This window comes from Catellatospora coxensis, from assembly GCF_016862635.1.
GTDB lineage: Bacteria > Actinomycetota > Actinomycetes > Mycobacteriales > Micromonosporaceae > Catellatospora > Catellatospora coxensis.
The window spans coordinates 57672-114748 of sequence record NZ_BONI01000002.1; the positions used below are offsets into that span (position 1 = coordinate 57672).

At 69.4% G+C, this 57077-nt stretch carries 51 protein-coding genes and 1 pseudogene (1 of these 52 only partly in view); 20 read left to right on the top strand and 32 right to left on the bottom strand.

Annotated elements, in window-relative coordinates; all coding sequences use genetic code 11:
* The 3 genes in view from Cco03nite_RS01650 to Cco03nite_RS01660 are tightly spaced (at most 28 nt apart) and all read right to left on the bottom strand, a layout consistent with a single transcriptional unit that may run on beyond the window.
* On the bottom strand, nucleotides 1-444 hold the 5' portion of the coding sequence (locus tag Cco03nite_RS01650; protein WP_239167034.1) for an ABC transporter substrate-binding protein. It extends 825 nt beyond the left edge of the window; 444 of the gene's 1269 nt are visible here — the first part of the coding sequence; it begins with the start codon at nucleotides 442-444; its stop codon lies beyond the left edge, outside the window.
* 28 nt (nucleotides 445-472) lie between these two features.
* Nucleotides 473-2578 carry a DUF2264 domain-containing protein gene (locus Cco03nite_RS01655; RefSeq protein WP_203688103.1) on the bottom strand — a complete coding sequence of 702 codons (2106 nt, stop codon included), beginning with the start codon at nucleotides 2576-2578 and terminating at the stop codon, nucleotides 473-475.
* Nucleotides 2575-3585: a hydroxyacid dehydrogenase gene (locus Cco03nite_RS01660; RefSeq protein ID WP_203688104.1), complete on the bottom strand. Its 1011-nt coding sequence runs from the start codon at nucleotides 3583-3585 to the stop codon at nucleotides 2575-2577. Before Cco03nite_RS01660 ends, Cco03nite_RS01655 begins: the two co-directional genes overlap by 4 nt.
* A gap of 331 nt (nucleotides 3586-3916) precedes the next feature.
* On the opposite strand from Cco03nite_RS01660, the gene Cco03nite_RS01665 reads away from it, so the two are divergent.
* From Cco03nite_RS01665 to Cco03nite_RS01680, 4 genes are all read left to right on the top strand, one after another.
* On the top strand, nucleotides 3917-5044 hold the full coding sequence (locus Cco03nite_RS01665) for a substrate-binding domain-containing protein (protein ID WP_203688105.1): 1128 nt from the start codon (nucleotides 3917-3919) through the stop codon (nucleotides 5042-5044).
* A gap of 8 nt (nucleotides 5045-5052) precedes the next feature.
* Entirely contained in the window at nucleotides 5053-6720 is a 1668-nt protein-coding gene (locus tag Cco03nite_RS01670) for a heparinase II/III family protein (protein WP_203688106.1), read from the top strand.
* 136 nt (nucleotides 6721-6856) lie between these two features.
* Entirely contained in the window at nucleotides 6857-7726 is an 870-nt protein-coding gene (locus tag Cco03nite_RS01675) for an AraC family transcriptional regulator (protein WP_203688107.1), read from the top strand.
* 213 nt (nucleotides 7727-7939) lie between these two features.
* Nucleotides 7940-9334: a carboxylesterase family protein gene (locus Cco03nite_RS01680; protein WP_203688108.1), complete on the top strand. Its 1395-nt coding sequence runs from the start codon at nucleotides 7940-7942 to the stop codon at nucleotides 9332-9334.
* A 13-nt stretch (nucleotides 9335-9347) separates the two neighbouring features.
* On the opposite strand, the gene Cco03nite_RS01685 is transcribed toward Cco03nite_RS01680, so the two are convergent.
* Nucleotides 9348-9989 carry a M23 family metallopeptidase gene (locus tag Cco03nite_RS01685; RefSeq protein WP_203688109.1) on the bottom strand — a complete coding sequence of 214 codons (642 nt, stop codon included), beginning with the start codon at nucleotides 9987-9989 and terminating at the stop codon, nucleotides 9348-9350.
* A gap of 140 nt (nucleotides 9990-10129) precedes the next feature.
* A complete protein-coding gene (locus Cco03nite_RS01690) occupies nucleotides 10130-11530 on the bottom strand; it encodes a cellulase family glycosylhydrolase (RefSeq protein WP_203688110.1) in 1401 nt (466 codons plus the stop codon).
* A gap of 181 nt (nucleotides 11531-11711) precedes the next feature.
* Here Cco03nite_RS01690 and Cco03nite_RS01695 point away from each other — a divergent pair, with 181 nt between their 5' ends.
* The 3 genes from Cco03nite_RS01695 (at nucleotide 11712) to Cco03nite_RS01705 (ending at nucleotide 13472) form a co-directional block, all read left to right on the top strand.
* Entirely contained in the window at nucleotides 11712-12098 is a 387-nt protein-coding gene (locus Cco03nite_RS01695) for a VOC family protein (RefSeq protein WP_203688111.1), read from the top strand.
* A gap of 67 nt (nucleotides 12099-12165) precedes the next feature.
* Nucleotides 12166-12576: a PadR family transcriptional regulator gene (locus Cco03nite_RS01700; protein ID WP_239167035.1), complete on the top strand. Its 411-nt coding sequence runs from the start codon at nucleotides 12166-12168 to the stop codon at nucleotides 12574-12576.
* Nucleotides 12576-13472 carry a permease prefix domain 1-containing protein gene (locus tag Cco03nite_RS01705; RefSeq protein WP_203688112.1) on the top strand — a complete coding sequence of 299 codons (897 nt, stop codon included), beginning with the start codon at nucleotides 12576-12578 and terminating at the stop codon, nucleotides 13470-13472. The genes Cco03nite_RS01700 and Cco03nite_RS01705 overlap by 1 nt, the downstream gene beginning before the upstream one ends.
* A 53-nt stretch (nucleotides 13473-13525) precedes the next feature.
* Here Cco03nite_RS01705 and Cco03nite_RS01710 read toward each other — a convergent pair whose 3' ends face one another.
* A complete protein-coding gene (locus Cco03nite_RS01710) occupies nucleotides 13526-13951 on the bottom strand; it encodes a hypothetical protein (protein WP_203688113.1) in 426 nt (141 codons plus the stop codon).
* A gap of 118 nt (nucleotides 13952-14069) precedes the next feature.
* Complete coding sequence (locus Cco03nite_RS01715; protein WP_203688114.1) at nucleotides 14070-14516, bottom strand: hypothetical protein; 447 nt, start codon at nucleotides 14514-14516, stop codon at nucleotides 14070-14072.
* Nucleotides 14517-14654: 138 nt separating this feature from the next.
* Between Cco03nite_RS01715 and Cco03nite_RS01720 the strand changes: the two genes are divergently transcribed.
* Both Cco03nite_RS01720 and Cco03nite_RS01725 read left to right on the top strand, forming a co-directional pair.
* The gene (locus tag Cco03nite_RS01720) at nucleotides 14655-15086 is read left to right on the top strand and encodes a SigE family RNA polymerase sigma factor (RefSeq protein ID WP_203688115.1); all 432 of its coding nucleotides are present in this window, start codon (nucleotides 14655-14657) and stop codon (nucleotides 15084-15086) included.
* A gap of 159 nt (nucleotides 15087-15245) precedes the next feature.
* Entirely contained in the window at nucleotides 15246-16715 is a 1470-nt protein-coding gene (locus Cco03nite_RS01725) for a recombinase family protein (protein WP_239167036.1), read from the top strand.
* An 83-nt stretch (nucleotides 16716-16798) separates the two neighbouring features.
* On the opposite strand, the gene Cco03nite_RS01730 is transcribed toward Cco03nite_RS01725, so the two are convergent.
* Nucleotides 16799-17113 (bottom strand): hypothetical protein, encoded by a 315-nt coding sequence (locus Cco03nite_RS01730; protein WP_203688116.1) that lies wholly within the window; start codon nucleotides 17111-17113, stop codon nucleotides 16799-16801.
* A gap of 688 nt (nucleotides 17114-17801) precedes the next feature.
* On the opposite strand from Cco03nite_RS01730, the gene Cco03nite_RS01735 reads away from it, so the two are divergent.
* Nucleotides 17802-18119: a hypothetical protein gene (locus Cco03nite_RS01735; protein ID WP_203688117.1), complete on the top strand. Its 318-nt coding sequence runs from the start codon at nucleotides 17802-17804 to the stop codon at nucleotides 18117-18119.
* Between the two features lie 190 nt (nucleotides 18120-18309).
* Here the strand turns inward: Cco03nite_RS01735 and Cco03nite_RS01740 are convergent, their stop codons facing one another.
* Nucleotides 18310-18846, bottom strand: coding sequence for a hypothetical protein (locus Cco03nite_RS01740; protein ID WP_203688118.1), 537 nt, complete (start codon nucleotides 18844-18846; stop codon nucleotides 18310-18312).
* A 131-nt stretch (nucleotides 18847-18977) separates the two neighbouring features.
* On the opposite strand from Cco03nite_RS01740, the gene Cco03nite_RS01745 reads away from it, so the two are divergent.
* The gene (locus Cco03nite_RS01745) at nucleotides 18978-19469 is read left to right on the top strand and encodes a winged helix-turn-helix domain-containing protein (protein ID WP_203688119.1); all 492 of its coding nucleotides are present in this window, start codon (nucleotides 18978-18980) and stop codon (nucleotides 19467-19469) included.
* Nucleotides 19436-20044 carry a transposase gene (locus Cco03nite_RS01750; RefSeq protein ID WP_239167038.1) on the top strand — a complete coding sequence of 203 codons (609 nt, stop codon included), beginning with the start codon at nucleotides 19436-19438 and terminating at the stop codon, nucleotides 20042-20044. Before Cco03nite_RS01745 ends, Cco03nite_RS01750 begins: the two co-directional genes overlap by 34 nt.
* Nucleotides 20045-20195: 151 nt before the next feature.
* Here Cco03nite_RS01750 and Cco03nite_RS01755 read toward each other — a convergent pair.
* The 7 genes and pseudogenes from Cco03nite_RS01755 to Cco03nite_RS01785 form a co-directional block, all read right to left on the bottom strand.
* Nucleotides 20196-21046 (bottom strand): annotated as a pseudogene (locus tag Cco03nite_RS01755) (IS5 family transposase).
* Nucleotides 21019-21393, bottom strand: a complete 375-nt coding sequence (locus Cco03nite_RS01760; RefSeq protein ID WP_203688120.1) for a hypothetical protein — start codon at nucleotides 21391-21393, stop codon at nucleotides 21019-21021. The pseudogene Cco03nite_RS01755 and the gene Cco03nite_RS01760 overlap by 28 nt, the downstream one beginning before the upstream one ends.
* 86 nt (nucleotides 21394-21479) lie before the next feature.
* Nucleotides 21480-21710, bottom strand: a complete 231-nt coding sequence (locus Cco03nite_RS01765; protein ID WP_203688121.1) for a hypothetical protein — start codon at nucleotides 21708-21710, stop codon at nucleotides 21480-21482.
* The gene (locus Cco03nite_RS01770) at nucleotides 21707-22552 is read right to left on the bottom strand and encodes a DUF2637 domain-containing protein (protein ID WP_203688122.1); all 846 of its coding nucleotides are present in this window, start codon (nucleotides 22550-22552) and stop codon (nucleotides 21707-21709) included. The genes Cco03nite_RS01765 and Cco03nite_RS01770 overlap by 4 nt, the downstream gene beginning before the upstream one ends.
* Nucleotides 22553-22899: 347 nt before the next feature.
* Complete coding sequence (locus Cco03nite_RS01775) at nucleotides 22900-23715, bottom strand: replication-relaxation family protein (RefSeq protein ID WP_239167039.1); 816 nt, start codon at nucleotides 23713-23715, stop codon at nucleotides 22900-22902.
* A gap of 166 nt (nucleotides 23716-23881) precedes the next feature.
* A complete protein-coding gene (locus Cco03nite_RS01780) occupies nucleotides 23882-25348 on the bottom strand; it encodes a type IV secretory system conjugative DNA transfer family protein (protein ID WP_203688124.1) in 1467 nt (488 codons plus the stop codon).
* Nucleotides 25345-26790 carry a hypothetical protein gene (locus Cco03nite_RS01785; RefSeq protein WP_203688125.1) on the bottom strand — a complete coding sequence of 482 codons (1446 nt, stop codon included), beginning with the start codon at nucleotides 26788-26790 and terminating at the stop codon, nucleotides 25345-25347. The genes Cco03nite_RS01780 and Cco03nite_RS01785 overlap by 4 nt, the downstream gene beginning before the upstream one ends.
* Nucleotides 26791-27235: 445 nt before the next feature.
* Between Cco03nite_RS01785 and Cco03nite_RS01790 the strand changes: the two genes are divergently transcribed.
* The gene (locus tag Cco03nite_RS01790; protein WP_203688126.1) at nucleotides 27236-28210 is read left to right on the top strand and encodes an RNA polymerase sigma factor; all 975 of its coding nucleotides are present in this window, start codon (nucleotides 27236-27238) and stop codon (nucleotides 28208-28210) included.
* 12 nt (nucleotides 28211-28222) lie between these two features.
* On the opposite strand, the gene Cco03nite_RS01795 is transcribed toward Cco03nite_RS01790, so the two are convergent.
* Together Cco03nite_RS01795 and Cco03nite_RS01800 are read right to left on the bottom strand one after the other, a co-directional pair.
* The gene (locus Cco03nite_RS01795; protein WP_203688127.1) at nucleotides 28223-28897 is read right to left on the bottom strand and encodes a hypothetical protein; all 675 of its coding nucleotides are present in this window, start codon (nucleotides 28895-28897) and stop codon (nucleotides 28223-28225) included.
* 52 nt (nucleotides 28898-28949) lie between these two features.
* Nucleotides 28950-29300 (bottom strand): hypothetical protein, encoded by a 351-nt coding sequence (locus tag Cco03nite_RS01800; RefSeq protein WP_203688128.1) that lies wholly within the window; start codon nucleotides 29298-29300, stop codon nucleotides 28950-28952.
* Nucleotides 29301-29433: 133 nt separating this feature from the next.
* On the opposite strand from Cco03nite_RS01800, the gene Cco03nite_RS01805 reads away from it, so the two are divergent.
* Complete coding sequence (locus Cco03nite_RS01805) at nucleotides 29434-29703, top strand: hypothetical protein (RefSeq protein ID WP_203688129.1); 270 nt, start codon at nucleotides 29434-29436, stop codon at nucleotides 29701-29703.
* A 73-nt stretch (nucleotides 29704-29776) separates the two neighbouring features.
* The gene (locus tag Cco03nite_RS01810) at nucleotides 29777-30241 is read left to right on the top strand and encodes a hypothetical protein (protein ID WP_203688130.1); all 465 of its coding nucleotides are present in this window, start codon (nucleotides 29777-29779) and stop codon (nucleotides 30239-30241) included.
* Between the two features lie 70 nt (nucleotides 30242-30311).
* On the opposite strand, the gene Cco03nite_RS01815 is transcribed toward Cco03nite_RS01810, so the two are convergent.
* Both Cco03nite_RS01815 and Cco03nite_RS01820 read right to left on the bottom strand, forming a co-directional pair.
* A complete protein-coding gene (locus Cco03nite_RS01815) occupies nucleotides 30312-30791 on the bottom strand; it encodes a hypothetical protein (RefSeq protein WP_203688131.1) in 480 nt (159 codons plus the stop codon).
* Nucleotides 30792-30952: 161 nt separating this feature from the next.
* On the bottom strand, nucleotides 30953-35383 hold the full coding sequence (locus tag Cco03nite_RS01820) for a CHAT domain-containing protein (protein ID WP_203688132.1): 4431 nt from the start codon (nucleotides 35381-35383) through the stop codon (nucleotides 30953-30955).
* Between the two features lie 79 nt (nucleotides 35384-35462).
* Between Cco03nite_RS01820 and Cco03nite_RS01825 the strand changes: the two genes are divergently transcribed.
* On the top strand, nucleotides 35463-35816 hold the full coding sequence (locus Cco03nite_RS01825; protein ID WP_203688133.1) for a hypothetical protein: 354 nt from the start codon (nucleotides 35463-35465) through the stop codon (nucleotides 35814-35816).
* Between the two features lie 6 nt (nucleotides 35817-35822).
* On the top strand, nucleotides 35823-36698 hold the full coding sequence (locus tag Cco03nite_RS01830) for a hypothetical protein (RefSeq protein WP_203688134.1): 876 nt from the start codon (nucleotides 35823-35825) through the stop codon (nucleotides 36696-36698).
* 349 nt (nucleotides 36699-37047) lie between these two features.
* Here Cco03nite_RS01830 and Cco03nite_RS01835 read toward each other — a convergent pair whose 3' ends face one another.
* The 11 genes from Cco03nite_RS01835 to Cco03nite_RS01885 are packed head-to-tail and all read right to left on the bottom strand — an operon-like array spanning nucleotide 37048 to nucleotide 46508.
* Entirely contained in the window at nucleotides 37048-38040 is a 993-nt protein-coding gene (locus tag Cco03nite_RS01835; RefSeq protein ID WP_203688135.1) for a helix-turn-helix domain-containing protein, read from the bottom strand.
* Nucleotides 38037-38825, bottom strand: coding sequence for an aminoglycoside phosphotransferase family protein (locus Cco03nite_RS01840; protein WP_203688136.1), 789 nt, complete (start codon nucleotides 38823-38825; stop codon nucleotides 38037-38039). Before Cco03nite_RS01840 ends, Cco03nite_RS01835 begins: the two co-directional genes overlap by 4 nt.
* The gene (locus Cco03nite_RS01845) at nucleotides 38822-39475 is read right to left on the bottom strand and encodes a histidine phosphatase family protein (RefSeq protein ID WP_203688137.1); all 654 of its coding nucleotides are present in this window, start codon (nucleotides 39473-39475) and stop codon (nucleotides 38822-38824) included. The genes Cco03nite_RS01840 and Cco03nite_RS01845 overlap by 4 nt, the downstream gene beginning before the upstream one ends.
* On the bottom strand, nucleotides 39475-40206 hold the full coding sequence (locus Cco03nite_RS01850; RefSeq protein WP_203688138.1) for a phosphotransferase: 732 nt from the start codon (nucleotides 40204-40206) through the stop codon (nucleotides 39475-39477). The genes Cco03nite_RS01845 and Cco03nite_RS01850 overlap by 1 nt, the downstream gene beginning before the upstream one ends.
* Nucleotides 40203-41009, bottom strand: coding sequence for a class I SAM-dependent methyltransferase (locus Cco03nite_RS01855; protein WP_203688139.1), 807 nt, complete (start codon nucleotides 41007-41009; stop codon nucleotides 40203-40205). Before Cco03nite_RS01855 ends, Cco03nite_RS01850 begins: the two co-directional genes overlap by 4 nt.
* Nucleotides 41010-41034: 25 nt before the next feature.
* Nucleotides 41035-41544 (bottom strand): P-loop NTPase family protein, encoded by a 510-nt coding sequence (locus Cco03nite_RS01860; RefSeq protein ID WP_203688140.1) that lies wholly within the window; start codon nucleotides 41542-41544, stop codon nucleotides 41035-41037.
* 48 nt (nucleotides 41545-41592) lie between these two features.
* Nucleotides 41593-42627 carry a CgeB family protein gene (locus Cco03nite_RS01865; protein WP_203688141.1) on the bottom strand — a complete coding sequence of 345 codons (1035 nt, stop codon included), beginning with the start codon at nucleotides 42625-42627 and terminating at the stop codon, nucleotides 41593-41595.
* Nucleotides 42624-44327 carry a carbamoyltransferase family protein gene (locus Cco03nite_RS01870; RefSeq protein ID WP_203688142.1) on the bottom strand — a complete coding sequence of 568 codons (1704 nt, stop codon included), beginning with the start codon at nucleotides 44325-44327 and terminating at the stop codon, nucleotides 42624-42626. Before Cco03nite_RS01870 ends, Cco03nite_RS01865 begins: the two co-directional genes overlap by 4 nt.
* Nucleotides 44324-45262 (bottom strand): thymidylate synthase, encoded by a 939-nt coding sequence (locus tag Cco03nite_RS01875; RefSeq protein ID WP_239167040.1) that lies wholly within the window; start codon nucleotides 45260-45262, stop codon nucleotides 44324-44326. Before Cco03nite_RS01875 ends, Cco03nite_RS01870 begins: the two co-directional genes overlap by 4 nt.
* Nucleotides 45259-46236, bottom strand: a complete 978-nt coding sequence (locus Cco03nite_RS01880) for an NAD-dependent epimerase/dehydratase family protein (protein WP_203688143.1) — start codon at nucleotides 46234-46236, stop codon at nucleotides 45259-45261. The genes Cco03nite_RS01875 and Cco03nite_RS01880 overlap by 4 nt, the downstream gene beginning before the upstream one ends.
* A complete protein-coding gene (locus tag Cco03nite_RS01885) occupies nucleotides 46233-46508 on the bottom strand; it encodes a hypothetical protein (protein ID WP_203688144.1) in 276 nt (91 codons plus the stop codon). Before Cco03nite_RS01885 ends, Cco03nite_RS01880 begins: the two co-directional genes overlap by 4 nt.
* A 267-nt stretch (nucleotides 46509-46775) precedes the next feature.
* Between Cco03nite_RS01885 and Cco03nite_RS01890 the strand changes: the two genes are divergently transcribed.
* Nucleotides 46776-48212: an NsdA family TPR-like regulatory protein gene (locus Cco03nite_RS01890; RefSeq protein WP_203688145.1), complete on the top strand. Its 1437-nt coding sequence runs from the start codon at nucleotides 46776-46778 to the stop codon at nucleotides 48210-48212.
* Nucleotides 48213-48433: 221 nt separating this feature from the next.
* Here the strand turns inward: Cco03nite_RS01890 and Cco03nite_RS01895 are convergent, their stop codons facing one another.
* Nucleotides 48434-49957: an ISL3 family transposase gene (locus tag Cco03nite_RS01895; RefSeq protein WP_275412000.1), complete on the bottom strand. Its 1524-nt coding sequence runs from the start codon at nucleotides 49955-49957 to the stop codon at nucleotides 48434-48436.
* A 558-nt stretch (nucleotides 49958-50515) separates the two neighbouring features.
* Between Cco03nite_RS01895 and Cco03nite_RS01900 the strand changes: the two genes are divergently transcribed.
* Nucleotides 50516-56587 (top strand): RHS repeat-associated core domain-containing protein, encoded by a 6072-nt coding sequence (locus Cco03nite_RS01900; RefSeq protein ID WP_203688147.1) that lies wholly within the window; start codon nucleotides 50516-50518, stop codon nucleotides 56585-56587.
* A complete protein-coding gene (locus Cco03nite_RS01905; protein ID WP_203688148.1) occupies nucleotides 56587-56970 on the top strand; it encodes a hypothetical protein in 384 nt (127 codons plus the stop codon). The genes Cco03nite_RS01900 and Cco03nite_RS01905 overlap by 1 nt, the downstream gene beginning before the upstream one ends.
* Nucleotides 56971-57077: the final 107 nt, after the last annotated feature.

Sequence of the window (57077 nt, forward strand, 5' to 3'; positions counted from 1 at the left end):
CCAGAAGTCCTGCCGGTACGGCAGCGCGTAGTACTTGTCGCCGTCCTGCTTGTACTGGTCCAGCCCGGCGAGCTTGCCGGCGTCGGCCGACGTGGCCAGCGAGCTGACGTCCTTGAGCTGGCCGCGCCCGGCGAAGCGCACGTAGTCGGCCAGGGTCTTCATGGTGATGACGTCGGTGGTGTCGCCGCCGGCGAGCATCGTGGTGACCTTGGTCGGGTAGTCGGCGGCGAGGATGTCGACCGGCTTGATCGTGATGTCGGGGTTCGCCTGGTGGAAAGCGTCGAACAGGGTCTGGAACTCGGGTGTGGAGGCGAGGCTCCACACCGCGACGGTGAGCTCTACGGGGCCGCTCTCGGCTTCGTCGCCGCCGGAGCCGCACGCGGCCAGCGGCAGCGCGACTGCCATCGCGAGGCCGACCGCTGCCAGCATCTTCCTTCTTTTCACGAACGTTCCTTCCTTCAAGGACGGCCGCTCACGCGGCGGAGGATCTGTTCTGTGCGTGGTGGTGCGGGCCGGTCAGCGGCAACGCCGCCGTCGTGGTGGCCTGGTCGGGCCAGGTGACCCGGACGACCGGCGCGTCCTCGGGCCCCGAGATCTGTGCCAGCGGCCACCGGCCGCCGCCGTTGAGCGCGAACGCCGCGACGTGCCAGGCCGCCCGCCCCGGTCTGGTCTGCAGCCAGGGAATGGCGGTGTGCTCGGCGATGGGGGTGGCGTCGTGCACGGTGTGCACGCCCGCGACGTCGAGGCCGTGCAGGCCGACCGCGGTCGAGGTGAGCGTCGTGCCGACCGCTTCGGCGACGGGCCGGGCCGATCCGTCGACGAGGGGCCCGGCCGGTCCGCCGGAAACGGGTCGGGGCGCGGCTGTCCCGTCGGATGCGGGTCCCTCCGCCAGGTCCGTCGACACGGCGAGTGCGCCTGCGGCCGGGCGCGGCCGGGCGACGACAGGGATCGACCGGTCATCGGCGGCTGCCGCCGGAACCGGCCAGCCGCCGACCCGCAGCGCCGTGACCTGCTCCCAACCTGGTGCACCGGCCGGGTCGACGTGGATCAGCCGCACCTCCCACGCGCCGCGCACCACGGACACGGTCGTGACGGTCGCCGCGTCGAGGGCGTCGCCCGGATAGCCGGAGCCGTGGTCCGGGGCGTCGCGGTCCGGCTTGACCCAGTGGCAGCGGGCGCGTGAGGCCAGCACGGCGGCGTCGCCTTCCGCCCGTACGTCCAAGGTGGTGAAGCCGCTGCGGTGGGTCGCCTCGCCGTGCGTGTCCAGCAGCACCACGGACTGGTCCAGCGGGGAGTCCCAGCCGTCGTCGTCCATCGCGGGCGCGGTCGCGGTCGAGTAGCCGAGCCGGGCGTACAGCGGCGAGTCGGTGCTGCGGTCGCCGCGGCGGGCGTGGTCGGTGCCGTGGTTGTAGACGCGTACCACCCCGTCGGCCGCCGTGGCCGACAGCGCCCAGCCGGGGGCGGTGATGACGGCGAGCTGGTCGGCCTGCTCGACGGGCAGCGGCTGCTCGACGGCCGTCCACACCGGATGCTCGGCGGGCAGGGCGAGGCCGAGCAGGCCCTTGGACGCCCAGTACGGCGAGCCGGGGCCGGAGTAGCGCTGGGCGATGCGCCGCCACGGATGGAACCAGCCGAGGGTGAGCAGCCCGTCCTCGTCGGGTGCGCCGCGGTCGGCGAAGTGCTTGACGATCCCGGACGCGGCCCGGCGCAGCAGTCCGGGCGCGAGCGCGTCGCTGCCCGCGACGGCCCCGGCCCAGAACGGGGCGGCGGCCGCGAAGCGGTAGGCCAGGCTGCGGCCCTGGATCAGCGGCGAGCCGTCCGCGCCGACCAGGCGCACCGCGTCGAGCAGGTAGCGGTCCAGGCGCCGGGTGTACTCGGGCAGCAGCGGCGCGGCCCGCTCCTGCGCGCCGGCCATCCGGCTCCACATGATCGGGTACAGGTGCAGCGCCCAGCCCGCGTAGTGGTCGTAGCTGCGTTCGGGTCCGTCGCAGTACCAGCCGCCGTCGCGGGCGAACGACTCGTGCCGGGCCAGGTCGGCTTCGATGTCGTCGGGTGACCAGGGTCCGCCGACGGAGGCGAGGAACTGCTCGACGACGATGCGGAACCAGACCCAGTTCGTCTGCGGGTAGGTGTGGTCGCCGACGACCTGGGCGAGGTAGTCCACGACGCGTGCCTGCACGCCGGCGTCGAGGTTGTCCCACAGCCACGGCCGGGTCAGGTCGAGGATCAGCGCGATCGACGCCGCCTCCACCTTGGCCTGGCCGTGCTCGCGGGGCGTCACCCAGCGTTCGGGCGAGTGCGGGTCGGTGCCCGCGGCGATGCCCTGCGCGTAGCGTTCCAGCAGGTTGCCCGGGTCGCGGCCGTGCTCGCCGGCGATCCGGAACCCGGCGAGCAGGAACGTGCGGGCGAAGCCTTCCAGCCCGTCGACGGCGGTGCCGTAGCCGCCGGGCGCGCCGGGCGGGGTGATCCGCGCCCCGGTCGGCGAGGCGTGCCGCCAGGCGGAGTCGAGCAGGTGGTCGGCCAGCCCGGCCCATTCGGCGCGGGTCCAACCCGTGTACGGCGAGATCTGCTCGCTCATGCGATGACCTCCATCGCTTCGCTGGTGACGGCGTCGATCGGGGGGCGGCCGTGGACGAGGTGTTCGAGTTCGTCGAGGGCCTGGGCGCTCAGGCGGCGGGTCTCCGAGCCGAGCGACCCGGCGATGTGCGGGGTGATCATGACGTTGGGCAGCTGGGCCAGCAGGGATCCGGCGGGCAGCGGCTCGGGGTCGGTGACGTCGAGGATGGCGTTGAGCCGGCCGGTGGCGCATTCACGCTCCAGCGCGGCGGTGTCGAGCACGGCGCCGCGGGCGGTGTTGATGACGGTCGCGCCGTCGGGCAGCAGGGCCAGCTCCCGGGCCCCGATGGCGTGCCGGGTCTGCGGCAGCTCGGGCAGGTGCAGGGAGACGATGTCGGACGTGGCCAGCAGCTCGTCGAGTTCGACGAGGCGGCCGCCGGCGGCGGCGACGGCGGCCGGGTCGGCGTACGGGTCGGTGACGAGCACGTGGGCGGTGTCGAGGGTCCGCAGCCGTTCCAGGACGCGGCGGCCGATGCGGGAGAAGCCGACGATGCCGATGGTGCGGCCGTAGTTGGACAGGTCCTCGCGGTGGTGCACGGCGTCCCAGTCGGCCGGGCGCAGCCGGGACTCGGCGGCCAGCACGTGGGCCTTCTTGCCCGCGAACACGATCGCGGCGAGGGTGTACTCGGCGACCGGGGTGGCGTTGGCCTCGGCGGCGCTGGTGACCAGGATGCCGCGCCGCCAGATCTCGTCGGAGACGAGGTTGCGCACGCTGCCGGCGCAGTGCAGCACGGCCCGCAGCCGGGGTGCGGCGGCCAGCCGCTCGGCGGTGAGCCGGGGAGCGCCCCACGAGGTCAGCAGCACCTCGGTCTCGGCCAGCCGGGCGCGGACGTGCGGGGCGTCGAGGTCGTCGGTCCAGATCGGATCGCCGAGGTCGGCGAGGGTCCGCAGCCGTTGCAGCTCCCGGGGCCCGAATTGGAGCCGGAACGGTTCGGGCCCCATCACGAGCAGTGCCTGCGGACGGTACATGCGGTGGCCTCTCCCCAGGTTCCCAAGCCTTGCTGATATGTTTGTTTATGTTCGTTCGAACAGTGCGATGAGTAGACCAGCCCGGAAACTGCACGACAAGGGCCCGTTACAAAGCCGTAACCCGGAACGCGTAGACCTGCGCTTTTCTTTGTGAACGAATATGTTCGTTTCGAGGGCGACGGAAGGGGATGATGGTGCGAGCAGACCGCTGTCGATACCCGTCCGGGCCGGTCAGGTCCGTCCGGACGGCGGCATGCCGCGTGCCGTGCCGCCGCCCGCGTCCGTGCACAATCGAGCCCGACGCGCGCGACACCACCGTGGAGGCCAAGCCGTGACCCTGTCCGAGCCCCCGCTGCTGCCGGACCAGCGCCGCGAACGGCTCCTGGCCGACCTGCACGCCCACGGCACGCTGCGGGTCAGCGAGATCGCCCGCGCCCTCGGCGTCACCACCGTCACGGTGCGCCGCGACATCGCCCAGCTCGCCGACGAAGGCGCGATCGAGCGCGTCCACGGTGGAATCCGGCTGCCCCGCGGCGGCGACGGGCAGCCGCCGTTCAGCGTCGCCGTCGAGGAACCGGGCCGGTCCGTGAGCACCGACGAGGCGTCGCTGCCCGCGGTCGGCATGGTCGTGCCGTCGCTGGACTACTACTGGCCGGAGATCGTGCGCGGCGCGCGCGACGCCGCCCCCGACGCCGGGGTGCGCATCGTGCTGCGCGGATCGTCCTACGACGACGTCGCCGACGTACGCCGCCAGACCGCCTGGCTGCTGGAGACCGCCGGCATCCAGGGCCTGCTCATCGCCCCGCCCACCATCGGCGACGAGGCCGCGCGCCTCATCGACTGGCTGGCCGGGCTCGACATCCCGGTGGTGTTCCTCGAACGCACCGCCACCGTCGGCCTGTATCAGGAGCACGTCGAGTCCGTCTCCACCGACCACGCGTTCGGCGCGAGCCTGGCCGTGCGTCACCTGGCCGCGCGCGGCCACCGCCGGGTCGGTTTCCTGGCCTCGGCCAGCAGCCCGCACACCCCCGCCGTACGGCGCGGCTGGCAGCAGACCGTCACCGCGATCGGCCTCGAACCCGACGCCCCCGAGCTGATCAGCCCCGATCACCGCGACCCGCGCTGGGACGACGAGATCGACCGCGGCATCGACGCCTGGCTGGCCAGTGGCACGACCGCGCTGCTGGCGCACTCCGACCGGGAGGCGATCTCGCTGGTCGCCCGCTGCGAGGAGCGCGGCATCCGGGTCCCGGACGACCTCGCCGTCGTGGCGTTCGACGACGAGGTGGCGGGCCTGGCCAACCCGGCGCTGAGCGCGGTCCGGCCGGCGAAGTACACCATCGGCGAGAGCGCGATGCAGCTGCTGTCCAAACGCCTGCAGGACCCGGCGCGGCCGGTGCACCGGGTGCTGATCAGCCCGCAGCTGATCGTGCGCGACTCCAGCGGCCCGCGCGGCTGACGGCCGCGATGACCGGCAGCGCCCTTCCCCGCCCGGCGGGCGAGCTGACCTCGCTGCTGCGCGACATCCGCGCCGCGGCCGCCGACGACACGATGCCCGAACTGGGCTACCGCGCCTACCGCGACTACTTCGACACCGGCAACCGCCTGCGGTACGAGCGGCGCTACTTCCGCCGCCGCGCCCGGCTGGCCGCCCGCGCCGCCCAGGCGCTGCTCGACCCGGACACCGACCTCGGGCCGCTGTCGGACACCCTGTGGTCGGTCTGCGACGAGTACACCTGGGCGCTGCCCGCGCACGTGCGCCACAGCGCCGACCAGGACCGCGGGCCCGAGCAGTGCCTGGACCTGTTCGCCGCGGAGACCGCGCACACCCTCGCCGAGACCGTGGCCGCCCTCGACGGCCGCCTCGACCGGCGCGTGGCCGACCGGGTCCGCGCCGAGGTAGAGCGCCGCGTCTTCACCCCCTACACCGACCCGCGGCCGCTGAACTGGGAGGGCTACGCCAACAACTGGGAGGCGGTGTGCGCGGGCGCGGCCGGCATGGCGGCCCTGGCGCTGCTGCGCGGCTCCCCCGCCGACGCCTCCCGGCTGGCCGCCATGCTCGACCGCAGCCGTGCGGCGATGGACCGCTACCTGGCCGGGTTCGGCGGCGACGGCGGCTGCGCCGAGGGCGTCGACTACTGGGTCTACGGCTTCGGCTACTTCGTGTACTTCGCCGAGGCGCTGCGCGAGCACACCGGCGAGGACCTGCTCGACTCGGCGAAGGTGGCCCAGATCGCGGCGTTCCCGCACCGGGTGGCGCTGGGCGGCGGCGCGTACGCCCCCTTCTCGGACGCCTCCGAGCGGCCGTGGCTGCCGGCGGGGCTGCTCACCCGGCTGGCCGAGCGGTTCGGCACCCCGCCCGCGCGGGTCGTGCCGTCCCTGCACGACGACCACTGCTACCGGTGGGGGCACCTGTCGCGCACCCTCGCCTGGTTCCGGCCGGCCCTGCCGGAGAGCGCTGTCGAGGCGACGAGTCTCCTGCCCGACCTGGCCTGGGTCGTCAGCCGGGGCCGGTTCGCGTTCGCCGCCAAGGGCGGCCACAACGACGAGCCGCACAACCACAACGACCTGGGCCATTTCGTACTGCACACCCGCGGCCGCAGCGTGCTGGACGACCTCGGCGCGGGCGAGTACACCGCGGGCTACTTCGGCCCCGACCGATACGACCACCTGCACCCGTCGGCGCGTGGGCACTCCGTGCCGGTCGTCGACGGGCAGGTCCAGCTGCCGGGCCCGGACCGGGTCGCGAAGGTGCTGCGCCACCACGACGACGGCGAATCGGTCTGCTTCGACCTCGACCTGACCGCGGCATACGGGGTGGCAGGGCTGCGGTCGCTGATCCGGCGGTTCCGGTGGTGGCCCGCCGGACGCCTGGAACTCGTCGACGAGATCGACACCGAGCGGGACCTGCCCGTCGAGGAGGTCTTCGTCAGCCGCCTCCAGCCGTCGCTGTCGCCCGGCTCCGCGGACTGGGACGGGCTGGTCACGCTCACGCACGGCTGCTCGGGGACCGCGGTCGAGGAGGTCGTCGCCACGGACCACCACGCCCGGCCCGACCGGGTGTTCCGGCTGACCTGCACCACGACGGCACCGGCCGGACACTCCGCCCACCGGTTCGTGTTCGAGCTCAGGTAGGCGCCGCCGCGTGGCAGACCAGGCTGCACCGGCCTGCCGCGGTGACGCCGCCCCCGTCCGCATGATCGGATCGGTCCGCCACGATCGGGCGGGGCCAGGGGTGCCTCGGCCAGGCTTGACGGCGAAGGGAGGCCACATGATCTCGGCACTCAACCGGCTCGTCGACCTCGTCGAGCAGCACCTCACCGAGGAGCTCGACCTCGGCCGGCTGGCCGGTTCGCTCGGCACCACCGAGTACCACCTGCGCCGGATGTTCTCGTCGCTGGCGGGCATGCCGCTGTCGGAGTACGTCCGCCGCCGCCGCATGACCGTCGCCGCCGCCGACGTGGTGCGCGGCGAGGACGACCTGCTGGGCGTCGCGGTCCGGTACGGGTACGGCTCGACCGAGGCGTTCGGTCGCGCGTTCCGGGCCGTGCACGGGGCGAGCCCCGGCGACGTCCGCCGCGACGGCGGCCCCCTTCGCACACAACCGCAGCTCAGGTTCCGCCTGACCGTCGAAGGGAGCATCCCCATGGACACCCGCATCGTCGACCGCCCCGCGTTCCGCCTCATCGGGCACGTGGCCCGGGTTCCGCTGATCCACCACGGCGTCAACCCGCACATCCAGCAGCACATCGCCGCCCTGCCGATGGCGGAGCACGCCCGGCTGAAGGCCCTCAGCAGCGCCGAACCGGCCGGTCTGCTGCAGGTCACCGACGGCGTCGACCCCGACGCGGTCGAGGGCACCGAGCTGACCTACCTGCACGGAGTCGCCGCCGCCGCCGACACCCCCGCACCCGGCGACCTCGACGCCATCGAGGTGCCCGCCGGGCGCTGGGCGGTCTTCAGCACCTCCGGACCGCACCCGCAGGCGCTCCAGACGGCCTGGGCCGCCACCGCCACCGAGTGGTTCCCGTCCAACCCGTGGCGGCTGCGGCCCGGTCCGTCGATCGTGGCGATCCTCGACCGCGCCGCCGACTTCAGCACCGCGACCTGCGAGCTGTGGCTGCCCGTCGAAGCGGCGTGACGGCCGCCGCGACCTGAGACGGCGGCCCGGCGAACCCGCCGGGCCGCCGTCGTGCCTCCTACGGCCAGGCGCCGGCGACGACCCTGCCGAGCCTGCCGGTGCGGTGCATCAACGGACGTCTCCGGCATATGGTGGCCTCGTCCCGTCGCGCCGCGGATCTGCCCCACGGCATGCCGTTCGACGCCGATCGCCGAAGGAAGGGCAAGGTCACCGGTGCCGTCTGCCACCCCCGCCCCCCGTAGACAAACGGCTGCCGCCGCAACGGCTCCGCAGGAGGTGCTGGTCGCGGTACGCGGTGGCACGCTGCGCGGGCGGCAGGAGGACGGGCTGACGGTGCTGCGCGGCGTACGGTATGCCACCGCGCCTCGGTTCTGCCCGCCGGTGCCGGAACCGGCCTGGTCCGGGGTCCGCGACGCGGTCGAGCACGGCGGGGTCAGCCCGCAGCCGCAGGCCCGGCCCGGTTCCGCCGGTGGCTGGCCCGAGATCGGCGTCCAGTCCGAGGACTGCCTGAACCTGACCATCGTCACCCCGGCGGCCGACGGCGCACGCCGGCCGGTGCTCGTCTGGCTGCACGGCGGCTCGTACCGCTCCGGCGCCGGCTCCTGGGACCGCTACCGCACGGACCGGCTCGCCCGCGAGGGCGACGTGGTCGTGGTCAGCGTCAACTCCCGGCTCGGCGCGCTGGGCTACCTGGCCGCACCGGGCGTCTCCCCCGGCAACCTGGGCCTGCTGGACCAGCTCGAAGCCCTGCGCTGGGTCCGCGACAACGCCGCCGACCTGGGCGGCGACCCGGACAACGTCACGCTGGTCGGGCAGTCCTCGGGCGCGCACTCGATCGCCTGCCTGCTGGGTGTGGCCTCGGCCCGGCCGCTGTTCCGCCGGGTCGTGCTGCAGAGCCCGCCACTCGGGCTCGGCCTCGGCGGTGCGGTCGACACCGGACGGCTGGGCGAGCGCTTCCTCGCCCGGCTGGGCGGCGATCCCCAGACGGCGTCACTGGAGCAGGTGCTCGCGGCACAGCAGGCAGCCGAGCGGGACGTGTCCGGGCGCGGGTTCACCCCGGCGTACGGCCCGATCGCCGGCGCGGAGCCGCTGCCCGACGCCGACGGCTGGGCGGCGGCCTGCCGGGCGGGGGCGGTCGACCTCGAAGTCGTCGTCGGCACCACCCGCCGCGAGATGGCGTACTTCCTCGGCGGCGGCCCGCTGTCGCAGCGGGTGCCGCTGGTCGGCCGGGCCGTCGAGAACGGCCTCATCAGCGTGTTCACCTGGACGGCGTTCACCCGGCCGACGCTGCGGTTCGCCAGGCTGCTGGCCGGAACCGGCGCGCGGGTCTTCGTGTACGGCATCGACGGCCCCGCTTCGGCGTCGCCCTACCGGGCCGGGCACTGCAGTGACCTGCCGTGGCTGCTGGGCGACGAGGCCGCCTGGGCACAGGTGCCGATGCTCGCGGGACAGCTCTGGGACGACGTGCACGAGCACGGCCGGCCGCTGCGTTCGGCGTGGCTGTCGTTCGCCGCCGGCGGTGCGGCCGCGCTGGCCGCCCACGGCTGGGCGCCCTACCAGGGCCGGCGCGCCACCGTGCACCGCTTCGGCGCGGGCCGGGGTCGCTGACCTCGCGACTCGGCTACGGCTTCGCGCCGGTGCAGTTGTTGCTGGTACGCAGGACGGTGTACTCCCGGTCGTCCTGCGTGATGCCGGACGGCGCGCCGTCGAACCAGCTCTCCACCGTCTGCAGGCCGCGGCGCTGCTCGTAGTGCAGGTGCGCCGCGCCGGAGTCGCCGGTGCTGCCGACCTTGCCGAGCTGCTGGCCCTGCTCGACGTCCTGGCCCTCCTCGACCATCGGCGGTTCGAGCAGGTGCATGTACACCGTCGTCCACCGGCCGCCGTGGTCGATCTTCACCCAGTAGCCTCCGCCGCTGCCCCGCGGGCCCTGCGGGTTGCGCTGCGTCCGCCCGCCCAGCTCGCCGTTGATCCCGGCCTCGACGACCGTGCCGCCGTAGGACGCGAGCACCGGCCGACCCCAGGACTGCCCGGACATCGGGAACATGTCGACGTCGTCCGCGCCGTGGCCGGGATAGGTGCCCAGCTGCCACTTCTCCCCGCACGCGACGGGCAGCTGGAACAGCGGGCGGGGCCCGGCCGGCCACAGCCACAGCGCCGCGCCGGCCACGACGGCGATCGCCGCGACGATGCCGAGCGTGCGCAGCACACGGGTACGTCGGCGGCGGCCGCTGAGGCGTTTGCTGCTGCGGTAGACGGTCGGCACGCACCGAGCATGCCAGGCCCTGGCAAGGCCGTGTGCCCGGTCGCGGCCCACCCGGCGGGGCCGATCGGCCTGCGCCGATGCCGCCCGACGGCATGGAGCCGGGCCGGGGTGACGCCCGACCCGGCTCCAAACGTCGGTGATCAGCTCGCGGTGCAGGTCACCGCGGGAATTCCGTTCGTGCCGTTCCACGAGCCGAGGAAGCCGAAGTTCGTGCTCGCCCCGGCGGACAGGCTGCCGTTGTAGCTCACGTTGCGGGCGGTCACCGCCGATCCGCTGCTGGTCACCGTGGCGCTCCAGGCCTGGGTGACGGTCTGGCCGTTGGCGTAGGTCCAGGTCACCGTCCAGCTGGTGATCGCCGACGCGCCGGCGGTCACCTTCACGTCGGCCTGGAAGCCGCCGGGCCACTGGCCCACGACCGAGTACGCGGCGGTGCAGCCGCGCCCGCTCGGCGACGGCGGCACGCTCGGCGATGGCGAGGTGCTCGGCGAGGCCGACGGGCGCGGCGACGCGGAGGCGCTGGGCGACGCCGACGGGCGCGGGGACGCCGAGGCGGTCGGCGACGGCGTGCCGCCGAAGATGGTGGCCTCCTTCGCGGTGGCCTTGATGCCGTTGGGGCCGTTGAAGATCCGCAGGCCCCACGTGGTGAGCTGCGCGGGGTCGAAGTTGACGGTCATGTCCAGGTACGGGTCGTTGTTGCCGGCCCAGGACCAGCCGAGGTAGCCCAGGCCGCGCGCGTTGGCCTCGGCGATCAGGGTCTGGTCGTCGACGTTGCTGGACGAGCGCTGCCACCCGAACTCGCCGATGACCAGCGGCCAGCCGTTGTTCTGGAACCGGTCGAGGTAGTCGCGGATCGCGGTGGCGGTGTTGAACACGTCGTACATGTGGATCGACAGCACCGTGTTGCGCTGGGTGTCGGCGTTGAGCACCGTCTGGGCGTTGTCGCGCATGACGTACTGCCAGTCCTGGCCCCAGTTCGGCGCGTCGACCATCAGCAGGTGCTGGAAGCCGTTGGTGCGCATCTTCTGGATCGCGGCCACCGTCGCGGCGGTCCACTGGCCGGCGTCGGTGTTGCCGATGGGCTCGTTGCCGATGTTGATGACGACGTAGTCCTCCTGGCCCACCAGCACGCTCTTCTGGCTGATCCAGTAGTTGGCGGCCTCGTCGAGCGAGGCGGCCGCGCCGTCCTCGCCGTACCCGGTGGTGTCGTGCACCTCCAGGACGCAGATCATCCGGTTCTGCTTGCACAGCGAGATCACGTTGGCGACGTCGTTGGACGGGCCCCAGCGCTTGCCGCTGCCCAGCACGACGCGCACGGTGTTGGCGCCGGCGGCCTTGATGTCGGCGAACGAGCTGGTCTGGCCGGTGAACCAGACGTGCTCGTGGTTGACGCCGCGCATGATGAAGTTCTGGCCGTTGGCCTCGACGATGTTGCGGCCGCTGATGTGCAGGCCGACGGCCGCCTCAGCGGGGCTGACGGCGACGAGGATGGATGCGGTGGCCGCCAGCACGGCGACCCCGACGGATGTGAGCAGTCTTTTCATGACCTACCTCTGGAGGAGGCCCCAGACAGGGGCGGATCGCGTCATGCCCGCAGGCGTGTATGCCTGATCGCTGATCGCTGCCCTGGCCCATCCGCGCGTCGGTCAGCGTATGCGCATTCGTCGGTACGTGCAACTAATGCAAGCCGGGCCCGACGGCCCCGCGGCACGCGATGATCGGGGCATGGAGGTTCTCAGCAGCCGCGTCCTGATCCGCCCGGCCGACCTGGAGTCGTCGCTGCGCTTCTACCGCGACGTGCTCGGACTGGCGGTGTACCGCGAGTTCGGGCCGCCTGACCATCCCGGCGTGGTGTTCTTCCTCGGGCAGGGGCTGCTGGAGGTGTCAGGCCGGTCCGACATCGGACCCGCCGGGCCGGTCCGGATCTGGCTGCAGGTCCGCGACCTGGGTGCGGAGCACGAGCGGCTCGTCGGGCTGGGCGCGGTGATCGTGCGTGAGCCGCGGCGCGAGTTCTGGGGGCTCGACGAGATGTGGATCGAGGATCCGGACGGGGTGCCCATCGTGCTCGTCGAGGTGCCCGCCGACCATCCGCTGCGCCGCGACCAGCGCTGACGTAGCCACAGGCACCCGTCACATCGACTCTTCTTGCACTAGTACTTTATCTGTTACAGTACTCGACGTGCCCGAGATACCTGACAGCGATACCTTCCTGGCGAGCGACGCGTTCGCCGCCGACCTCCTGCGAGGGCATACCGACACGATCGTGTTGGCGGTCCTCAGCCAGGGCGAGAGCTACGGCTTCGAGATCTTCAAGACGATCCGCGACGCCACCGGCGGCGCATACGAGATCAAGGAAGCCACCCTCTACGCCAGCTACCGCCGCCTGCTCAAGGACGGCCTGGTCGAGGCCTACTGGGGCGACGAGACCCAGGGCGGCCGGCGCAAGTACTACCGCATCACCGACGCCGGACGCGCCGTGTACCACGACAACGTCAGCGCCTGGGAGATCACCCGAGGCCTCATCGACACCCTGCTCGAACTAGGCAAAGCCGCCCGCCCCGGCGGCACGCGACCCGGAAGGCGGCCGTGATGACCGACGACAGCCTGGCGATCCACCGCCTGCTCGACGAGGCGTACGCCGGAATCGAGATGACCCCCGAAGTGCGCGACCTCAAGGAGGAGATGCGGGCCAACCTCGTCGCCCGCATGACCGAACTCCAAGGCTCCGGCATCGGCGGCGCCGACTCCGCCCGACGTGCCATGGCCGAGCTGGGCGACATCCGCGCCATCGTCACCGAGACCGCCACGGCACCGGCCACGGCGCCCTGGCACGACCAGCGGGTACGGCCGCGACCGGCGTACGTCGTCCGGACGCTGCTGCTGTCACTGCCCGCGGCGGCGGCGCTCGCCGTGCTCGTGTGGTCGGTGCTCGACACGGCGGTGCTCGGCTGGCAGCCGCTCGCCGGCGCGGTGCTGGCCCTGGCCGGCGGTGTCATCGTGGCCGACGCGCTGCGGCAGGAGACCACCTCCAGCTATCCCCTGCCCACAGGACGCGCGCTCGGCTACGGCGGGGCCGCGACACTGGGCCTGGCAGGGGCCGGCTGCGTGGCGGCCGCCTATCCCGAGTGGCCGGTCGGACCGCTCGTCGCCGCCGGGGTGCTCGTGATCGCCTCCGCGGTCGTGTTCACCTACCTGGGCGTGACCCAGACCAACCGCCACAAGCCGTGGATGGTCCGGCTGCAGCGCGAACACCAGGAGATGTCCGACGTGTTCGCGGGCGACCCCGCCGCCGCCGCCCGGTTCGGCATCTACAGCGCGGCCGTCTGGATCGCCGCACTCGGGGGATTCGTCGTGCTGACCCTCACGGCCGGCTGGGCCTGGTCGTGGCTGGCCCTGCTCGGCGGCACCCTGGCGATGCTGCTCATCATGGCCCGCACCATGTTCCGCCCGCGCGGCCCGCAGCCGCACAGCCCCGCACAGCGCTGACCTCCGGCCGGGTGCGATAGCACCCGGCCGGACCCCGGCACCGCCCGTGGCCGCTAGGCGATCCGGTACGAGACGTCGCCGGTCATCGGGATGCCCTCGCCGCCCACGACCCTCAGCTCACCGGCCCCCGCCACCAGCGACGGGCTCAGCGTGCGAGCGTTCCTGACCTGGAAGGTGAATCCCTCCCGGACGGTGTCGTCGCCGCGCGGCTGCGCCACGTAGAACTTCTCGACACCCCCGCGGGCCCAGCGGCCGTCGGCGGTTCTGGCGTAAAAGTAGACCGTTTCCGTGCCGTTCCTGGGCACCGCGATCGCCACGGTGTGGCTCTGCCCGTCGTACAGGTGCCGCCACCCGACCGAGCTGGTGTCCCGGCCGCCGCACAGGGCGAGGAACAGCGGGCGGCCGCTGCGGTTGTGCAGGGTCAACTGGCGGTTCGTGTCGGTGACGAGCCATGTTCCGCCACCGCTGCCGGTTCCCAAGATCGCAAATGGATCCATGTGCCGCCGCTTCCCGCAAGGCTTCGAGAACACCGACATGGTATCGACGCGCGTGCGAACCGACATGGCCGTGAGGTGAAGAGTGCGCGTCCGGACGGGGTCACCCCTGCGATCGGACGACGCCGGGCTTGCGCCCCGACCACACGCCGCTGACCCGGCGCAGGACGAGGTCCTTCGCGCGCAGCGCCAGCACCCGCTCGTGGAACTCGGCGCGGCGGTCGTCGGGCAGGTCCTCGATGAAGGCGCGGTACCCGTGCGTCAGCGACCAGCGCCAGAGGGTCTCGGTGTCCGGGAACGCGATGGCGACCTCGGCGAAGTCCTCGCGCAGATCGACGAAACCCGCCGCGGCCAGCAGGTCCGCCGCGTCGACCGGCGTGCCCATGCTGCCGTTGGGCGGCAGGAAGGCGGCGAACTCCCCGAACAGCTCGTTGAGGCGTACGCCCAGCTCGTCGGCGGCCGACACCGACGGCCCGCCCTTGCTCCGCGCGCTGCCGCCGGTGAACGCGAACCGCCCGCCGGGCTTCAGCACCCGGTACGCCTCGGCCACGCCGGCTGCGGGTTCGTCCAGGACGTGGCCGATCCGGCGTCGTGAGGCAACGGGGTTTCGCCCGGACCGGGCGAGAATACCGGTGCGCGAATCCCCAACCCGTGGACGGCGAACCGCGTGTTGGTGGGGAGGTGACGGATGGACAGGTACGACGGTTTCCACGACTTCGTCGTCGCGCGTGGTGGTGCGCTGTCGCGCACGGCATACCTGCTCACGGGTGAGCACCATGCGGCCGAGGATCTGGTGCAGACCGCGCTGGCCCGGGCGGCGGCCCGGTGGCGGCAGATCCTGGAGCAGGGCGAGCCCGAGGCGTACGTACGCCGAATCATGATCAATGAGCGGATCACGTGGTGGCGCAGGCGTCCCGCGCGGCCCGTCGCGCAGGTGCCCGACCGGCCCGGGCCCGACGAACCGCATCAGATCCTCGACCGGATCTCGCTCGGGCAGGCGCTGGACACCCTGACCCCGCGGCAGCGCACGGTCGTGGTGCTGCGCTTCTACGAGGACATGTCCGAGGCGGACACCGCTGCCGCCATGGGCTGCTCGATCGGCACAGTTTTGGGTCCATAACAGCTAAGGTTCGCGGTAGGTGGCCAACGTTTCATGTTTGGGCAGGTGAGGGCAATGGTAGGGCCGCGTTCGCGCCGCCAGGGGTCGGGTTCGGGTCCGCGTCGGCGGGTGTGGGCGTCGAAGGCCGAGTTGTTGGCCGGTGGTGATCTTGCATCGGCGTTGACGTACGAACGGGCCAGCAAAGACAAGAAGAAGCAGGGCAAGTCCGTCGGTGATCAGCACAAGCTGAACATTGCCGAGGTCACGCGGCACCAGTGGCGGCATGGCGAGTCGTTCTCCGACAACGACGTGTCGGCGTCGCGGCACGCGAAGGTCAAGAAGCGGCAGGGGTTCGAGGACCTGATGGACCGCATCCGGTCGGGCACCGATGACGTCCTCGTCGTGTGGGAGATCTCCCGCAAGGAGCGTGATCTGGCGGTGTACGTCATGATCCGCGACTTGTGCAGCGAGGTGGGGCTGAACTTCTGGCTGGTCGGCGGGCAGTTGTTCGACCTGCGCGACCGCAACGACCGGATGATGCTGGGCTTCCAGGCGGTGCAGGCGGAGTTCCAGTCCGACTACATCCGCGACAACGTGCAGCGGGGCGTGGACGGCGCGGCGGCCTCGGGCCGCCCGCACGGCAAGCTGACCTACGGCTACGAGCGGATCTACCACTCGCGTACCAAGGCCCTCGTCGAGCAGCGCGCCGACGAAGAGGTGCACACCGCCACCGGCGCGGACGGGACGGTGACCGAGTACACCAAGGCGGGCGTGGTCCGGGAGATCTTCGAGAAGGTGGGCGACGGTACGCCGCTGATCCGGATCGAGGAGAGCCTGAACGAGCGCGGCATCCCGGCAGCCCAAGGCGGACTGTGGCGGCGCGGGATCGTCCGGAAGATCGCGTTGAACATCGCCTACATCGGTAAGCGCTCGCACCACGGCGAGATCACCGACGGCATCTGGGAGGGTCTGGTCAGCGAGGACACGTACTGGTCGGTGCGCAACATGCTGGAGAACCCCGACCGCACGACGTGGAAACCCGCACGGGCCAGGTACCTGCTGTCGTACATGGTCAAATGCGGTAAATGCGACGGGCCGCTGTCGGTGGGCAACGTCAACCGGCACGGCTGGAGCGGGCAGGTGTACTCATGCCTGTACAAGCGGTGTGCGGCGGTGAAGATGCAGTACCTCGACGAGTACGTGGAGCGGATCGTGGTGGCGTGGCTGGCGCGGCCGGAGACGTTCGAGAACCTGCACCGCGTTTATGACGGGTCGGCGGCGGCGCAGGCCCGAGGGCTGGCCGAGCAGTTGAAGTCGGAGTTGGAGGAGTGGCGGGTCGAGGCTGACCTCGGGCACGTGACGGCGGTGTCGTTCGGGCGGGCCGAGATGAGCCTGCTGCGGCGCATCGCCGAGGCGGAGGCCAAGGCGCGGGAGGCGGGTATCCCGCCGGTACTGCGCGGGATGATCGGCCCGAACGCCGAGGCGGACTGGGCGGCGCTGGGCGGCGACGTGGCCCGCAAACGCGAGATCATCAAGGAGATCCTAGAGATCAAGCTGTTGCCTGCGGGCAAGGGCACGCGCAAGTTCAACGGGGATCGGGTTGCCAAGCGGTGGCTTCTTCTCGACGACAACGCGCAGGTGCCCGTCTAGGTCAGGGCTGTCGCTCAGGGACAAAGGTGCGCCAGCCTTAACGCCGCGCCGTACGTACTGCTTGATCGTGCCCTCAGCCAACGCTAGGCGCCGCCGCCGAGTTCGTTGATCCGGGCGCGGATGCGTTCCACATGGTCACCCATCGTGAAAAGCAGGAACCGCCGCGGATCGTCGGCGGATGCTCGGGCGAGAACCTTGGCGAGTTGGTCGTATCGGGACTGCGCATTCTCCAGTTCTGGGACCAGTTCGACCAACTGCTGCTCAGGTGGCATCGCACGGAACTGCCTGCCGAGATCTTCATGGAGTGCGTTCACGACCGGGTCGTTGAGCCGAGCGTCCACCACCTCGGGATCGGTGGGATCGAACGCAGAGGGGTCACTATCTGGGCTGTATCTCATGTCTTCGCTCTTTTCGACCGATGCAAGCCTGAGGGCCGGCGAGCCTCACGAACCCCCGAGGCGTTCTCCGTACGTCTCCATCCACGGTAGGTAACGATCGGTATCCCAACCTTCAGATCGGTAGGTCCTGCGGGTGGGGTAAACGACTCCGGCCATTCCTGCCTCCTCGGCATCTTGCGCAACCCGCCATTGGCCGACAGCTCCATCAACAGGAAGTAGAGGGCGGCCGTTCAACATCACGTGGATGTGGTCCATAACCCCATCTTCGAATGAGTCGAAGACGACGAGCTCGCCGAAACATGCGCTGTTGGGGTTTGGAGGATAAGGGTCTTGGACCCGCGCTGGCCCATTCTCCCAGCGTGTGTCCGACGGCCCATTCAAATACAGCTGATTCTCCGGGTCGGAGCAGGTGTTCCGCGTTGAGTGGCGGCCCGACTGGCGGTGGCACGACAACCTCGACGCCCTGAAGCAGAGGCGACTTGGCTTCAATGAATCGAGATTCGCTAGGAAGTCGGACGCGTGCGGAACTTGCCCCTTCGTTGACCAGGACTCCCCGGACTCGAAACCACAGGAGCCATTCCTTCTCCCGGTCGAACACGAAGGCTCGGCCAGGTTCGGGTTCATACGCACGCTCCACGGAGACCGGATCAAGCAGCCTCAGCTCGCCACCGTTGGGCATGGAGCGCCGGTGCGGGTCGACGACGGGCGGCCACATGGTCGGCTCAAGGAAGACAACGACACGCGGCGAGCGCTCATCAACGCGCGCCCTGGATGCCTCCCTCGCGGTGCTTGCAGCGTGTTCTGCCGAACCTCGGGCAAGTTCGACCTGTTCAAAGGCGGCTTTAACTTGGGAGTTGCCGATCTCTACCTGGCGCTTCAGTTCGGGCAGCTGTTGGCCAGCGGTGTTCGCCGAATCGCGGGCCGCACGAGCGGCGGTCCAACCAGCAACGGCTGCTGCTACAGCCCCCAGGGCGGAAACGATCTGAACGCCGTCGACCAGTGTTAGCTTCATTCACATCCTCCCTTGATCGCTGGCGTCAGGCCCAACGATGATCTCTGGAATGCCCAAATTGGAGTCACCCCGAAACGTGCGGCATCATGCCGTCGCTCCGACGTGACAACGATCCTAGAGGCCGAACCCGCCCTCGTGCGCATGGCATCATGTATGCGGCAGCATGAGGGCGCTGAGGCGCGCGTCAGGCTGCATCGCTCACGCTCTCAACAATGCCATCCCGAATACCGGGGATCTTCGTCCAATCAAGCTCGAGGTGGCCGTAATCATTCCAGAATATGATCAACATGCGGTCAAATTCAAAGGGAGTGAGCGCCTTGCGCCGAGTGTCCCTATTGGTGTACGCGCGGATCGTGAACTGCGCGTTCGTGCCTCGCGCGCTTGACCACACAAGCGGCGACCAGGGCTCAATCTCGACGTCATAGCCCGCCTTGGGCCAATTGTCGGATGCATACCAGATAAGCCACTCGGTGGAGATCCAAGCATCCCGATGGGGTCCGTGATCGTAGATCGGCATGTTCGGTGCCCACGGCAGAAGCTGCCAGGTGACGAACCAGCACTGCGGGTCCTTGTCGTGGCTAGGGTCACCAGCGTTGGTGACCATAAGTCCGGGCAGAGCGTCAATAAGTCGTGCCGTGGCCAGGACCCCTGGAGCCTTCTCGGCAAGTTCCGCCCAAAACTCCGGGCAGTTGTCCCATGGCGTTTTGCATGCGTCACACATGGCTCGACCTTAGTGCGTTGGCCGCCTAGACACCTTTCGTAGCGGGGGTCTGGTCCAAGTCCACTTTGAGGCTTTCGGGTGATCGCGGATGTCGTCGGCGGTCGGGTCTGCTGGTGGCATGCGGTACGGCGATGGTGGCGGAGGTAGACGCGGCTGGCCGGGCCAGGCGTGAGCGCCTGCGCGGGCGGGCGGCTGAGATGTTTGCGCAGGGTGTCGGCCCGGTTGAGGTCGCCGCAGCGCTGGAGGTGTCGACGAAGTCGGCCTATCAGTGGCGGCGGGCCTGGGTCGCCGGTGGTGTGCGGGCTCTGGCGTCGCAGGGTCCGTCGGGTCCGGATCCGAAGCTGTCGGATGAGCAACTGGAGCGGTTGCGGGCGCGGCTGGAGCAGGGCCCGGCGGCGGCCGGGTACAGCCAGGACCAGCGGTGGACCCTGGCGCGGGTGGCCACGTTGATCGGGTCCATGTTCCACGTGCGGGTGGGCCTGACCACGACGTGGCAGGCGATGCAGCGCCTGGGCTACACCTCGCAGCTGCCCGTCCACCGGGCCGCCGAGCGTGACGAGCAGGCCGTCGCGCATTGGCGGCGCTACCGGTGGCCTGGGCTAAAAGAGTCGCGCGTCGGCTGAACGCCTGGATCTGCTTCGCCGACGAGTGCGGGCAGACGCTGAGGCCGGTCAAGGCCGCTACCTGGGCTCCGCGTGGCCGCACGCCGGTGGTGTCGGTGACCGCGGCCGGTGGTGTGCGGGTGTCGGTGGCGGGCATGGTCTGTTACCGGCCCGGCGAACGCAGCCGGTTGATCTACCGGACGATGCTGCACCGCGGCCGCAAGGGTGAGCAGAAAGGGTTTCGCGAGAGGGAGTTCGCTGGCCTGCTGGATGCCACCCATCAGCAGCTGGGTGCGCCGATCGTCCTCGTCTGGGATGGGTTGAGCACGCACCGGTCGGCGAAGATGCGGGCGCTGATCGCGTCCCGGCCGTGGCTGCGCGTCTACGCGCTGCCCGCCTACGCTCCGGAGCTCAACCCGGTCGAGAAGGTCTGGTCGGCGATGAAGCGCGGACTGGGCAACCTGCCTGCCCGAACGGCAGAGGCCCTGCTCGAGGCAGTGAAGAACCGCCTCAAGCGGATGCAGTACCGAGCGCACCTCATCGACGGCTACTTCGCTGGAACGGGTCTTTCTCCGCCAGCGCCGACCAGACCCTGACCGCGAAAGGTGTCTAGTCCGATGGCCGCCTGCGCAGGCAGCGCGGGCGGTCATGCTCATACCGGTGCTCTTCGCGATTGCATAGGGCTCAGCCGGTGACGCGACAGCGACTCCGAGCAGCCAAGTCGCTTAGAGCGACCGGCAGTAGGTGTCATTTGAGGCGTCGGGTGGTGGGGCGGGTGTCCCAGCGGTAGAGGGTTCGGGCGCGGCGGATGAGTTGACGTACGGTGACGAGCGCGGCTGCCAGGTACAGGTAGAAGTCGACGATCTTCGCGTCGCGGTCGGTGCAGCGGCGGATCTTGCCGTAGCCGTTCATCCACGAGTTCGTGCGCTCCACCACCCAGCGTTTGCCGACCTGGATCGGTGCGGGCACGCCCTTGCGGGCGATCTCGCCGTGCAGGCCCAGTTCGTCGAGCAGGTCGCGGGTCGGGTTGTTGTCGTAGGCGCGGTCCAGGTGCATGGTCGGGTCGTCGGGCATCGGCCCGACCTGCGCCGCCGCTGCTTCGCAGGTCGGGCGCAGCAGCGGCGAGTCGTGCCGGTTGGCCGGCGCGGACACCACGGCCAGGGGGATGCCGTCGCCTTCGACCTCGGTGGAGCGCTTCAAGCCGCCTTTGCCCCGGTCCACCGGCGAGCGCCCGGCCCGTTCGCCGCCGCAGGGCGCTTGGTGATCGCGCCGTCCACGCTGAGGTCCTGCAACGACAGACCGATCATCTGGTCGTAGGCGGCCAGGGCCAGGGCGTGGACCTTCTGGCCGATCCCGTCCGGCGCCCAGAGCTTGAGGCGGCGGCGGATGGTGCGGTCCGAGCACCCGGTGGTGGCGATGCGTTCGTAGCCTGAGCCGTGGACCAGGGCGTCGATGATGTGCTCGAACACGACCCGGTCGGGGATGCGGCGGCGGTGGCAGCCCAGCGGATGTGTGGGGTCGAACTCCGGGCGCTGGGGAAGTAGTGCGGCGAACTCGACCCAGATGGGGTTCAACAGCGATGATGGCAGGGCGGGCACGGGACTCCTGTCGATGACTGAGCGTAGAGAACTCCGATCATCGATGAATCCCGTGCCCGTTTGCTATCCCTGCCGGTTGTCTGCCCGAATCGCCGCCTACTGCCGGTCTCTCTTACCCGACACAGGGGGAAGTTTTTTTTAAGGGCGTTCGGCGCGACGAACGCCAAGACGAGGGTCAGGTAAAAGACGATGGTGAGCGCGGTTACCTGAGGAGCGGTGGGCATCTCGTCAAAACCGGCAGCGACCTTGAAGCCTTCGAGGGCGGCCAAGGTGAGCGCGAAGGCGAGCAGCCGGAACGGAACCTTGGCGACAAGGCTCCTGACCGAATGGCCTACGCGGTGGCGCACGCTGGCATCGTACTCGCGTCCGCCCACGTGTATCGGGTGCCAACACGCAGAGGGCGTGGCCGCGTCGCGGCCACGCCCTCTGCGTGTCAGGTGTGGTGGTGGGGTTTGTCGGTGCCGAGCAGCCGTGCGATCTTGGCTCGCTTGCTCTCGCTCAGCGGTGGTGCGCTGTCGACGAAGGCTTGGATGTCGGCCTCGATGTCGGGATCGGTCAGGTAGCGGACGAGGCTGCCGGTCGGCGGCGCTGCTGGCTCGGCGTCGTCGGTGTCGTGGTCGGGTTGGCGTTGCCGGGGTGCCGGGCGCGGTCGCGGGGTGTTCATGTTTCGCCTGGTGGTGTGTGCGTCGTCGGGCGTGGCCGAGCGGCGGCGGTGGTGGGTGTGTTCATCGGTGGCTCCTCGTCTGCGTCCTGGTCGGGCGCGTGGGTGTCGTGGGCGCGGAGGGCGCGCACGAGTGCGGTTGCGGTCTGGTTGGACAGGTGGTGGCCGTCTCGGCGTAGTTGCCGGGCCAGGGTGGTGCGGGTCAGGCTCACTCCCGCCGTGGTGATCGTGTTGGCGGCGGTGCGCGCGGCGGGCAGCAGTGCCTGCACGGCGTGGTCCGCGACGGTCGCGGACTGGTCCGCGCCGTCCGGGACCGGTCCGGGTTCGGGCTGGTCGGGTCCGGGCTCGGCCGGTGTGGGGCCGGGCTCGGCCTCAACGGGTCCGGGCGGCTGGTGAACAGCCCCGACGAGGCTGGGTGGTGTGGTGGGGTCGGCTCGGCCCATGGCCATCTTGACCATGGCCAGGAAGCCGAGCGCGGGCAGCGCGGCGGCGATCCAGCCGATGACGGAGTCTTCGGCTTCGACGACCTGGGCTGCCAGGGACAGCGCCACCGCGCACGTGAGCGTCGCGGCGGGGAACAGCACGGGCTTGCCGTGGCGCTTGCGGCGGCGCATCTCCAGGCCGGCGGCGATGCTCGCGGCCTCCAAGGTGACCGCGTCGGCCCACGCGAGCCAGCCTGTCTGGCCGTGGGATGCCGCTACGTCGTGGACGTGGCGGAAGGAGGCCGCCCCGGCGGCGGCTCCGATGGCGAGCATGATGACCGTCTGCACGATCCCCTCGATGCGCTCGCCACGCGGTCGACCGCTTTGCCGTCTGGTGTGGTCGGCCGGTGTCGGGTCAGTCATGTGCCTCCTTGACGGGATGGCTCGTGGGCGGTCGGATGGTCGGTCGGGTCAGGTGCATGCGTGCTGCCTTCCGTGTTGGGTGGCGCTTGGCCCGCAGCGGCGCGGGCCGGGCGTAGTGGTGCGACAACCGGTAATCCGGTTTGTCAGCCGAATCGAACGCGCCCATCCGCTGACAAACGATCTTGAAAACCTGACGGGGTCTGACAATGCAGGTCAGAGCCTTGATCACGGCTGTGTGAGCTGGGTCTCACCGGCCGAGATCGTCGGCTGACAGAGCCGTCTGTCAGCGCCCCGCCCCGCTGACAGCGCCGCCTGTCGGCGCTCGTGCCCGCTGACAGGAGCGCCTGTCAGCGGGGAAGGTGGCCGGCAAGCTCGGCCAGCCGCACTCGCTCGCCCGTGGTGGCGGGCTGCCAGACGGCGGCGGCGGGGTGGCCTTCTCCGTCGTTGGTGGCCACCAGAAGCCGCCCGTCCGCGACGGCGGGGTGGTCGGCCAGCCGGGTGCGGAACGACTTCTCCGCCCTCGGGCTGGACAGGCGGAACAGGATCGCGTCGCGCCGCCCGCTGGCTTGGGCGAACGCGGCGTAGTCGTCGAGCTTGGCGATGACGCGGTGGGTCTTCTCGGTGCCCTGGTCCTGCTCGAACCAGAACGTGACCCGCCGACCCGCCTCGGTCCAGTCGCCGTAGCCGTCCGGGCGCACCAGGTCCCCGGTGACCGCGCGACAGGCCGCCTCCGAGCGCCACTCCCGAAGCTCCGCGCCGCTGTTGCGGGCGTGGCCGATCAGGTCGACGAACAGATCGTTGACGGCCAGGAGGTGGCCCAGGCGCGGGCTGGCAGCAAGGCGGTTGATCTTGTTGCGGATGGTGGAGAACTTCGGGGTGGGCTGGTCGTTGCGGGCGGCGAGGTACACCTCGCCGAGTAGGTCGAGGGTCCAGCGCCACTGCTCGCTGCCGGGGCGTACGGCGTCGCGGAAGCGGGCCAGGATGCCTCGGGAGTTGAGCAGCACGAGGCGGTTGCGGGCGGTGTGGATGTTGTGAAACGCCAGGGTGCAGACCTGCTCGGTGGTGAAGACGCGGTGCTGGCCGAGCAGGTCGATCAGCCACCGGTCGCGGGGCATGAGGCGGCGCATCTCGTCGGCGCTGTTGGCTCCGCCGGGCGGGGCCATACGCAGACTGTGGACTCTGTGTGGCTGGTTTCTTGGGATCATCCTTATGAGTCCCTTCTCGCAAGGGCGGCTGTTGGGTGCGGCTGACCTGCGCTGTTAGGTGGTGCAGGGGTAGAGGTTCTGTCGGAGGTTGCCGACCGGGCGAGGCTTGGACTGAGGGTCGGGGTCAACGGGCGCTGCCCGGCGGCAGGATCGGCCCCGAGCTGTCCGTGCTGGACAGATCAGGGCTGGTCGGGTGTTGGGTGGTGTCGGCCTGCTGTTGGGCCAGCGGGCCGAGGCGGCGCGCGTCGGCCAGCCTCCGCCGCTCGGCGGCGGGTAGGCCGCGGGCGCGTGCGGCTTGGCGCAGGTGTTCGGCGCGGCCTGGCCAGACCGGCGGGGCCGGTCGGGCGCGCAGCGTGAACGGCTCGGCGTTGCGGCCGGCGATGACCAGGCGGCAGATCATGCCGTAGGCGTCGCGGTGGATGAGGTCTTCAGCGCTGAAGTACGGCTTGACGTGGTGGGCCAGGTCGGCGGCATCGGCCGGGGCCAGGGCGAAGAACACCTTCGACCGGGCGTTGGCGTCGATCGCCGCGAACACCGACCTCGACAGCTGTCCCAGGTGCTGATGCGCGAGAAGCAGCGACAGGCGCAGTCCTCGGGCGTCGGCGAGGGCGTCGTCGAGGCCGATGGGCAGGTTCACGAAGTTGTGGGACTCGTCGATGACCAGCGACGCGTCCCGCCGCTTGTCCTCCGGTAGCGCGGAGCGGCGTCCGGCGGTGTGCAGCAGCGCCGCCAGCAGCAGACTGCCCGTCAGTCGCACCGTGTCCTCGCCCATGGACTTGGGCAGCCGCACGAGCAGGATGCCGCCGTCGAGGACGTCGGACAGCCGGAAGGTGGAGTGAGGAACGCCGAACAGTCCGGCGGCGAAGCGGCGCGACAGCACCGCCCGCAGCTTGGACAGCAGCGGCCCGGACTGCTGGGCGAGCTGGCCGGGGGTCTGCTCGTCCCACCAGGACCAGAACGCATGCAGGTCCACCGTCCACCCGTCGTGCCCGCGCCGGTCGGCGCGCCCCAGCGCCGCCCGCCGCAGGCGCGGATCGGACAGCAGGCGGGGCAGGTCGGCCAGGCTCGCCCCCGGCAGCCGCATCAACGTCAGCAGCGCATGGCGGGCCAGGTCGTCAGTGCGCGGCCCCCACGTGGAGGCCCAGACCTTCGCCATGACGCCGACGAGCTGATCGGCGGTGTCGTAGGGGTCGTCGGCCAGTTCGAGGAGGTTGAGCGCGGCGGGCGCCTGCGTCTCGTCGGGGTCGATGAGCACGAGCCGGCCTGCGGCCTCGGGCGGGAGCCGGTCGAGTAGGTCGCGTGTGAGGTCTCCTTTCGGGTCGAACACGGCTACGCCGCGTCCGGCGCGTACCTCGCCCAGGGTGTAGTTGAGCAGCAGCGTGGACTTGCCGGTGCCGGTCGGGCCGAGCACGTGCAGGTGGTAGCGGGAGTCGGCCACGTGCAGGCCGACGATCCTGCCCGAGGCGTCAGCGTCGGTGACGCCCAGCGCCTTCGGGCGGGCGCGGGCGGGGTTGCCTTCGGGTCGAAGACGAAGGCGGGCCGCAGAGGTCTGCGGCCCGCCGGTGTTGTGCGATGGGGTGTCGGCTGTCATGGGTGGGGTTCTCCGTCGTCGAAGGTGAACGGGTCGTCGGGGTCATCGTCGTCGTCGATGACGGCGAGTCCTTCGGGTGCGCTCCACCGGCTGTGGGTCCAGCCGGAGGTGTGCGCGGTCGGCGGCTCGGCATCAGGCTGGGCCGCGTCCCTGGGTGACAGGCGGGTGCGGGCGGCCACGTCGAAGCCGTGGCGGGCCGGGTCGGTCGGGAAGTGCAGCAGCACCGCCAGCTCGTGCGCGGACGCCAGCAGCCACTGCCTGCCGGTGGCGCGACGGGCGGCCACGGCCTGCCCGGCGCGGCGCAGCAGCCGGGGACGCAGGTTGGCGGCCACGACGAACCCGTGCGCCGTCGATCGCGCCTCCGTACGGGCAACCGAGCGGGCAGGCCGGACGGACAGGGTGCGGATCGCGACGAGCAGGTGCGACCCGGCGGTCAGCTTCTCGGCCGCGTGACGCATCTCGGCCCGTTGCAGCGCATCCGGCGGCGAAGCCGTCGACTTCGCCGCGCTGGCCGCCGGGGTGCGCGAGTCGGTCAGCATGTCCAGCGCGAACGTCACCGCCCCGGACACGCCCTTCACCAGCCCGTCAGCGGCGATGGAGGCGACACCGCGGCGAGCCTCGACCGGCCTGCGCGCCGCCGCCTTCAACCTCCTGATCCGGCGGCCGGGAGCGGGACGCACCAGCACTTGCAGCACGTTCGGGCCGCCAGGGCTGCGCAGCGCCTCGAACACCGCCCGCAGCGGATCACCCTCCCCGGCCGCGTCCGCCCCGAGGCGGGTGTCGTCGACCAGCGGCCCGAGATCGGTGCCGGTCGGCACCAGCTCGAACCCGGCAGCGTGCCAGCCCCGGCGGGGTGCGGAAGGGGCGAACTCGCGGGTGAGCGCGCCCGGCCACGCCAGCCGGACGTCCTTGGCCACGGCCGCAGCGCTGACCCACGGCGGAACCCAAACCGTCAGCGCCAGACGGCCGTCATCAGCGTGGACCTCCATGGCCATCGGCGGCTTGGCCAGGCGCAAGCCGCTGTCGGCCCGCGTGGCGAGGTAGGCCAGCAGCTTCCACGCCGCAGCCGACTGCCCGATGCGGGTCTGTCGCGGCGGTACGACCTCCAGCCACGTGCCCGAGCGCACCGCAGCCAGCCACCGGCGAGCGCGCAGCACGCGCAACGTCGCGGCAGCGGCCACGGCCAGCACCAGGACAGCGGTCAGCAGGCCACGGTGGGTGTGGGCCCAGTCTCGGACCACGTCCAGCAGGCTCGGCAGCCAGCCTTGCGTATCGGGTGGGTGGTCGGCCCACGGCTCCAGCTGCGGCGACGGGGACGGGGACGGCTTGGGCTTGGGCTCGGGGACGGCAGCCAGCAGGACTGCCGCGATGATCAGCGGGTTCATCATCATCATCACTTCCTTCTCGGTGGTAGTGGCAGGTGGCAGGACTCGGTAGGTCATGCGGAACTCCAGGTGAACGGCGCGCAGGCACGCTGTCGTGCGCTGCGACGAACGGCAAAGCCGCCCCGGCGCGGATGCCGAGGCGGCATGAGCGGAAAGCGCTCATAAGTAAAGAGGAATTGATCTTGGGTAGAACTCACAAGATCGACGAAACTTTCTCGGAAATCCTGATCGGGCCGCGACGTGAGCCGGTGATCTAGGCTTCATGTGGTGGTGACGGCCGGACTGTCCGGATCGTCGAGGCACCAGGCGCAAGGGCGGCGCGCGGGGGGCGAACAACCGGAGTGCATCCGGGACGCGATCCTCGTACGCTCGTTCGAGCCCCGGCGGACGTCGCAGCACGCCGGAGCAGACACGGTCACCGCCGACCGGCCACCCTTGCCGCCCACCCTGCCTCCGGCGTGTCCACGACAGCCCGCACGTGTTGCCGCTGGAAGGACACGCCGTGCCAATCCGTCACGGGCTGCCCGCCCGCCTCGGTCCGGACACGATCCGCGCCGACGACCGCCGGACCACCGACCCCGGCCCGCCCGACCCGCTCGACGATCACCGCTGGCCCTTCTACCCCATGGATCAGATCCGCTGGCTCGTGCGCCGACTCGATCGGCCCCGCGTGCCGGCCGCCGTTCTCCACGCCGACGCGCCGCTGCCCGACCCTGCCGACGAGCAGGCCGAGACAGGGCTGAGCGTGCCCGAGGTGATCGCGGTTGTCGGAGTGAGGTCCGCCCCGCCCGAACTGGTCGACCGGGTGTGGAGCTACGTCATCGCCGCGACCCGAGCCCACCGCGGCGCCTGGAACCTCTACGCCCTGGGCCTTGCCCGCCCGGGACTGCACCGGCACGCAGACGGGGTCACGCTGCGGCGTCCGCCCACCGTCAAGCGCGACGTGCAGCACGTGATGGCCGCCGAGATGCTGGTCGAGATCCACCGCACCGAACCCGGCGAGCACGACCGCCAGGTGTTCGCCTTCGACGCCGCCAAGCCCTACGTCTTCGCCCGGCTGCTCGACCACTGCCTCTACACGGTCACCGGCAAGCGGTGGAACCGGCACAACCGCGACCGCCGCAACCTCGACCTGGCCGGGTACGAACTGCTGCACGAGATCCTGCCCGACGCCAATGCCCACTCGCGGCTGTACTGCCAGCCCGGCCGCACCGACGCGTACGCGACCCTTGCCCGCCTGGTCGCCCAGACCGCCGGGCGGCGCGCCGGAGCGCGCCTGTCACGTCCCGACGCCGCCCTGATCGCGTTGACCCACGTCATCGGTCACCCCATGGCCGACGCGGCGAGCCTGCTCGGCCTGTCCGAACCGGCCGCGCGGATGCGCGCCCACCGGGCGGTCAAGCTGATCACTGCGCTGCTGGACCGTGAACGCGCTGACGAACTGGCCGAGCAGCGGCACCGGCCGCCGTCCAGCTGACCCGCGCGGGTGCTACTGGTCGCCGGAGCCGGAGGCGGCTTCGGCGAACCGGTCCCCGCCGACTGACACCCGCTGCAACTGAAACAGCACGTCGTAGACCATCGTCAACAACTGTGCCTGCACCTGCGGGTCGGGGTCCTCGTCGACCGCGAGAGCGACCTCGTCCCACTCGTCGCCGCACACCCGGATCGTCACGCCGAACGAGTCGTGCTCGAACAGCAGACTCCAGTCCGGACCGTGCACCAGCACCACCGCACCCGCGCCGGTGTCGTATACCCGCGTCTCACCCTCGACGGCCGCGACCCGCTCCGCGACGGCCTCAGCATCGGCGATGACCCGCTGCGCGACCGGTGACGCCGCGACCGGCACGAACTCGCTGCAAGCGCCGAACATGTCCCCGCCGTGGCCGTAGCGGGCCACATCCTCACCGGGATAGGCCAAGGTGTCGGCCAGCCGCTCAGCGAACCTGCGCCGCGAGCGCGCATCGGCGCTCAACCCGGCAGGCGGCGCGGCGACGCGCTGACCGCGCCGCCACACCCGATACCAGCCCAACCCGGCGATATAGCCGTGACCAGCCGGAGCCTGCCCGCCCGCCACGTGGGCTGACGCCGTGGCGTCGCTCAGGCGCGTCACCGCGTCCTCCGCCGTCCACCCGGCCGAACGTTCGGCCTCAGACATCACACCCATAGCTTGACACCACCACACCGCACGGGCGAGCCCAACCCGGCCAGCACCGGCCTCAGGGCGCGGGCTGGGGCTGCGAACGGAGCCGGCCGATCGCCTCGGAGCTACGGCCGGCGTGGATGTCCTCCTGCTGCGCGGGAGTGGCCTCCTTGACCAGCTTGCGCACCGAGGCGAACGACCGCGACGACACCTGCACGTTGTAGCCGCCCGACTCCTTGTATGGCGAGTCGTTGGTGTAGCAGTGCGCGCTGCGGTGCTCCACACTGCCGATCGCGTCTGCAGGATCGTGGCCGTGGGAGTGCCACACGCAGCACCACAGACACCACACCATCAGGTTCTCGCCGTTGGCAAAGCCCGCGACCAGCGGATAGACCGGGTTGTCATCATCACCGTCATTGATCGCCATCGGCCGATCTTAGCCGCCCGCCGACACCTGTGGCGGCCTCCTGCCGCGCCAACCCAGCGCCCTGCCAGCAGATCTGCGGCGCGTGAGGCGTAACGGGAGTGCGCCGCTTGTCCTCACCAGGCAAGATCAGCGGGTGAACGTCGGACACGCGGAGCTGATGCACGTCGCGGCGACCTTCCTGCGAGCCCACCCCGAGCACGTGGCCGACCTGTCGGCGTGGCTGGCCTGGGCGCTGCCCCGTGGTGTGGACGCCGCCAAGGCCGAGGCGACTGTAGTCGACGAGTTCTGCCAGGTCACCGGCGCGGGCTGCGCCTGGCTGCGGTCGTGGCGTCGCACCTGCCGCGAACGGCTCGGCATCTCCAATGCCCACCCCGCCGCCGAGGGGTCAAGCCCGGCGCGTTAGCACCACACCATCCACTTGATCTCCGCCGCGGCCCGAGCGTCCATTGCCTTCCCGCACCAGCCTGGGAGGCACCGTGAACAGCCGTATCGACCAGACCTACCGCGACGCCCGCCAACTACTCGACCACCACCGCCCCGCACCCGGCGGGCACCGATGCGACCAAACCCGATGCGCCCACGAGACATGGCCGTGCACGGCCGTCGCCACCGCCCGGCGCGTGATGGCCACCTACGCCGGTCCACCGGCCGCGCCTACCGCGCCCGACGCCGACCCACCGGCCCCACCCCCGGCCGCGCCCACCGGCCCGCAACGGGCCGACACCGCCCGCGTGTGGCTGCTGACCACCGCCGCCTACCAGGTGCCCCCGACCGCACCCCTGGCCGCCGACATGGGCAACGTCATGGAACTACTGCACCGCATGGGCACCGCCTCCCTGGCACAACTCGCCGTGCGCCTCGGCCGCCCCCGCATGGTGATCGCCCTCATCCTACGGGCGCTGACCTCCTGCGGCTGGGCCACCGACACCGCAACCGTCTGAACATCACCGGTGCCCGCCTGCACAGCGCAGGCGGGCACCGACCCGGCGACGGCGGCGGCTGCGCGAAGTCCTATCGCGCGCTGGCACCGTCCATCGCCAGCGCCTCCTCCTCAGCCTCGGCCTGCTCCTTGGCGTCGTGGACCTTGACCGGGCCGAGGTGGCTTCGCCACTTCGCTACCCAGCCCGACCACTTGGCCCGCACGTCGAAGGGGTCGGCTTCCTCGCTGGCGACCAGGTCCGACAGCCGGTCGCCGCCCAGGTCGCACGCGAACTCCCACGCCTGCCCGACCAGGCCCGCAGTCGTGGCCGTCTCGGGCCGCGACAGCGCGAACCCGAGACCGGACGCCATCGTCGCGAACGTCTCGCAGATGATCGCCTCGACGGTGCGCTGCTTGCCGTCCACGAACACTTCACCGTCCTTGAGCAGGCACTCCAGCTGCATCAGCAGGTTGAAGTACCGCGAGTCGGTGGCCTCGGCCGGGTCGAAACGCTGCCGGTAGTCCGGGCGGTCGACGAACCCCCACGACCCGACGTGCGCGCCGTCATGCACGAGCAGTTCGGCCTCAGCGTCGGCCTAGACGTGCTCGGCGGCGCGCATCAGCAGCACCGCGATGAACGCCTGCGGCACTGGGAAGGCGAGAAAGCCCGGCGGCAGGACAGGCGACGCGCACCGTGCGCATTCACCGCCTCGTACGTTCACGTCGGACCCTCTCAGGGTCCGACGTGAACGTACGAGGCCCACAGCAGCGGATCCGCATGCTCGTCGTCACGCAGCTGCCGCGCAGCGGCGTGCAACGCTGCCGCGGCGCGCGAACCCACGGGCGGGCCTGGATAGTCGGTGAGCCTGGCGTAGAAGTGGTCCGCGATGTCCGCCGCGTGCCTGTCGTTGACGACCCACTGGGTGGCCACGACGTGCGTGAAGCCTGCGAGCTGTAGCGCGCCTGCCATGTGCATGGCTTCGTCGGGCAAGGTGAGCGCTCCCCGTGCAGTCTCGCAGGCGGACAGGAACGCCAGCTCCGCCTGGTCGAGTCGTAGCCGGGCAATGTCCGCCACGGTGAGCGGCCCAGCGCTTTCATGATCGGCGCAGTAAAGGGCACCGCTGGCAGCGTCGAGCGGGTTCTGCCCGCCGTGGCCCGCGAAGTGCAGGTAGGTGTGCTCGGGCAGGGCGGTGAGCACGGTCTCGCGGGTGGCTCCGTCGTCGGTAAGCAGGGTGGTCCCCGGCATCCGGGCGGCCAGTCGGTGCACCTCGGTCAGGGCGTTCGGCAGTGGGGACAGGCCTGGGGTTGCTGATTGGCCGACGCCCAGCATCCTGGCGGTTTTGGGCGGTCGGGCCCTGGCCTCGGCGAGCGCACGCAGGGTCGGCGTGTAGGAGCAGATCACCCGGTCGAGCAGCGTGCGCCGCGAACCGGAGCTGTGGTGGCCGGCGGCGTGCAGCGGCAGCAATGTCAGCAGGCCGGTCGGGCACCACCACAGCCGTGCTGTATCGGCGGGCAACGCGGCGAGGACGGGTTTAGCTATGGTGTCCCACATCCAGCCGAGTACTTGGTTGAGCATCTGCTGGGCCCGCCATGCGTCGGCTGCTGAGTTGCCCGCGTCGGCCAGGGCGTCGAGCAGTTTGGTCGCGTACTCGCGTACCTGCTCCACCTTGAGCCTGCGCAGCCGCACGGTGCGAAGGCCCGTGGCGGTCACGATCAACGCGTCACACCGCCGCCTGTGGGTGTTGACCACCACCACTGGGCCGTCGGTGGCTGCGGCATATAACCGCTCGAGCGGCGCCAGGCGCATGAAGTCCGCCAGTCCGGGTAGCGTTCGGGCCTGCGTCAGCAGAGTGTCCCATTCGCGCGCTAGCTCCCTTCGCCGGTCGGTGAGCCCTCGCTTGGCGCCATCCTCGGCAATTTCCGGGGTGACGGCCGTGTCCAGCTCAGCGCGGATAGCTCGCATGCGCTCGGCGAGGTCCGGGTCGGCCGCGGCCAGCTCGCGCAGGTCGCTCCGGGCGTCCAGCGCCTGCTCGAGCAGCACACCCCGGCCCTGCTCGAGCAGCTGTAGCGCTTGCCCCGGGTCGTTCAGCATGAGTGCAGCGACTGCGGCGCTGCTGGCGATCCCGGCGAACGCGCTGAGGGTGCTGACCCGGTCCGCACGTTCGAGGCCGTGCCAGGCCAGCAGGGGCAGCAGCTCGATTGCGGTCCGGTAGCCGGCCACCGCGTCCGCCCAGCGCTTCAGCGCTCTGGCCCACAAGCCCCACGACTGGGCGGCCTGGATTCGCAGCTTGGTCGGCGCGGTCGCGGTGCAGGCTACGTCCCGGAACAGGCCGATCGCGGTCTCTGCATCGGTCAGCGACCCGGTCCGCTCGGTGCGGTTGATCAGCGCCCAGCCCAGGTGGTGTTGGACCTGGCTGCTGAGGGGATGGCTGGCGGGGGCCGTCCGCAGGGCCGCACGGCCCGCCTCGATCACGGCGTCGATGTCGCGGCGCTGCTGGGAATGGAAGTAGCGGTCGTGCAACGCTGCGGCTAGGTTGCCCAAATACAGCAGACGGTCCGGGTGGTCCTCCGAGGTGAGCTGCACTGCTTCCTCGACGGCGGCCACTGCCGCGTGCGCGTCCTCGGAGTCTAGGGTTCTGCCATGCCGCAAGTGCAGGGCGGTGCAATATCGGGACAGGTATCGCGGCCGGTCGGCGTGGTCGGCGGGCGTCGCCTCGACCGCCGAGAGGGCAAGCTCGACCATCTCGTCCATCGTGGCCGGGTCTCCGGTGCGCCGGAACCGGGACATCATTGCGCCGGAGAGGTTGGACTGCAGCGGCGGACGTAACGCGTGGCCAGCGGGTATAGCGTCGATCGCACGGTGGAAGGTCTGGATGGCCTCCTCCAGGTCGGAGAGGGCGAAAGTCAGCTCGTACCGCTCGCTTAGGGCGGCGGCCAGGGTGGACAAGATGGCGGCCCGGTTCATGCTCGTGTCGGAGGTGAGCCGTACCGCCTCGCGGCCGACCGCCACCGCGGCCTCAGCGTCCTCCGGTGCTCCGGTCCTGATACACCGGTCGTTGAGAGCACCGGCCAGGCCGGACAGGTGGCCAGGTCGGTCCGGGTGGCCGACCGGAGTTACCTCCACGGCCCGTCGGCACACCGCGATCGCCCGATCCCCGTCCGCTTGCCGGTCCAGGCGCTTGTACCTGGACCGCAGCGCAGCACCCAGTTCGGACAGCAAGATCGCTAGGGTCTGCCAATCAGCGTGGACACGCCGCTCGGCGCATTCCAAGAGCCGGATGGCTTCATCGAGATCGGCAAGGGACCCGATGCGCTCGAATCGCGCTCGAAGGCTGCTGCCGAGATTGGACTCCGCGGCCGCCCGGCCCTTATCGTCGTCATCAGGGGTCGTCCGCACCGCTTCCCGGCCCCAGTCGACGGCCGTGCGGAGGTCCGCGGGATCTCCTGCCCGGAAGTACCTCAACCGGTACGCGTTGGCGAGGCTAATCGCGTCGAGCATACGTTGCGGGTCGTTCGGCCCGGACAGCTCGACGGACCGCTCGCTCGCAGCAATGCCTCTGTCGAGATCGGCTAGCTCGTCGGTGTGCAAGAACCGGTTCGTGTGCGCGGCACCCAACTCGAATAGGCATACTGACATTACCGGATGCACGTCGGGAATGGACTTGCTTGCCTCCTCGAGGAGCGCGATGGCCTTGTCGAGGTCATTTGCGGACCTAGTGCGTGCGGCTCGCGTACGCAATGCCGCACCGAGGGGGATCATCAGGTCGGACCGCTCGGGCACGTCCGCGCCGTCGCGCAGCGCCTGCCAGCCGGCATCGACCGCGGCGTCCAGTACGGCGAGCTGCCCGGTGTGCTCGAATAGGTCCACGCGGCTCCGGCACAGGCTGGCCAGGCAACTGGCGTGCGTGGTAGATCCGTGCGGCGCCACGGAGACGGCCTGCTCGTGCACGCGCACGGCCTCGGTGAGATCGGCGAGGTTGTGCCGGTGTCGTCCGCGGTGCCGCAGGGCGTCGCCGAGCTTGTCGAGCTGGTTCGCCCGCAGCGGGTGGCCGTCTGGGACCGCTGCGCGCCGGGCGGCGTCCACCGCGGCATCGGCGTCGGCCGGGTTCGCAGAGTGCGCGAACCGCGTCATGAGTACCTGGCTGAGGTGGACGAGGAAGCGCGCTGCGTCGGGGTGGCCCGGCGGGCACACCCGGACCGCGGCGGTGGCCCCGCGCACGGCGGCGTCCAGGTCGACCGGATCGCCGAGCCATCGGAACCGTGTGTGCAGGGCGAGCGCGGTGTTGGTCATGAGGGTTGCCCGTAGCGGCCGGTTGTCGTCCGGCGCCGCGCGTAGGGCGTCCCGGAGCCGATCGATGGCCTCGGCGATGTCGGCGCGGTGGCCGCGCAGTTCGAACCGACGCACGAGCGTCATGCCGGCGTTGGAAAGGCATGCCGCGCGATACGGTGCGTCCTCGGGCGTGCTCGCCACGGCGGCTCTGGCCAGGTCGATGGCGGCGTCGAGATCCTCGGTCGATAGTGTCGTGCCGAATCGATCCTGCAGTGCGTAGCTGTAGTTGTGCAGAATGATCGCCCGCTCGGGGTGGTCGGCAGACGGCAGTTCCACCGAGCGCCGACCCGCCTCGACCGCGCCGTCCAGGTCGGCCAGGTCGCCATGTAGAACGAACCGACCGCGTAGCCCTGTGCACAGGTGGGACAGGAGCATCGGCTTGTCCGGGTGGCCGTCCGGGACCCCGGTGGCGGCCCAGGACGACAACCTGATCATCACGTCGAGCGCGGCCACGTCGCCGCCGACCTCCCAGCGAGCGAAGGCGTCGCGGAACTGGGCGAACACACCGGGCAGGTCAACGACCTCCAGCGCGGGAAGCGCCCGCACCCGGTCCCGCAGCGGCGTCGGGACAGCGTCCGGGGCGACCCGGCTGACCAGGGAGAACAGGAACTCTGCGCGGTCCAGCTCGGACCGGGCATAGTGCCACGTGGCAAGGAGGTGGGTGACGTCCCAATTCACCACGAGCGGCGGCCATTCACCGTCCTTCGGTAGGTAAACCCCGAATTGCCGCAGTGCCTCAGCCTGTGTCTCCGCCAGGGGATCTTGTACGGCATTGTCGTCCCCCGTGCGCATGTGATATTCCAAATGCTCCCGCAGAGCAAGGTAAAGCTGCACATGGTTCGATTGCTTAGGCAATGGCCGCCCCTTCAGGTCTGCCTAGTGAAAACCTTAGAACACCACGGAGTGTGCTCTCATGGAGGCATCAACGCTGTTGAGCGTGCTGTGCCGCGAGCTGCCTCGGCTTCGCGCGGTCGCTGACGACACAGGTGACCGTGCGGCGCTGGAGCGCGTCGTCAAGGCGGCGCGGCGCGGCAAGCCCGTCCTCGGCCAGCTGCGTGAACTCGGTCTGCTACAGGTGCTGATGGACTGGCAGACCCGGACCGGAACCGGACATGGCATGGTCGGCGTGCCGGGCGTCGGCAGCGGGCACGTGCCGCGTGGCTCGTTCCAGTGTCCCACCGGGACGTGCCACCGGGCGGAACTGTCCAGGCCAGGCGACGACCGACCAGTGTGCGCCCTGCACAGCACGCCGCTGCGGTTCGGCTAAACGGCGATGAGTACCGTCCTGGCCGAGTTGGGCAAGAAGTACGCGGAGCGGTGGGTCAGCCTGCTGGTGCTGCCCGGATTGCTGTTCGTGGCCGCTGTGTTCGCTGCCACCGCGCTCGGCCATACGCTGGATTTCGGCCGCCTGACAACAACAGTCGAGCGCATGGCCGCCTCGGTGTCGCAGCAGCCGGGGACCCTGGCGGTAGTGGTCATCGTTGTCCCGGTGCTGTCGGCGGCCGCTGGGCTCGCCGCCGCAGCGGTGGCGAAGCTCGTTTCGCGGCTTTCGTTCGAGCCATGGCCGGCGGCGCTGTTGGTCAACCGGCGGGTCAGGCGGTGGAAGGCCGCCGCCGACGAGTTCGATGCAGTCCGCGACGACACTGCCGCAGCGTCCGCCCCCGACTACCAGGCTCGTCTGGATTCCCTTGCCGCCAAACGCAACGCGATCTCGCTAGGCCCACCGGAGCGGGCGACCTGGATGGGCGACCGGCTGCGTTCGGTCAGTACGCGCGTGTGGTCTTGGTACCGGCTCGACCTGGAATTTGCCTGGCCCCGGTTGTGGCTGCTCCTCGACGGCGACGAGCAGGAGTCCGTGAGGGCTGCACGCGCCCAGTTGGACTCGGCGGTCATGCTCGCGGGATGGGGCGCGCTCTACGCAGCGCTGGCGATCTGGTCATGGCCTGCGGCACTCATCGGGGTCGCACTCGCCGCCGTGGCCCAACGGCAGTCGCGGGCAGCCGTGGACAACCTCGCCCATCTGATCGAAGGATCCTTTGATCTGCATGCAACAGACCTGGCCAGGGCGCTGGGTTTCGAGGTCGCACCAGGCACCCTGTCGCCCATCGTCGGTGCCGAAGTCACCGCGCACCTACGCAAAAACGTGTGAGTGTCGAGGTGCGCACATCGATCAGACCTGGGAAATGCCCCCGGAGCGCAATCGATCTTCGGCCAGTCATCCCGGCTCAAGTTGACAGACCGGAACGATCACACAGCGGACGACAAACCCGTTCGTTGTAGACCGTGCAAGCGCGGTGCCTAGCCAAGCGAGGCACCGCGAACCCAATCCAACAGAAATACTCAGCAGCGGCAGTATGAAGCGCCCGTCGGGGTCGGGGCGAAAGCGCCGGACTGGCCCACGCGCAGGCGCGGGCAGCCCGGACGGGGTCGAGATCTAGACACGCGGCGAACGTGCGCGCCGCGAGGAGCACGTTGCAGGCGTTGCACGTGGGCTCACGTCAGCTCTGCTCACCCAGCAGCAGCCGGAACCGGGCGCGGGCATCCGGGGCCGCGGTTGCCAGGGTCATGTCCAGGGCGGTTTGCACGGCCAGCCTCGGCACGGCCCCCTCCGCTTGCTCCCAGGCCGCGACGATGTCGGCAGCGGCGTTGAGCCTGCGGGCGAACTCCTTGACCTCAAGCCGCAGCGCCCGGCGAAGAGCGCGGGCATGCCGACCGGTCCAGGTCGCCACGACCACCGCACACGCGCAAGCGTGGGGACTGGCGCACACCCGTGCGGCGTTGGCGGCGGCGCGCTGCTGGGCGGTCTGCACCGCGAACGCGTTCTTCAGTTCCATCACCCGGACCGCAGCCTTGACCAGCAGAGCGTCCGCCTGTAGGAGCCGGTCCGCGCCGCGCCAGAAGTCCAGCGAGGCGACCTGGTGACCGGTCTCCAGGTTCGCCACGGCACTTCGCGAGCACAACAGCCGGCGGGCCAACTCCTGCTGAGTCAGGCGCGCATCGCGGCGGTATCCCCGAAGCCGGTCACCCAGCTCCCGCATGCACGCGGCGATGTCCTGGGGGGTCACCGGCGGTGCGTGCGAAGGCTCCCGCCAGTCTTCATGGCCGCACAGATCCGCCAGCCCTGCAGGCTCCGCCTCGGTGATAGGGCGCCGGGCGGCGGGCTCAACAGCGCTCGGCGAGGCAGGCGGGGCGGTGGCGGGCTCGGTGGTCTGGGAGCGGATGATGAACATCCCCAACTCCGCGTCGGTGGCCGCGCCGAGCACCGCCCGCAGCGCCTTGCGGTAGCCGACACTCGGCCACCTGAATTCCCCTCGCTCCAGCTTCCCGATGTAGTTCTCGTTCATCGCGGTGCGGATGCCAAGCTCGGTCAGGTGCAGGTTTGCCAGGTCGGCCAGCTCCTGCCGGGACATGGCCCGCCCCGAGCCTGACGGTGAGGCCAGTCGCAGCCGCGCCTGACGCATCAGGTGGTTCGGCGTGCGCTTGCCGCTCACGGCAGCCTCCGGGTAGGCGCGTGAAGGCTCGCGATGTCGATGACCGAGCAGAGGTCGATGACGTGTTCGTCGAGTGCTGTCAGCTGCCCGTATGTGCTGTGCAGCGCGTTCTGGAGGTCGGGTCGCTGTTTCAGGACGCGGGTGGTGATCCTGACGAGGTCACGGGCGGCCAGGTCGTAGCGGGCGTGCTCGAAGTCGATCAGGCGCAGGATTCCGTCGCGGCCGAGCATGAGGTTGCGTGGCATGAAATCCAGGTGGCAGGGTGTCAGCGCGGGGATGTCGAGGCTGGCCAGTTGCGTTAGCTTCGTCTGCATCTGTGCTCGTTGCTGCGGAGTGAGGCTGGCGGTGGTGTTGGCGAGCCAGTACGTCCCTCGCTCGGCGAGGTAGGTACCGAACCGTGGGTCGTGCTTGCTGGCGCTGGCCGTGTGCAGGTCGCGCAGCAGCGCCCCGGCCTGGGCGAACGCGTCCTGTTCCTGTTGGGCGGTCAGTCGCAGTTCGGTCAGGGGACTTCCGGTCACGGCGGTGACAGCCATTGCCGGGGGTGTCTCGCAAGTTGCCAGGAGTCGGGGCGTCCGGTCGGCCAGGGCTGGGGTCCAGGTGCGGTATGCGTGGACTTCCTGCTCGTGGGCTGTCATCGAGCGGTGGATCTTGATGATGACCTCACCGTGGTCGTGGGTGCGTACTCGCATGGTCTTGGTCGCGAGGTGTCCGTCGTGCCAGCCGAGCAGTTCGAACCTCCCGAGCATCCGGCGGCCGGCGTCGATGAGGTCGGCGTTGCGGGTCATGAGGGTTGCTCCGCGAGGTGGCTGGTGTCGTTGTGGGCGTCGAGCAGCCAGGTTGCGCGGCCGTGGCGGTTGATCTGGAGGCGCCAGCGGGCGACGGAGGTGTGGGCGGTGCTGAACCAGACCCGGATGCTTGCGCCGGTGGGCAGGCCGAGCAGCAGTGTGTGGGCGGCCTCGATGGTTTCGCCGTGTCCGATGATCAGGATGCGCTGGCCGGTGTGGCGCTGGATGAGCTTTTCGATCGTGGTGGTGGCTCGGGAGAGGTAGCTGTTCCACGAGTCGCCGCCGGGTGCGATCGGTGTGGCGGGCTGGTGCTGCATCGCACTGCCGAACACTTCCTTGACCTGGCTCCACGGCAGTCCGTCTGCGTCGCCGTGATCTGGTCCGCGCAGGTCGTTGACCACGGTGTACGGCATCTTCATGAGCCCGGTGACGGCGTCAGCGGTTTGGCGAACACGCAGTCTGGGCGAGCTGTAGACGGTGTGGAAGGGGCGCTGGTCGTGCTCAGCGGCGAGCCGGGTGGCGAGTCGCGCCGCCTGGTGGTGGCCGCGCTCGGTGAGCCCCGTGCAACCCTTGTCGCCGCCGACGGTGCCGTGGACGTTGCACATGGCTTCGCCGTGGCGGGCGATTACCAGTTCGGTGCTGTCAGGCATCAGCTTCTCCTATCGAGGGGGTCCGGCCACGGCCTCAGCTCGGGCCAGGGGTGTTGGTAGCCGTTGCGGCCGAGGTGGTCAGCGGTGAGCAGCCAGTTCAGTTCGGCCCAGACCCGCAGGCCGTCGGACGTGCACAGCGGTGGCCCGATCGGGTCGTGGTAGGCGTCGAGCGCGTCTTGCGCGGCGGCGGCTGGTAGCCGTCCGTGGGTCATCACGATCGAGACGATGAGTTTGGCGAGGTCGTAGCAGTGGGGGGCGAGGGTCAGGTCGTCGAAGTCGACGACGGCGACTTCACCGCCGGTGATCAGGAAGTTGCGGAGGTTGCTGTCCTTGTAGAGGCCAGCGGGCGAGGGTGCGGCCGTGGTCAGCGCGTACTCGGCCATGTCTGGCGGCAGGCCGAGCCGTGTGGCGGCCCGCAGCAGCTTGTCCAGCCGGGGTGTGATGAAGTCCGGGATGACCATCGCGTCCAGTTGGTGCGGCTGGTCGATGCGCGCAGTGGCCAGGTGCGAGGTGGCCGACGCGTGGATGCGCCCGATGGCCTGCGCGAGCTGGGCCAGGTCCGCTGCCGTGGCTGGCCGTCCGTCGATGGCCTCGAAGACGAGGCGGTCTTCTGCGGCATCGACTATCGCCGGGATGACGACCGCGCTGGACAGCGATGTCAGCCAGCGGTGGTTGTCGTGGGCTCGCTGGCGTCGGGCTGGGTCCGCGTAGCGTTTGACGAACAGTGTCATCGGCGGACTCCGACGAGGTAGGAGACCGTGGAACTTGCCGTGACGGGGTGGTCCGGTCGCCATGTGCGCAGGTGGCGTGCGATCTCTGCGGGGTCGGCGGTCGGCAGTTGGTAGCGGGGTGTGGTGATCAGGTAGCGGGCGAGATGTTCGTAGCTCTCGAATCGGAAGATGTGCCGCTCATGGAGCTGCTGGGCGATGGCCAGATGCGGTTGCGTGAGGGCAGCCATGTTCGCGCTGTGGAACGCCGTGTAGAGGCTTGGCCGTGAGCCGGCCTCGGGATCGAGGCCGGACGTGGCGGCGAGGTCGTCGAGTTCGGCGTAGCTGTCGGCGGACTTGGTGACCATGATCGCGGCCTGGCCGGGGCGCAGCGCTCGGGCGAAGCCGGAGATGACAGTGCCGGGGTCGGGCGAGTGGTAAAGGCAGAACGCCGCGACGATCGCGTCCAGGCTCGCGTCGGCGAACGGCAGTTGGTGGAAGTCACCGACGATGAACTGCGCAGACAGCCTCGCGGCGGCGAACCGGTTGCGCGCGGCATCCAGCAAGGCCGGGGAGGCGTCGAACGCGACCAGCCTGCGCAGCGGCAGGTGCCTGGCGATGCTCAGGGTCGTGCTGCCGCGCCCGCAGCCGATGTCGGCCACGATGCCGTCCGGCCCGGCGCGGTGGCGCAGCAGGTCGACGACAGTCTCGGCCACCGCCGCGCCTTTGATCTTTGCCTGGTGCAGGGCGGAGGTGCGCTGCGTCAGGCGCGCGGGGTCGGTGTAGAGCGTGCCCAGCGTGGCGGGGTCGAGGAACGGGTTGCCCATCAGCGGACCTCCCGTACGCCGACGGTCAGGCTGAGGTGGTGACCTCGCTGAGGAACGCGTTGGCCTGCCTGCGGCTGGTGAATGTCAGCAGCCGGGCGTGCGGGGCGTGCTGGGCGGTCAGCGCGGTGACCTTCGGGCGCATCTGTTTGCGGTAGCCGATGATGTAGCGCACGAAGTTCCAGGTGATCCGGTCGAACACGCCGTCCTTGTGGTGCTGGCCGCCACGGTAGCGCCAGCGGCGCTGCAAGATCCCCCACAGGCAGGTGGCGGCGGGCAGGTCCAGGAAGATCACGGTGTCGGCGGCGGCGAGCCGGATCGGCAGGGTGGAGGCGTAGTTGCCCTCGATCAGCCAGCGCTCGCCGGCGACGAGTTTCTCCTGCTGGGCGGCGAACTCCTCCTGGGGCAGCGGCTTCCAGTTCTCGTCGTAGTACACCGCGTCCAGGTGGGTGACCGGCAGGTCCAGCGTCAGGCCGAGCTGCTTGGCGATGGTCGATTTGCCGCTGCCGCCGCAGCCGATGATGGCGATCCGCTCCATAGCGCTCCAGGTTATTCGACGGGTTTGTCTGAGGCAGGTCGAAGGTGGTCATGTCGCCGACACCACCCGCTCGTGCAGGATGCGCTCCAGCGTGAGCAGCTGCTTGGATACCCGAAACATGTCCAGGTACCGGAGGCAGTCGGTGATCAGCTCGGCGTGTTCGCGAGTGCCTTTGATCTCTCTCAGCCGGTCGCAGATCCGCGCGACGTCGGCGCTGTCGCGTACGTGCAGCTGGTCCGGGGCGAACTTGGCCGCCGAGCGGATGAGCCTCGGGGTGATCGGCAGGCATCCGGCCAGCACGGACTCAAACAGTCGTTGCGTCATGTGCCCGACCGCGGCGTAGCGGCGGGGAAGCAGCAGCACGGTAGCCAGGCTCGTGGCGTGGATTGCCGCGACCGCCTCAAACGGGATCCGGCCGGTGAAGCGCACTTGCGGCCAGGCCGTGGTGTCGGTCCACTTCCCTGCAACGACGTGGGGCCGGGTCGCGGCGGCGGGGGCGAAGAACTGGTCGAACATGGCGTCGCGGTCGTACTGGTTGCCGACGTAGGCAAGGTCCAGGTGCCGGTCAGTTCGGGCCAGTCGCCACGGGTCGGCGGTGTCGAGCGCGTGGTCGCTGACGGGAAAGAGCAGCGACGTCGCTCCAGGGCTCGGGTGCAGCGCGGGCTCACAGACGGCCACGTGGGGCAGCGTGCGCATCGGGTCGTGGGCGGGCAGCCAGCGGTCCTTGTCCCACAGGATCGTGGGGGTGCGCAGGCGGTGGGTGTAGTGGGCGACGAGGTCGGTCTGGCGGTGCAGGTCGCAGGTGTGTCCGGGGGCACCGCACCAGGTGTCGTTGCGGCCGGGGATCGGCCAGCGCCACTCCAGCATGAGCGCGTCGATCTCGGGCAGGCCCGCGTCCCACGTGTAGCGCGGCGGCAGAACGGTGCCGGCCTCGGCGAGGTCGCGGTCGGGCTGGAGGAACACGATGTCGTGGCCTCGGGCGAACAGCGCGTCGATGAGGGTTCTGCGGTGGCTGCGCCCGCCGTCGGGGGTATCGGTGACGCCGGGGCCGAGGAAGCCCCAGAAGCTGTATCCGATCTTCATTTCGTCACCCACCAACCTTCGATGAGCAGGGCGTCCAGGCCCGATTCGGCAAGGCAGTCCAGCGCCATGCTCGGGGTGCCGCACATCGGCTTGCCTTTGATGTTCAGGCTCGTGTTGATCAGGACGGGGTGTCCGGTGATGTCGCCGAATGCCTGCAACACCTGGGCGAGGAACGGGTTGGATGCGGCGGTGACGGTCTGCACGCGGGCGGTGCCGTTGGCGTGGACGATCGAGGGCAGGTGCTTGCGGGCGTGCGCCGTGGCCGGGACCGCGATCGACATGAACGGTGAGGGCTGATCGAGGCAGAAGTAGTCGGCCGCGCGGTGCGCCAGCACCATCGGCGCGAACGGCCGGAACGGCTCGCGGAACTTCACTGTGGCGTTGAGCCGGTCGACCACGCCAGGCTCCAGCGGACTGGCCAGGATCGAGCGGTGACCCAGGGCGCGGGGTCCGGCCTCCAGCGCCCCGGTGAACAGGCCGACGATCTTCCCGTCGGCCAGGTGCCGGGCCAGCAGCCCGGCAGCCCGGTCGACTTTCACGGCGGTCAGACCGGGCCTGGGATGGGTCGGCAGGTTGAGGTTCGGGAAGGAAGGTCCGAGGTAGCAGCGGCCTTCGACACCGGTCGGGATCTTCCCGCTGCTGGCGTGCCACGCGTCGGCAGCCGCGCCGATCGCGGTGCCGGAGTCTCCCGGCGCGGCCGGGACGTGGACCTCGTCGCAGAACCCGGCCTGGGCGATCTTCCCGATGGACACGCAGTTCATCGCCACGCCGCCGCCGACGCACAGCAGCCGGGACTTGCTCATCCGGCGGGTTATCGCGGCGAGGTTGACCATGATCTGCTGGGTGCGTGCCTGCAACGCCGCCGCGAGGTCTGCGTGCACCTGCTCGACCGGGGCGTGCGAGTCGCGCGGCGGGCACGACTGGGCGGCCAGCCGTTGCGAGACTCGCTGATACCGGCTGGACAGCACCCGCAGCGGCAGCAGGCGCGGATTCAGTGTGAAGCCCGAATCGTCGCCTGGGATGGCGCGGCGGATGAGCTGCGCGAACCGCTCGGGGTCACCGCCGGCCGCCAGCGCCATGACGGTACCTTCCTCATCGCCGCGCCGCCAGCCGAGGTGCTCGGTGATCGCGCCGTAGGCGTAGCCGAGCGATGCCGGATCACGCAGCTCGTGCAGGAGCCGCAGCGGCCGGGACGCGCTTGGCAGCCCGTGCCACAAGGTGGTGGTTTGCGTCTCGCCGAGGCTGTCCACGATCAGCACCCCGGCCTCGTCGAAACCCGACGACAGCAGCGCGGTCCAGGCGTGCGCCCGATGGTGCAGGACCGGGTGCAGCTTCGCGTTCGGGAACCGCACGGCCAGCTCCGCCAGGCGGGCGCGGGTGCGCCGGGCGACCTTGACGAAGCTGGCCGCCCGCGGCAGCGCCCGGCCCACGGTGGCCGTGCGCATCAACTGCCCCGGCGTCTGGCGCAGCGCACCCCAGTACCGCTCCGGCCGGAAGTTGTACGCGACCGTGGTCACGCTGGCAGCGGTCAGCCCGGCCTGGTTCAGCAGCCAGTCGATCGAGTGCTGCGGAAACGCCTTCGAGTGCTTGATCCCGTCGAGGCGCTCCTCCTCGCAGAACCCGATCAGCTCCCCGTCGACCAGCAGCGCTGCGGCCGAGTCGTGGGTGTTGGCGCACAACCCGAGAATCACGCTCCTCATGCCGGCACCACCGGAGTCAGATGCTCCAGCCAGGCACGCAGGCTCTGACCGAGCGGCCCGCCGACCTGCGCGGCCGTCGCCCGGCCGCCGTCGCGGTCACCGGCTCGGAAGGCCCGGTAGCACGACATCGTGTTGGCGAAGTCCACCCACAGGCTGCCAGCGGGCAGCGCCTGCACATCCCCACTGATCGTCGCCGCCAGGATCGCGTCCAGGCGCGGCCACGGGGTCGAGATCGGCGCCATCGGCTGCGCCTCGGCCTCGGCGGGCACGAGAGTCGCCTGCTCGAAGTGCTCGGCGTACAGGTGCAGCGAGTCGACCGAGTGCACGTAGTCGCCGAGTTCGACGCCCAGCCAGCCGGCCATCAGCTCCTGGATGAGTGTCGCGGTGAAGATGTCGTAGGGCAGGCCGAGCCACAGGTCGTTGCTGCGCATCGTCGTGTGCATGTTCAAGCGGCCGTCGCGTAGGAAGAACCGGTATCCCAGCGTGCACGGGATGTCCGAACCGCCGCTCAGGTCCCGAGCCGGGTCGAACAACTGCACGACGGCGCGGCGCGAGTCAGGGTCACTGTGCAGCTGCAGGCGCGAGCGGTCGAGCTGGTCGACGCCGTGCCAGCGGCGCATCCGAGGGCCGTACGCCCCGCGCAGCACGCCGCCGTCGGCGTAGCGCTCCAGCGTCCGGTTGAACTCGAAGATCCACGGCTCGTCGGACCCCGAGATGATCCACATGGCCTCCGCGACCGCGAATGCCGCGTTGAGCATCCGCGCCGGAGGAAGGTGGATCAGCCTGCGTCGAGGGTCGGTCAGGCGCAGCTGCGCCCCAAGGATCTCCCGGGTGACCATGCCGCGAGGCCCGGCCAGGCGACCGTGGCGCAGGATGTGGCTGTTGGCAGCGGTGAACAGGCCCGCCGCCGACGAGGCACTGAACATCGCCGTCATCGCGCACTGCCCGACAGCTCGGTGGTGAACGTGCTCACCAGCTCCGCGGGCAGGCCGCGCAGCCACTCGGCCTGACGAGCCAGCCCTTCGCGGATGTCCACCGCGGGCTGGTAGCCCAGCAGTTCGCGGGCCAGCGACAGGTCCGCACGAGTCGCCGGGACGTCACCAGGCTGAGCCGCCACCGCCGTCAGCGGCACCGGACGCCCAGCGACCTCCGAGGCGATGTCGATCGCCTCGATCATCGACACGCTCGCCCCGCCACCGACGTTGATGATCTCCTCTTGAGCGTCGATCTTCGCGGCGGCCATGGTCGCCGCGACGACGTCGGAGACGTAGGTGAAGTCGCGGCGCTGGGTGCCGTCGCCGTACAGGGTCAGCGGAAGACCCGTATAGGCGGCCAGCAGCAGCCTGCCGAAAGCCATGTCGGGCCGCTGGCGCGGGCCGTAGACGGTGAAGTAGCGCAGCGCCACCACCGACAGCGGGTTGTCGTGCCGCCGCGCGTAAGCCAGGCACAACTGCTCACCGGCGAGCTTGGTCACCCCGTAGGGCGACATGGGCCGACAGTCGTCGTCCTCGCCGCTGGGTGCCCGCACCGCTCCGTAGACGCTCGACGAGGAGGCGTACACCACGCGCGAGGTGCGGGCACGCCAGCACGCCTCCAGCAGCCGGTGCGTGCCCAGCACGTTGGCCGTCACATAGTTGCCGAAGTCGTCACCCCAGGAGCCCCGCACACCCGGCTTGGCCGCCAGGTGGAACACGGTGTCGCACCCTGCCACCACCGCGTCCAGCGAATCGCTGGTGAGATCCAGATGCACCGGCATGAACAGCGGCGAGCCCATCAGCTCGCCGACCGTGTCCTCAAAGCGTGGCGGCGCGTAGTCGAGTCCAACCACCTGGACACCATCGCTGACCAGAGCTGACACCAGGTGCGATCCGATGAACCCCGATGCACCGGTGACGAGAACCCGCTTCATCGCACACCCGCCATCGTGCCGCTTGAAGACATCGCAGCGTCGTCGGCGACGTCGGTGTCACGGCCCGACAGCGCGATAACCTTCGGCCGCTGCCGACCAGCCTGCACCGGTGCGAGACCGCACAGCGAAGAGAACACGGTCCGCGCGGCGGTCATGTCCGCCACCGGCAGCGCCTCCAGCACGCGCTCAGGAGTAGCGCGCTCATCACGTCGCTGACCGGGATGAAGAAGCGGTCGCACCTCAGTCAGCACGACCATGAACCGCGGGGACATCGAATATCCTTCCGTCGTCGAACTTCGATGTCCCGACTATCCGAACCTTCACGCCGCGTGGTAACCGTCGCCACGGGAACCCACGTTGACCAAGACCGCCAGGTGTAAGGGGTGCATCTTGGGTACCCAAGGTGTATTCCCCGGGTCACGAAATGCGCATATGCGGCGCAACTGGCGCGACGCCAAATTCAGTCGGCCGCGACGGTATACAGTGCCTACGCTCTATGTTTACGCTGCGTGGACTGTTCCTAGCAGGGGGGTGACGGCGTGGGGGCGCATATCGATCCCGCCTGGTGGCGTGACCCCGGCATGGCCGAGCGGCTGCACAGGCAGGACATCGCAGCCGTCTTCCGCGTACTCAAGAAGCACGGGTGGTCCAACACCCGCATCGCCGCAGTCACCGGCCTCGGCACCCCTCGCGTGGGCGACATCCTCGCCGAGCGGCACCTGGTCCGCACCTACGATGTTCTGGTGCGCATCGCCGACGGACTCGGCATCGAGCGTGGTCTGATGGGGCTCGCTTATACCGCCGAGACGTCAAACACGCAACAGGCTCCCTCCACAGAGGGGGGTGTCACGGTCGACCCCGCTGTAGCAGCACTAAACGAAGACCGAACCTGGGGCCTATCCTGGGGCACAGACGTCAGCTCAACGCTGCGTGTGGTCACCGGGATGTGGGGGGCGGACATGAATCGCCGAGACTTCGTCGTCAACACCGCATTCGTCGGCGGCGGCTTTGCCGGACCCGCCCGCGACTGGCTGCTCGGCTGGCCTGACGCCGACGTCAGCTCCGTCGGGACCGGCCGCAAAGTCGGACAGACCGACGTCGACATGCTCTGGCTGTCATGCCACTCCTTCCAAGAGATCGACCGGCGGATGGGCGGCGGCTACGCACGAGGCAGCCTCGTGCACTTCCTCAACAACGTCGTCACCCCACTGCTGCGCGGTGACTTCACCGAAGACGTCGGCCGTCAACTACTCGCCGTGTCCGCTCGGCTGACCGACATCGCCGGATACTCCGCATACGACGCGCACGAGCAGGGCCTCGCCCAGCGCTACTACATCCAAGCCCTGCGCATGGCACGCTCCGCCGACAACGACGCCCTCGGAGCACACATCTTCGGAGACATGACCCGCCAGTCGTACTACATCGGCGAACTAGACGAAGCCGTGTCCCTCGCACGCGCAGGACAGCAGGCCGCCCAGCGTGCCAGCTCGTGGTTCGGTGTGGCGAGGTGTGCATCACTGGAAGCGCGAGCGCTCGCCATGCAAGGCGACCGCACCAGCAGCCAGGCTGCCATGACACGCGCGGAGAAGGCAATGGCCAAGGCCAACGCTGACGACGAACCCGCATGGATCAAGTACTTCTCGATGGACCAACTCGAAGCCGAGTTCGCTCATGCCGCAGAGGCGCTCGGTCGGCCCCGGGAAGTACTCCGATTCGCCGAACCGGCGCTGGCCGCCGACCGACCCCTCGAACGCCGCAACGTACTCGTAGGCACCACCGCCGCACGCGCCCACGCCGCCAACGGCGACATTGAGAAAGCGGCGCATCTCGGCATCCAGGTATTGGACATGATCGGCGCGATGTCATCCGAGCGAGCGCTGGATTCGGCGAGGCAATTGCGGACGGTTCTAGCCCCCCACGCACGGGGAGCCGCAGCAGAGTTTGCCGCGAAGGCACGAGAGGTTCTGCCCGCGTGACCACCCGCGCAATTTCGGCGTCTAAGTGCTCATTACCGTTAATTCGTCGGGGGTCACGCAGCGGCGGGTAGGGGCGCGTGGGTGGCGAGGCGTTTGAGGTGCGCTTCAAGATCCTTCTTGGTGTATCGCCAGTTGGACGGTCGTGCGCTGTCGCCGCTCCGTGAAGACTGGATCTGGATCTGGCCCAGTTTCATTGATCGAAGCTGGCCCTCGTCAGGATGTCAGGTTGCGAGAAGGACTCGCTTGCGTAGCAAGTCGAAGCTCGCCCGGCCGTACATCTGCCTCTTGAGCATCTTGATCCTGTTCACTCCGCCCTCCACCGCGCCTGAGCTGTAGGGCAGGGTCAGGCCGTTGAGTACCGCCGCGTGGTCGCGCTTCAGCCCGTTCGCGAACGAGTGCAGGTGGGGCAGGTCGTCAGACTGGACCTGGATGATCCATTTGTTGAGGCGCTCGCCGTGCAGGCCGGTCATCATCTCGGCGAAGGCGGTCACGTGTGCGGCGGTGGCCGCGAGGTGCGGGCAGCGGTCGAGCAGTTGTTGGAGCTGCTCGGCCTCGGCCGGTTCGAGGCGTTCGGGTCGGCTCAGCAGCCAGCTGGTGAGCTGCCGGACCTTCGGCAGTGCTGGCCGGGCGGGTGTGTGCGGCAGGTTTCGTAGCGGCTTGAGGTAGCTGCGCAGCGTCGTTGCGGTTCCGCGGTAGCCGAGCTCGCGGATCTCGGCGAACAGCGTGGCTGCATTGGTGCAGCCAGCGCCCCATCGCTGGTGCAGGTAGGGCTTGAAATCGTCCAGGATCCTGGGTCGGCCAGCGCGGGTGGTGACCAGGAGATCCTCGACCTGCTCGGCGCGGACGAAACGGCGCACGGTGCCACGTGCGAGTCCGAGCCGGCGTGCGATGGCCTTTATGCCCACGCCCTGTGCCTGCAGCTGCTGGATCTGCTCGAAGCGCTTTCGGGTCCGTGGCGCGAGCCTGCCGGTCTCGGCCCACACGGCGGCGGCCTCGCCTGCAGCCTGCAGCAACTCTGACTCGGGTGCTGACGGAGGGGGCAGCTCGAGCGGGTCGCCCGACAGGCAGCTGTAGTGGCGGGCGACGGTCTTCTCGACGTGTTCGCCGAGGTTACGCCACAGATGCCGGCGGTCGGCCACCTCGATGGCCGCCGGTGCGCCTGTGCGGACCGCGTCGGCATAGGCGCTGGCGCGGTCGCGGCAGACGACCTCGATCTCCGAACGGCCTTCCAGCCACGCGGCCAGGGTGGCCGCCTGCCGATCTGGCAGCAGGTCGACGGGCCGGTGGGTGTCCAGGTCGATGAGCACGGTGCCGTAGACGTGTCCCCGACGCAGCGCGAAGTCGTCGACGCCGAGCACCCACACTGCCACCGGTGCAGGATCGGGCAACGCACGTATGAGCCGCAGGAGGCTGCTGCGGCTGATGCCAAGGCCGAGATGCCCGCACAGCCGGGCGCCGGCACGCCCGGCCAGAGCCAGCCCGATCTTCTCCAGCGCGGCACGCAGTAGCGGGCTTCGCCTCGCGTACCTACTGGACAGGCCGTCGAGCTGTTCGGCGAAGCGGCGTACCCGGCAATCAGGCTGCTGGCACACGAACAGGCGCACCGTCAGCACGATCACGACCTGACGCCCGCCGACTGCGAGGTCGGCCAGGCGCCGTCGGTAGCGGCCGTGCACCCGGGCCGACAGCTGGCCGCACACCGGACACCGTGCCGTCCGGCCCAGTGGCCTGGCCCGGATCCGCACCTCCGAACCAGCCTGGTCGACACCGTCGACAGAAACGCCAGCCAAGGTACGGCAGCAGAACGTCAAGTCACTGCTCAACGCACCGGAGCACCGTACACATCGGACGAGAACGTCACACGCCAGGGGCAACCTTCGATCAATGGAACTGGCCAGATCCCGTTTTCAAGCGCCGTTGACACGCCTGCGGCCTTTACCTCAACGACCCCACCGCCTGCACCCAACCCCTGACGAATTAACGCCGAGCAGCACTTAGCTACTACTCCGCCGCAGCCGCGTGCCGGTGCGGGTGTCAAGTAACTGTCTGCATTGCGACAGCATGCGATTACGCAGGGTTGTGCCACGGCGCTGCGCTCGAACTCTTGTGCGAATTCAGGCCTGGCGCGCGTAACGGTGAGTGCCGCCCAATTTGTGACCTTGACTATCGACGATCATGTTCATAGCCTCTCCCCCAATTGATCTCTGTCTAGCCTTAGGGGAGGCCAGGTCGTGTCCAGACCGACACCGTTGCTGCCACGTGCAGTGATGAGAAGACGTCCATTCTCGCGTACCACGCTACCTATGATCTTGGCTGCTGTGCTTGTCACGGCAGCCCTTCCATTTATCCCGGAGCCTGCGGCCGCGGTCGCGGCGGGTGAGGGTGCATCGGGCGATCGGTCGGTTCCAGTGTCGGCAGTGAAGCCGAAGGCGGCGCCGACGGTCAAGATGGAGCCCTTCAGCTCACGGCCGGTGCTCTGGCCGTCAGCCGGCTCGGCTGAGGTGGCGATGCCGCTGTCGGCCGACGGGACACGGCGTCTGGCTGGCTCTGCGAATCCGGGCGGCCTGCCGGTCAAGGTGACCCCGGTTGACGACACGGGTGATGTGCTGTCGCGACGTGTGCTGGCTGATATCGATGACCCATCCGACCAGGTCGGTAAGGTCCGGGTCGAGGTGTTGGATCGTGCTACAGCCGATCGTGCCGGGGTCGCGCTAGCCTTGCGCCTGTCCCGTGCCGACGGTGCTGGCGTCGCCGGCCGGGTCCGGATCGATGTCGACTACACGGCTTTCCGCGACGCGTACGGGGCGGACTGGGACTCGCGGCTCAAGCTCGTAGCACTACCGGACTGCGCACTGCAAGCGCCAGACTGCGCCGCACCTGTCGATCTTGGCTCGGTGAACAACGCCCGCACCGGTGTGCTTTCCGCCGAGGTGGCCGTGACGACCAAATCTGTGGCGCCGACCAGTGCTGGCTCCTTGGCCGGCAGTGGTGACATGGTGATCGCGTTGGTCGCAGGTGAGGCGTCGTCGGACACTGGCGACTTCTCGCAGACGGACCTCAAACCCTCCTACTCGTGGGCAGCAGGCGCGCAGTCGGGTGACTTCACCTGGTCTTATCCGATCGGTGTTCCGCCTACGCCGGGTGATCTGACCCCAGAGGTTTCGCTGAAGTATGGCTCTGGCATGGTGGACGGGCAGACGGCCGGCACGAACGTGCAGCCTGGCTGGCTGGGTGAGGGATGGTCGTACTCGCCCGGCTACATCGAGCGCTCGCACCGCGCGTGTAAGCAGGACGATGGGCACACTCACCACTGGGCGACGCAGACGGCGTGGGAAGCCGACAAGTGCTGGCGGGTGCAGAATGCTCGGATCATGTGGAACGGCCGCTCGACGGAGCTGATCCCCGGCGCGGACGGGGTGTGGCGGCTGGCCGACGACGACGCCACCAAGGTCGAGCTGATCTCGGACAGTGGCACGAGCATCACGCAGAACTGGAACAACGAGCGGTGGAAGGTGACCACGCTCGACGGCACGCAGTACTTCTTCGGCCAGTCGTTCGTGCCTGGCACCACGACGCGGACGAACTCGGTACAGGGCGAGAAGATCATCGGCAACGACACCGGCGAGCCCTGCTTCTCCACGACATCAGTGGCGGCGTCGACGTGCTCCGTGGCGTACCGGTGGCTGCTGGACTACGTGGTCGACCGGCATGGCAACTCTTTGCTGTACCACTACACCAAGGAAGGCAACAGGCAGCGGATCGCGGGCTCGACGACAGCTACCGGCCCCTACGACCGCTCGGCGTACCTGAACCGCATCGACTACGGCCTGCGGGCCGGCAGCGAGGCCACGACAACGGCCCCGGCACGGGTGCTGTTCACACCCGGTGACCGGTGCTTCACCGCCTCCTGTGCTACGCACAACAACACCAACTGGCCCGACACGCCATGGGACCTCGACTGCACGGCGGCCCCGTGCGGGCTGGCGAACTTCTGGTCGACCAAGCGGCTGCAGAAGATCGAGACGCAGATCTGGACCGGCACGGGCACCACCTACACCACGGTGGACAAGTTCGACCTGGGCGGCTCGTTCCCCACAACGGGTAACGGCACCGACCCGGTGCTGTGGCTGACCGGCATCACCCGCACGGGCCAGGGCTCCGGTACTCATGTCGAGGGCGGCAACATCGCGCTGCCAACGGTGACGTTCGTTGGGTCGGCGAAGCTGAACCGGGCCGACTACGACCCGAACGGCACCATGGCGGCGCCGATGAAGTACCGCATCGACCGGATCGACACCGAGACCGGCGGGCAGATCCTCGTAACCTACGAGGCGACGGACACCGGTTGCCAGTTCGGCTCCGCGTTCCCGGACCCGGACAACAACACCAAGCGCTGCTTCCCTCAGTACTACTACCCGCAGCAGGCCCCGCCGGGCTGGTCGTGGTGGCACAAGTTCATCGTCAAGAAGGTCGTCGAGAAGGACCTTGTCGGCGGTTCACCCGACGTGGAGCACAACTACGCGTACACGACAACAGGCTCGTCGTCGGCGGTGCTGTGGCACCATGACATGGCCGAGGTGTTCTCGGCGACGATCGGCTACCGCACCTGGGGTATGTGGCGGGGCTACTCCACCGTCACGACGACGACCGGCCCGACCTCAGGCACGCGGTCGCAGACGGTGACCCTGTACGGGCGGGGCATGCACGCCGACCGCACCGACGCCGGTAACGGCACCCGCGTGGTGAATGTGACCAACAGCCTCAGCGAGACCCGCGCCGATGATGACTACCTGGCCGGGCGCAAGCTGGAGGAGACCGTTCTCGACGGGGCAGGTGGCCAGGCCCTGACGCGTACGCTGTGGGACTACGAGGGCACGAAGACCGGCGAGCGCACGTGGAACGTGACCGATCTTGGCGGGTCTGCTCCGACGCAGTCATGGCGGGCGTTGAACACCCGCCAGCGTGAGCGCACATGGCTTTCTGCATCGGGCACGTGGCGGGAGCGTCCCATCGTCTACTCCCACGACGCTTATGGACAGGTCGCAACGGTCGAGGACCAGGGTGACGCTGCCGTTGGCAACGACACGGTGTGCACGAAGACGACCTACGCCTACGACACCACCAAGCACCTGATCGCGTTCCCGATCCGGGAGCAGGCGTTCAAGGTCGGCTGCGCGGCGACACCGTCGTATCCGAGCGACGCGTTGTCGGAGACCCGCAATTTCTACGACAACGGGACCACCTATACCACAGCGCCTACCACGGGGAATCTGACGAGGGTGGACGTCGCGAAGTCGTTCACCGGCAGCACTCCCGATCTGATCACCACGTCGAAGGCTGGTTACGACTCCTATGGCCGCACGACCTGGGTCAAGGACGGCCTCGATCGGCAGACTACGACCGAATACACGCACACCAACGGCCTGCTCACCGCCACCAAGGTGATCAACGCGATCTCGCCGGTCGGGCACGACGCCGATACGGTCATCGACGCCCAGCGAGGCCTGCCGATCACGGTTACCGACCCGAACGACAAGGTCACGACCGGACGCTACGATGCGCTCGGCCGCTTGCGGAAGGTATGGCGCCCAGGCCACCTGACCAGTGGCATGCCTGACGCCGAGTACGTGTACTCGGTCACCAAGACCGCGACAACGCACGTGCAGAGCTTGGTGCTGGGACCGAACGGCAACCAGGTCCCGGCTTTCGAAATCTACGATGGTCTGCTGCGCAAGCGGCAGTCCCAGACGACCGCACCGAACGATGGCAAGCGGGTCGTCACCGACACTATCTACGACGGCCGGGGTCTCGTGGCGAAGGCGTCGGTGTACTACAACAGCGCCTCGGCACCGACCTCGACGCTGGTCACGGCCGCAGACACAGCAATCGACGAGCAGACCCGCTACATCTACGACGGCGCCGAGCGGGAGACCTCAGCCGAGACGTGGTCGCTGAACGTGTACAAGTGGAAAACCACCAACGTCTACCAGGGCGACCGCGTTGCCACCGTCCCGCCGACCGGCGGCACGACGGTGCAGGACCGCACCGACGTGCGAGGAAAGGTGGTGGAGAAGCGGCAGTTCCACGTCAACGGTGACCTGTCCGGTGGCTACGACAGCACCAGCTACGGATACAACCTGCGCGGCGAGCTCGTGGCCGTCACCGATCCGGCGGGCAATGACTGGAGCTACAGCTATAACCTGCTCGGCTGGCAGAACCAGTCCGTCGACCCCGACGCGGGCACCACGTACAAGACCTACGACAACGCCGGGCAGCTGACCAGCACCACCGATGCCCGCAACCAGAAGCTGTACTACACCTACGACAACCTCGGCCGCAAGACCGAGGTCCGGCAGGACACCCCGACCGGGACGCTGCGCGCGTCATGGGTGTACGACACGGTGGCCAAGGGTCAGCTGACAAGTGCCACCCGCCACGACGGCGGCCTGGCCTACATCAGCTCGATCGGCGCATACGACGACGGATACCGGCCGCTGTCGAACACCGTGACCATTCCCGCTTCGACCGCCAACGGCGCACTGGCCGGCACCTACACCACCACGACCGCGTACAAGACCAACGGCGCGGTCGACACCGTGACTATGCCTGGCATCGGAGGCCTGCCCGAGGAGACAGTCACTACCACCTACACCGACCAGGGTCTTCCCTCCACCATGATCGGCGACGACTCCTACGTGGCGGCGACGACCTACCGGTGGAACGGCGCGGTCAAGCAGACCAGGCACGGCGACTATGGCAAGCGCCTACGAATCGACCGATCGTTCGAGGCGTCCACCAGCAGACTGCTCGTCCTTCAGGTCGACACGGAGACACCGGGCAGCCCTAACACCTACGACGACCGCTACACCACCTCGTTCGGCTACGACCAAGCAGGCAACGTCGCCGCGATCGCGGGCAAGACCGCTGGCGTGCGTGACCAGGTCGAGTGCTTCCAGTACGACTACCTCCGGCGCATGACCAAGGCATGGACCGAAGCCAGCTGGGCCTGCAACACCCCTCAGCGCACCGGCGCAGACCCGTACTGGCGCGAATGGACCTTCGACACGGTAGGCAACCGCCTCACTCAGACGGAGAAGGACTCGGTTGGCGGTGACACAACCTGGAACTACACCCACCCCACCCCGGGCGGGGCACAGCCGCACACCCTGACGAGCGTCACTGCTAGCGGGCCGCTCGCCAGCACACCGACGAGGTCGTTCACCTACGACGCCGCGGGTAACACCCTCACCCGCACGGCTGAGACCGGAGATGCGCAGACGCTGACCTGGGACCCCGAAGGACACCTCGCCACCCTCACGCAAGGCGCCGACTCCACGTCGTACCTCTACGACGCCGCAGGCAACCGGCTCATTGGCCGCGCGCCCGGTAAGACCACCCTGTACCTCGGCGGAACCGAACTCGAACTGCTGACATCCGGCGGCTCACCACTCGGCACCCGTTACTACAGCGCCCATGGACAGACAGTCGCGTCCCGCAGCGCTGCTGGTTTGACCTGGACCTGCTCAGACCACCACGGCACCCAACTTGTCCAGATCGACCCCATCACGCTTGCCGCGACTCGGAATCGCACCATGCCCTATGGTGAGACTCGCGGAGTTCAAGGCGCCTTCGTCGGCTCCAAGGGCTTCATCGGCGGAACGGCGGACGCGTCGGGATTGACCCACCTCGGCGCTCGTGAGTACGACCCCAGCCTTGGTAGGTTCATTTCGGTTGACCCGATCATGGACCTGAGCGACCCACAACAGTGGAACGCCTACGTATACAGCCACAATAATCCAGCCACATTCAGCGACCCCACCGGGTTAATAGAATGTGGCGACGACAAATGTCTCTACACTTCAACTATCTCCCGAGACGGCGAATATCGGATCATTGAGGACAAGCGCTCTCCGGATCCGAAGAACCATACGAAGACGAAGCAGAAAATCAGTAAACCAGCGTCAAAATCGGGCACCATCAAGCTCGTAGGTAATCCCAGCCCCTCACCGACGCCGCCGGGTCCGGTCTACAACTGCCACGGGCCTGGAACTTGCACCGGCCCAGGCCAGTCTGGCTCGACTTACAACTGCTATGACGGCGCCTGCGGCGAATCGGGGGGTGAAACCAAGGAAGAGCCGACGTTTTGGTCAGATATAGCGGAGTTGGGTGCAGGGTTCACCCTGGGATTAGCCATCGGCGGCGTTATCTGCAATGATCCAATTGCATGCGTCCTCTTCGGAGTCGAAGGAGCTGCTGCCGTCGCCATCTTTGGCGTGCTGGTTGTCGCAGGTGGGCAAATGTACCGCGATATTTTCGGGGACGGAGTTACAAACCCGGTGTTAGAGCCTATCAAAGCTATTATGGAGTGGTTCTGATGAACCATCCGAGGAGCGGGGCAATCGAGGCGCTGTTGGTGGTTATCACCGTGTGCCTATTGTTGGCCGCCGGCGTCAGTGGGATCGGCGTGGCCATTGTCGCCATCGCCGTATTTCTCGCCGTCCAGTTCCTTCGGGCGAGGGGGGGATCTGGTAGGGCACCTAAAGCGTCCGAGTGGATAGCGTTCCTCGCCCGGCTTGTGGTCACTCTGGCTGCGCTTGTCGCGTTCGTGATCGCTGGCATGTGGCTTATGAACTCATCCGAAAATTTTCAGATCCTTGTACTGCTAGTACTTTTCTATGTGACCGTAACGCCGCGCCTTCGTCGCCTCTTCGGATCACCGGCTGAATCGTCGGCAGGTAAACTGATTGGAGATAAGTAAGTGGATGTGAAGCGGGCACGGCCGTACTAGCCGGGCATGCGATACCGCGCTGATGAGTGAATGACGTTGCCCCGGCCCTCACCTTCAAGGTCGGGGCAGGGGCAACT

Coding starts and splice junctions, on each gene's coding strand:
- Cco03nite_RS01885 (WP_203688144.1), bottom strand. CDS start 46,508: ATGTCCCCGCGGTTCATGGTCGTGCTGACTGAGGTGCGACCGCTTCTT.
- Cco03nite_RS01870 (WP_203688142.1), bottom strand. CDS start 44,327: ATGAGGAGCGTGATTCTCGGGTTGTGCGCCAACACCCACGACTCGGCC.
- Cco03nite_RS01770 (WP_203688122.1), bottom strand. CDS start 22,552: ATGACTGACCCGACACCGGCCGACCACACCAGACGGCAAAGCGGTCGA.
- Cco03nite_RS01840 (WP_203688136.1), bottom strand. CDS start 38,825: ATGACCCGCAACGCCGACCTCATCGACGCCGGCCGCCGGATGCTCGGG.
- Cco03nite_RS01900 (WP_203688147.1), top strand. CDS start 50,516: ATGATCTTGGCTGCTGTGCTTGTCACGGCAGCCCTTCCATTTATCCCG.
- Cco03nite_RS01830 (WP_203688134.1), top strand. CDS start 35,823: ATGAGTACCGTCCTGGCCGAGTTGGGCAAGAAGTACGCGGAGCGGTGG.
- Cco03nite_RS01745 (WP_203688119.1), top strand. CDS start 18,978: ATGGTGGCGGAGGTAGACGCGGCTGGCCGGGCCAGGCGTGAGCGCCTG.
- Cco03nite_RS01865 (WP_203688141.1), bottom strand. CDS start 42,627: ATGAAGATCGGATACAGCTTCTGGGGCTTCCTCGGCCCCGGCGTCACC.
- Cco03nite_RS01690 (WP_203688110.1), bottom strand. CDS start 11,530: ATGAAAAGACTGCTCACATCCGTCGGGGTCGCCGTGCTGGCGGCCACC.
- Cco03nite_RS01825 (WP_203688133.1), top strand. CDS start 35,463: ATGGAGGCATCAACGCTGTTGAGCGTGCTGTGCCGCGAGCTGCCTCGG.
- Cco03nite_RS01695 (WP_203688111.1), top strand. CDS start 11,712: ATGGAGGTTCTCAGCAGCCGCGTCCTGATCCGCCCGGCCGACCTGGAG.
- Cco03nite_RS01875 (WP_239167040.1), bottom strand. CDS start 45,262: ATGACGGCGATGTTCAGTGCCTCGTCGGCGGCGGGCCTGTTCACCGCT.
- Cco03nite_RS01855 (WP_203688139.1), bottom strand. CDS start 41,009: ATGGGCAACCCGTTCCTCGACCCCGCCACGCTGGGCACGCTCTACACC.
- Cco03nite_RS01765 (WP_203688121.1), bottom strand. CDS start 21,710: ATGAACACCCCGCGACCGCGCCCGGCACCCCGGCAACGCCAACCCGAC.
- Cco03nite_RS01660 (WP_203688104.1), bottom strand. CDS start 3,585: ATGTACCGTCCGCAGGCACTGCTCGTGATGGGGCCCGAACCGTTCCGG.
- Cco03nite_RS01880 (WP_203688143.1), bottom strand. CDS start 46,236: ATGAAGCGGGTTCTCGTCACCGGTGCATCGGGGTTCATCGGATCGCAC.
- Cco03nite_RS01860 (WP_203688140.1), bottom strand. CDS start 41,544: ATGGAGCGGATCGCCATCATCGGCTGCGGCGGCAGCGGCAAATCGACC.
- Cco03nite_RS01670 (WP_203688106.1), top strand. CDS start 5,053: ATGACCGGCAGCGCCCTTCCCCGCCCGGCGGGCGAGCTGACCTCGCTG.
- Cco03nite_RS01800 (WP_203688128.1), bottom strand. CDS start 29,300: ATGGCGATCAATGACGGTGATGATGACAACCCGGTCTATCCGCTGGTC.
- Cco03nite_RS01795 (WP_203688127.1), bottom strand. CDS start 28,897: ATGGGTGTGATGTCTGAGGCCGAACGTTCGGCCGGGTGGACGGCGGAG.
- Cco03nite_RS01705 (WP_203688112.1), top strand. CDS start 12,576: ATGACCGACGACAGCCTGGCGATCCACCGCCTGCTCGACGAGGCGTAC.
- Cco03nite_RS01675 (WP_203688107.1), top strand. CDS start 6,857: ATGATCTCGGCACTCAACCGGCTCGTCGACCTCGTCGAGCAGCACCTC.
- Cco03nite_RS01775 (WP_239167039.1), bottom strand. CDS start 23,715: ATGGCCCCGCCCGGCGGAGCCAACAGCGCCGACGAGATGCGCCGCCTC.
- Cco03nite_RS01785 (WP_203688125.1), bottom strand. CDS start 26,790: ATGACCTACCGAGTCCTGCCACCTGCCACTACCACCGAGAAGGAAGTG.
- Cco03nite_RS01905 (WP_203688148.1), top strand. CDS start 56,587: ATGAACCATCCGAGGAGCGGGGCAATCGAGGCGCTGTTGGTGGTTATC.
- Cco03nite_RS01720 (WP_203688115.1), top strand. CDS start 14,655: ATGGACAGGTACGACGGTTTCCACGACTTCGTCGTCGCGCGTGGTGGT.
- Cco03nite_RS01845 (WP_203688137.1), bottom strand. CDS start 39,475: ATGCCTGACAGCACCGAACTGGTAATCGCCCGCCACGGCGAAGCCATG.
- Cco03nite_RS01850 (WP_203688138.1), bottom strand. CDS start 40,206: ATGACACTGTTCGTCAAACGCTACGCGGACCCAGCCCGACGCCAGCGA.
- Cco03nite_RS01730 (WP_203688116.1), bottom strand. CDS start 17,113: ATGAGATACAGCCCAGATAGTGACCCCTCTGCGTTCGATCCCACCGAT.
- Cco03nite_RS01740 (WP_203688118.1), bottom strand. CDS start 18,846: ATGTGTGACGCATGCAAAACGCCATGGGACAACTGCCCGGAGTTTTGG.
- Cco03nite_RS01655 (WP_203688103.1), bottom strand. CDS start 2,578: ATGAGCGAGCAGATCTCGCCGTACACGGGTTGGACCCGCGCCGAATGG.
- Cco03nite_RS01780 (WP_203688124.1), bottom strand. CDS start 25,348: ATGACAGCCGACACCCCATCGCACAACACCGGCGGGCCGCAGACCTCT.